The sequence below is a fragment of the Bradyrhizobium sp. McL0616 genome, assembly GCF_049993385.1.
Lineage (GTDB): Bacteria > Pseudomonadota > Alphaproteobacteria > Rhizobiales > Xanthobacteraceae > Bradyrhizobium.
Window position 1 is genome coordinate 4331509 of record NZ_CP188255.1, and the last position, 57204, is coordinate 4388712.

A 57204-nucleotide genomic window follows, 5' to 3' on the forward strand; every position below is an offset into this window, starting at 1 on the left:
CATCGGGCCCATCATTCTCTCGGTGGCCTGGGAGCTCACGCTGGCCTGGATCAGGGCCGACCGTGCCGTCCCGGCGCCGCAAGCGGCCGTCGACCGTTGACCTAAATCAACGTCGGCCAACTCGGAACGTCTTGGATGAAGCCGAGCGACGATGAGGTCGGATCATGTCGATGGAAAAGCCAAGTCTGCAAGGTGGCCCGTTATCCGGGCTTGTCGCCTCGGCCGTCGAATACATGGTCGATGCGGGGCAGCGGAGCGTCCTATTCCTGGACATCATGCGCCAGCGCGGCGACCAGTACCGCGAGCATGTCACTCAGACGGCGCCTCATGTCCTGCAATATGCCGCCGAATTGATCATCGACGGCCGCAAGCTGGACGCGCCGGTCAACTACGTGCTGGTCCGCATCATTCCGCCGGAGAACGTCGAGATCGACATGAATCGGCGTCCGTTCGTCGTGGTCGATCCGCGTGCGGGCCACGGTCCTGGCATCGGCGGCTTCAAGGCGGACAGCGAGATCGGCGTGGCCATGAAGGCGGGGCATCCCTGCTATTTCATTGGATTTCTGCCGGACCCGATGCCCGGGCAGACCATCGAGCGCATCGCGCACGCCGAAGCGCAGTTCATAGAGAAGGTCATAAGCCGTCACCCGGATGCCGACGGCAAGCCTTGTGTGATCGGCAACTGTCAGGCCGGATGGGCGGTGATGATCCTGGCGTCGCTGCGCCCGGAGCTGTTCGGACCGCTGATTATCGCCGGCGCACCTCTCGCCTATTGGGCCGGCGTACACGGAAAAAATCCGATGCGCTATTCGGGCGGGCTGCTGGGCGGAAGCTGGCTGACGGCGATGACCTCCGATCTCGGCGCCGGGAAGTTCGACGGCGCATGGTTGGTGCAAAACTTCGAGAACCAGAACCCGTCGAACACGCTCTGGACCAAACAGTATAATGTCTATTCGAAGGTCGACACCGAAGCGGACCGCTATCTCGAATTCGAACGCTGGTGGGGTGGCCACGTCAACCTGAATGCCGAGGAAATCCAGTTCATCGTCGATGAGCTGTTTGTCGGCAATAATCTTGCTGCGGGCAAGATCGAGATGTCCGACGGTCGGAAGGTTGACCTGCGCAACATCAGGTCTCCGATCGTCGTGTTCTGCTCGGAAGGCGACAACGTCACGCCGCCACAGCAGGCGCTGCACTGGATTCTCGATTGCTATGCCGACGTCGACGAAATCAGGGCGTATGGGCAGACCATCGTCTACACCGTGCACAAGAGCATCGGTCATCTCGGCATCTTCGTGTCCGGCGGCGTCGCCAGGAAGGAACATGCCGAATTCTCAAGCAACATAGACCTCATCGACGTTCTTCCGCCCGGGCTCTACGAGGCGACGTTCGAGGCGAAGGGCGAGGAGACCGCAAGCTCCGATCTCGTCGTTGGTCAATGGGTCATGCGCTGCGAGGGGCGGACGCTCGACGACATCCGCGCCATGGGCGGCAATTCACCCGAAGACGAGCGGCGCTTTGCCGCCGCCAAGCGCGTCTCGGAGATCAATCTCGCGGCCTATCAGAAATTCGTCCGGCCCTTGATCAAGGGCATGGTGACACCGGAGATGGCCGAGTGGGCCCACAACATGCATCCGCTGCGGCTGCAGTACGAACTCTTCAGCAGCAAGAATCCCTACATGGCGACGGTGAAGTCATTGGCCGAGAAGGCCGATGAGGAGCGCAAGCCGGTCTCGACAGACAATCCGTTCCTCGCGTTCCAGGAGCAAATGTCGAAGCAGATCGTTCACGCCCTGGATAGCTGGCGCGATTCGCAGGAAGCGCTGAGCGAAGCGATCTTCCTCAACGTCTATGGTTCGCCGGCGCTGCAGGCGGCCGTCGGAATCGATCCGAACTCAGCGCTGTCTCGCCCACGTGAGATGTCTGCCGAGCATCGCGCCATGCTCGAGAAGCGTGTCGCTGATCTGAAGTCGCGGATGGGCGAGGGTGGTCTTCGCGAGGCAGCACTGCGCGCCTTGCTCTATGTCGGGTCGGCGCGCGGGATGGTCGACGAACGAAGCGTCGAGGCGCTACGGCAGATCCGCCGGGACCATGGCGGCGCGCGCATGACGCTACCCGACTTCAAGATGCTGGTGCGGGAGCAGTTCTTCATGCTGCTGCTCGATCGGGAAAGGGCCCTCGCCGCCATTCCGAAGATGCTGCCGGATGACGTCAACCTTCGCCGCGGGGCATTTGAGGCAATCGAGCAGGTGCTGTCGGCAAGCGAGGATATCACGGGCGAGCGCGCGAACCGCTTGCGGCATGTTGGGGGCTTGTTTGGCATCGAAGCAACGGAGGGTTCCGAAAGGGCGTCGAACGTTGCCCCTTTCGACCCGAAGGCGAAGGCGTCGTAGCGCGGGTTGGAAGGATCGGGAACGACACCATGTCAGCAGATGCGACGGCCACGCAGTCTCCCAGCAAATACGATCGCCTGATCGCGGCGGCCAAGGCCATCCCGCCGACGCCGACGGTCGTCGTGCATCCCTGCGACGAAACATCCTTGCGCGGCGCCGTCGACAGCGCGAGTGCCGGCATCATCCGGCCCCTGCTGGTGGGGCCGGAGCGGAAGATCAGGGATACTGCCGCCAGGTTCGGATTGGATATATCCGGCTATGAGATCGTCGATGCCGCACACAGCGACGATGCGGCGGCGAAGGGCGTCGAATTGATCCATGCCGCCCGGGGCGAACTGCTGATGAAGGGGAGCCTGCACACCGACGAGTTGATGCGGGCCGTTACAGCGAAGGTCGGGGGCTTGCGCACCGATCGACGCGTCAGCCATGTCTTCGTCATGGACGTGCCGGCCTATGCCGAGACCATCTTCGTGACCGACGCCGCGATTAACATCTTTCCCGATCTCGACGCCAAGCGCGACATCATCCAGAACGCGATCGACCTCTACAACCAGGCGGCCTTCGGCAAGTCGCCGCGGGTCGCCATCCTGTCGGCGGTCGAAACGGTCACGTCAAAGATTCCGTCCACGATCGAGGCCGCAGCGCTCTGCAAGATGGCCGACCGCGGGCAGATCACGGGCGGTGTGCTCGACGGGCCGCTGGCGTTCGACAACGCCATCGACGTCGAATCCGCACGGATCAAGGGCATCAAGTCCGAAGTCGCCGGCCGGGCGCAGATCCTGGTCGTGCCGGACCTGGAATCGGGCAACATGCTTGCCAAGAACCTCGCCTATTTCGCCAAGGCCGACGGCGCCGGCATCGTGCTGGGCGCGCGGGTTCCGGTCGTCCTGACCTCGCGCGCGGACAGCCCGAGGGCGCGAATGGCGTCCTGCGCGGTTGCCGCGCTCTATGCCCACGCTCGGCGCCAGAAGACGCCGTCAGTCGCGTCGTGACCGCCATGGACACCATCCTCGTCGTCAACGCCGGCTCGTCGAGCGTCAAGTTCCAGGTCTTCGCGGTCGAGGGCGAAGGCAGGCTGCGTCGGTTGATCAAGGGGCAGGTGGATGGCATCGGCAGTCGTCCACGATTGCGGGCGAATGGGGCGAGCAGCGATCCCATGGCCGACCGGGCCTATCCGATCGAGGCCATTCCGGATGTTCCTGCAGCGATGGACGTCGCGGGTGATTGGTTGAGGAACGAGGCTCGTATCAATCCACTGGCCGTGGGGCATAGGGTCGTGCATGGCGGGCCGGACTATGAGCGGCCAGTGCTGATCGACCATGGCTTGGTGGCGCGGCTGGAGCGCTTCGTCACACTGGCGCCGCTGCACCAGCCGCACAATCTGGCACCGATCCGCTCGATCCTCGCCAATTTCCCGACACTGCCGCAGGTCGCCTGCTTCGACACCGCATTCCACCGCACGCACGGTCCGCTGGCGGATCATTACGCGATTCCACACCAGCTTCACGCCGAAGGCGTGCGGCGCTACGGTTTTCACGGACTCTCCTACGAATACATCTCAAAAACCCTCCCTCAGATCGCGCCGGAGATTGCCAAGCGCCGGGTGATCGTCGCCCATCTCGGCAGCGGCGCATCGATGTGTGCGCTCAAGGATGGGCAGAGCGTCGAGAGCACCATGGGCTTTACCGCGCTCGACGGCTTGCCGATGGGCACGCGGCCGGGCCAACTCGATCCGGGCGTGGTGCTATACCTTATGTCCGAGAAGGGCATGACGGCGTCCAAGGTGCAGGATTTCCTTTACCGGGACTGCGGCTTGAAGGGGCTCTCCGGCGTCAGCAACGACATGCGAGAACTGGAGGCAAGTACCGATCCGCAGGCCAAGTTGGCTGTCGACTATTTTGCCTACCGCATTGGCCTCAGCGCCGGCATGCTCGCTGCTGCGCTCCAGGGCCTTGACGCCTTCGTCTTCACCGCTGGCATCGGCGAGAACTCGAGTGGCATTCGCGCGCGCGTGGCCGAGCAGCTCGGCTGGCTCGGCGTCGCGCTCGATGATGCAGAGAACGAACGTCATTCGCGTTTGATATCGCGCCAGAACAGTTCCATTCCCGTCTATGTCGTACCGACCGACGAGGAATTGATGATTGCGCAACACACGCTATCGCTGCTGATGAACGGTCGATCGCGCAACCCCGGACACGAGAGGGTGTCATGATCCCAGTATTCCCGGACAGCAAGGTTGCCCTGAAGGGGAAGAAGGGCCTGATCGTCGGCATCGCCAACGACCAGTCGATCGCATGGGGCTGCGCGAGGGCGTTTCGCGCGCTCGGCGCCGAGCTCGCCGTCACTTATCTGAACGATCGTGCCAAGAAGCATGTCGAGCCGCTAGCGCAGGCGCTGGAGGCGCCAATCTTTATGCCGCTGGACGTGATGGTCGAAGGCCAGACCGAGGCGGTGTTCGAGCGTATCGCGAAGGACTGGGGACAGCTCGATTTCCTGCTGCACTCCATCGCCTTCTCGCCGAAGGAGGCGCTGCACGGCCGCGTCGTCGATGTTGGCCGGGACGGTTTCCTCAAGACGATGGACGTGTCCTGCTGGTCGTTCCTGCGCATGGCGCATCTCGCTGAGCCCCTGATGAAGAATGGCGGCACGCTGTTCACCATGACTTATTATGGTAGCCAGATGGTGGTGGAGAATTACAACATCATGGGCGTAGCGAAGGCCGCCCTTGAGGCCTCTGTTCGCTACGCTGCCGCCGAATTGGGTCCCAAAGGCATTCGCGTGCACGCAATCTCGCCCGGCCCCCTAGCGACGCGCGCGGCTTCAGGCATCCCCGAGTTCGACGAACTGATGGACAAGGCGCAGTCGAAAGCGCCGTCGCGAAGCCTCGTGAGCATCGACGATGTCGGCAATGCCGCCGCGTTCCTGGCGCTCGACGGCGCCAAGCTGATCACCGGCAGCGTGCTTTATATAGACGGCGGCTATCACATCATCGACTGAGCACACTCAGCGGTAATGCAGCGCAATCAATTCCGCGACGCAAGCGAGCTTGTTGACCTTGAGACAGCGAGCTCCCATCTATGCCCGTCACCCTGAGTTAACCGCTTCTTCAGCCGCCCTCGAAGGGCGCCGGCCCGGCTGCATCGGGGCTGCTCATCCTTCGAGGCTCACCATGGCGGGCTTTGCGCCCCATGGCTCGCGCCTCACGATGACGGGGAGACGGCGGTGAGAGCGACTCAGTCGCGGTTCGCGCGTCATTGCTCCAAAGTTGGGTGCGCCGCTCGCGTCACAAAATCTCCAGTTGTGGATAGCCCCTCCCGCGAAGGTATTATTGTAGGCTTTTCCGTGTCCTTCGAGCCACGATTGTGCTGTCTATGCAACATTCCCGAGCGATTTAACCGTTATCGCAGTCCGTTCGCATCGACGCCGCTTTTTGGCCACACCCGAACATGAATAAAATCGCTCTAATGTTTTAGGGCTGCGGTGTGCCCATGGCAGGCGGCGGGAAATCCCAAGGTCGATTCAAATCTTGGGTGTGATTTTCCGGGTCTGACAAGGGTTAGCCAAGGAAACTGGTCGCGATGGACGCCAAGACCAACATCAAGCAAAGGCTGCCGAGCCGTCACGTGACGGAAGGTCCTACGCGCGCGCCGCATCGCTCCTACTTCTACGCCATGGGTCTCACTACCGCGCAGATACACCAGCCCTTCGTGGGCGTCGCCTCGTGCTGGAACGAGGCCGCCCCCTGCAACATCTCTCTGATGCGCCAGGCGCAGGCGGTGAAGAAGGGCGTGGCGTCCGCCGGCGGCACACCGCGTGAGTTCTGCACCATCACCGTCACCGACGGCATCGCCATGGGTCATGACGGCATGCGCTCCTCGCTGCCGTCGCGCGAATGCATCGCCGACTCCGTCGAGCTGACCGTGCGCGGCCATGCCTACGACGCGCTCGTCGGCCTTGCCGGCTGCGACAAGTCGCTGCCGGGCATGATGATGGCGATGGTCCGCCTCAACGTGCCCTCGATCTTCATCTACGGCGGCTCGATCCTCCCGGGCAATTTTCGCGGGCAGCAGGTCACCGTCCAGGACATGTTCGAGGCCGTCGGCAAGCACTCGGTCGGCGCCATGTCGGACGAGGATCTCGACGAAATCGAGCGCGTGGCGTGCCCCTCGGCGGGCGCCTGCGGCGCGCAGTTCACCGCCAACACCATGGCGACCGTCTCAGAGGCGATTGGCCTGGCGTTGCCGTACTCGGCCGGTGCCCCGGCACCGTATGAAATCCGCGACGCCTTTTGCATGACCGCAGGCGAGAAGGTGATGGACCTGATCGCGTCCAATCTCCGGCCGCGCGACATCGTCACCCGCAAGGCGCTTGAGAATGCAGCCGCTGTGGTCGCCGCGTCCGGCGGCTCGACTAATGCTGCACTGCACCTGCCTGCAATCGCGCATGAGGCCGGCATCAAGTTCGACCTGTTCGACGTCGCTGAAATCTTCAAAAAGACACCATATGTCGCGGATTTGAAGCCGGGCGGCCGTTATGTCGCCAAAGACATGTTTGAAGTTGGCGGCATACCGCTTCTGATGAAGACGCTGCTCGACAACGGATTTCTCCACGGCGACTGCATTACGGTCACCGGTCGAACGATCGCCGAAAATCTCAAAAGCGTGAAATGGAATCCGCACCAAGACGTGGTGCACCCGGCAGACAAGCCCATCACCGTCACCGGTGGTGTGGTCGGCCTGAAGGGCAATCTGGCGCCAGAAGGTGCGATCGTGAAAGTCGCGGGAATGTCCAATCTGAGGTTCACCGGTCCGGCGCGCTGCTTCGACCGGGAAGAGGACGCCTTCGAGGCCGTCCAGAACCGCACGTACCGCGAAGGCGAAGTCATCGTGATCCGCTACGAGGGCCCCAAGGGCGGCCCCGGCATGCGGGAAATGCTCCAGACCACCGCGGCGCTAACCGGCCAGGGGATGGGCGGCAAGATCGCGCTCATCACCGACGGACGGTTCTCCGGCGCCACCCGCGGCTTCTGCATCGGCCATGTCGGGCCCGAGGCTGCCATCGGCGGCCCGATCGCACTGTTGCAGGATGGCGACATCATCGAGATCGACGCTGACGCCGGAGTACTTAACGTAAAATTGAGCGACGCCGAGCTCGCTCAACGCAAGACCAAATGGAGCCCTCGCGCGACTAACCATACGTCGGGCGCGCTCTGGAAATATGCTCAGCAGGTTGGGCCAGCAGTCGATGGGGCAGTGACCCATCCGGGTGGCGCGCACGAGAAACAGTGCTATGCGGACATCTAGGCGTACCATCGTTGCGTTTGTGTTGGGGGCTTCCGCGCTGGCCGCGCCGGCGCTCGCCTTCGACGGAGCACCCGTCAACCAGAAGGATGCGACCATCCCGGTGGTGACGACCTTGCCGGGTGCTGCGGGCACGGTGCGCAAGTCCGCGCCGCCGGCGGCTGTGACAGGCCAGGAAACCTCGCTCAGCGCCCTGCAATATGCCGCCGAGGGCGGCCATCCGATCGCGCAGTGGAAGCTCGGTCGCATGTACGCGAATGGCGACGGCGTCACCCAGGACGACGAGCGCGCCTTCGAATATTTCAGCCGGATCGCCAATGCCCATGCCGAGGACAGCCCATCGGCGCCCCAGGCACAGGTCGTGGCCAATGCCTTCGTCGCGCTCGGCCGCTACTATCAGAGCGGCATACCGAACTCGAAGGTCAAGGCCGACCCGGACCGGGCGCGCGAGATGTTCTCCTATGCCGCGTCCTATTTCGGCAATGCTGACGCACAGTACGATCTCGCCAGGCTCTATCTGAAGACCCCGGACGCCTCGCGCGAGGATTTCCGCTATGGCGCGCGCTGGCTCGGCCTCGCCGCCCAGAAGGGCCAGCACGAGGCGCAGGCGCTGCTTGGACAGATGCTGTTCAACGGCGACCGCCTGCCGCGGCAGGCCGCACGCGGCTTGATGTGGCTGACCCTGGCGCGTGACAGCGCCGGCACCGACGAGACCTGGATCAAGGAAAACTACAACCGCGCCTTCGCCAAGGCCTCCGACGACGACCGCGCCATGTGCCTGCAAATGCTGGAACAGTGGGTGCAGGGCCGTCGGGAGTAGCCCGCAGAGGCGGCGTTACGCCGCCTCGAGATCCAGATCCGCCCACACCGGCACGTGGTCCGACGGTTTCTCCCAAGCCCGCACATAGCTGTCGATACCGACATTGGCGAGCCGGTCGCTGGCCTGCGGCGACAGCAGCAGATGGTCGATGCGCAGGCCGTGGTTCTTCTGCCAGGCACCGGCCTGATAGTCCCAGAACGTGTAAAGCCCGGGCTCGTCGGTGACGGCCCGCAAAGCATCGGTCAGGCCGAGGCCGAGCAGGGACTGAAAGCTCTCGCGCGTCTCGGGCTTGAACAGGGCGTCCTCGGTCCAGGCCGCGGCATTATGGACGTCGCGGGCGTGCGGGATGACGTTGAAGTCGCCTGCGAGGATCAGTGGCTCCTCGGTCTTAAGCCGCTCCTTCGAATATTCAAGAAGCCGCGACATCCATTTGAGTTTGTAGGGATATTTCTCGGTTCCGACCGGGTTTCCATTGGGCAGATAAAGGCAGGCGATGCGCAGGACCCCGCGCTTGAGCGTCACCACGCCCTCGAGGAAGCGGGCATGCGCATCCTCGTCGTCGCCGGCCAGCCCCGACTTGGTTTCGTCGAACGGCAATTTCGACAGCAGGGCGACGCCGTTGAAGGTCTTCTGCCCGTGCGTGACGACGTTGTAGCCGAGCGCCTCGATCTCCAGTCGCGGGAACGCCTCGTCGACGCATTTGATCTCCTGCAGGCAGACGATGTCCGGCTGGCACTCCCTGAGCCAGGTCAGGAGCAGGTCAATCCGCTGCCGGACCGAGTTCACGTTCCAGGTGGCAACTCTGATGGTCATGCGACAGCTCCAGGCGAGGGGCAATCGTTAGAACAAAATGTAAACGCGCCCGTCAAGGACGCTGCAAAATCTCCCACAAAATTAACCCGGCTTAAGCAGCCGGCAGGCCATTGATGCGGAAAAGGTTCCATGGATGGGATGGCCGGACAAATCCGCTACATTGACTGAGCCGCGCGACGGCCTGATCGGCGCGTTCCTGTATTGGCTCGGCGGCTTCGAGATCGAGGATGGCCTGACCGCCGGTCTCAGCGAGCGCGAGCTGCGCCGTATCCGCGCCAGGCAGATCGACGCGGTGACGCAGCTGATCCCGGTTACGATGGCCGTGACCATGCTCAACGTCGCTATCATGCTGATCCTGTTCTGGGGCAGGGGGTGGAACGACTTCCTGGCGGTCTGGGGCCTGACGCTCGCCACCACCGCCTCGCTTGCCGTCCGCGCGTGGCGGCGGTCGCATCAGAACCCGCCGCAGGAAGCATCAAGCCGCGCGACGCGGCAGATGCTGCGGCAGGCATTCTTCGTCGCCGCGATCTGGGGCACGCTGCCGCTCGCATTGTTCAGCCGCGTCGGGCCGACCAGCCAGCTGATCCTGGCCTGCCTGATGGTCGGCATGATGTCCGGCGGCGCCTTCACGCTCTCGACCTACCCGCGTGCGGGCCTCGTCTATCTCGCGACCATGACGATCGCCTGCGCCGGCGCGATGCTGTTGTGCGGTGCCGGTCCGTATGCCGTGACCGCGGTGTTCCTGCTGCTGTTCGCGTTCTTCATGGCACGCAACATCGTCTCGCAGGGCAACCTCTTCCTCGGTAACCTCAAGGCCCAGCTTGAGCTTGAGCGGAAGACCGAAATCATCTCGCTGCTGCTGAAGGACTTTCAGGAGAACGCCAGCGACTGGCTGTGGCAGACCGATGCCGAAGGCCATCTCATCGACGTGCCCGAACGCTTCGCTGACGTGGCGCAATTGCCGCTACCGCTGCTGAAGGGATCGCATTTCGCCGACGTGCTCGACATGCTGTGCCCCGAAGACAAGGCGGCCGCCTACAACGTCGTCGGCCTGATGGAGCATGCCGAGCCGCTGCATGAGATGAACCTCAAGGTCGTCGCCGGCGGCGAGGCGCGGCTGTGGTCGCTGACTGCGAAGCCGGCCTACGACCGTGACGGCCAATTCCTCGGTTATCGCGGCTTCGGCCGCGACGTCACCGAGCGCTGGCGCGCGGAGAAGGCCGAGGCCGAGAGCCGCGCCAAATCCGACTTCCTCGCAGTCATGAGCCATGAGATCCGCACGCCCATGAACGGCGTGCTCGGGCTTGCCAGCATGCTGCTCGAAACAAAACTCGATCCGGAGCAGCATGAGGCCGTCACCTCGATCCGCGAGTCCGGCGACAATCTCCAGCGCATCCTCAACGACATCCTCGATCTGTCCAAGCTCGAGGCCGGACGCTTCACGTTCGAGGCAGTTGACTTCGCGCCGCAAACACTGGTCGAGACGGTCTCGACCGTCGTGCGTGCAGGCGCCAAGAGCAAGGGACTCGCCGTCAGGGTCGAACTCGATCCGAACCTGCCGCCGACGCTGCGCGGTGACGTCGCTCGCATCCGACAGGTGCTGCTCAACCTCGCTTCCAACGCGGTGAAGTTCACCGACGAAGGCGAGGTGACGATCAAGGCCACCTGCCAGGCACGCCGCGATTTGCTCGCGACAGTCGAGTGGACCGTGATCGACAGCGGCATCGGCATCGCGCCCGAGAAGCTCGGGCAGCTCTTCTCCGACTTCGCCCAGGCCGACGCCTCGATCAGCCGCCGCTTCGGCGGCACCGGACTTGGGCTCGCGATCTCGCGCCGCATCATCGAGCAGATGGGCGGCACCATCGGCGTCACCTCGACGCCGGGCGAAGGCTCGACCTTCCGCTTCACGCTGGTGCTGCCCTGGAGCCAGGCGCAGGCGTCCGACCAGAATGCAGACCGCGACGAAGCCGATGATCTGAAGGCCCGCATTGCAGGCCTCGACCGGCCGCTGAAGGTGCTGGTCGCGGAAGATGATGCCGTCAACCGCATGGTCGTCAGCAAGATGCTAGGCGCCTTCGACGTCGACCTGCGCGTGGTGATCGACGGCGTCGAGGCCGTCGAGGCGGTTGCCGGGAGCGACTATGATGTCGTGCTGATGGACGTGCGCATGCCCGATATGGACGGCCTTGCCGCGACCCGGGCGATCCGCGCGCAAGGCGGGCGCTTCGAAGCCTTGCCGATTGTCGCGCTCACCGCCAACGCCTTCCCGGAGGATGTCAGGATTTGCCGCGAAGCGGGGATGTCGGATTTTCTGGCAAAGCCGCTGCGCAAGCCGGCGCTGGTCGCCGCATTGCTGCGCGCGCTGGATGGTCACTTGATGTCGCAGGACGCGCCGCTTCAGCCGGAGCTGATGCCGGTCGAGGCGGACTGGACGGACGAGGAGAGGCAGATAACCGGCGCTTAAACCGCCGATCAGATCGTCGACGAAGTCCAACTGGTACTCTCTATCCCGCTGAGCCACGGCCGGCGATGTAATGCGGCTCCGTTACAGTTTTCCATAGACTCGCCCGGCGACCGCCTTCAGGCGCTCGACCGAGCCGGACTTCGCGACCTTGCCGAGCAGCCGACAGTACAAACTTTTGGGCATACTGGCGCGACGGGCAACCGGCTGCTCTTGTAGAAGGCGCAAGCGTTCCGAAAGCTGATCAGTTTGTGAAGTCCATGCCGCACTCGCGCCTTCTTAGCGGAGGGCGCTGCGGATGCTGGCTGGAGAGCTGCCGGGTAGCTCCGCGCCGCATTGGATCGTCTCAACGAGCGATACGAAGACAGCTCATGCGGCAAGTGGCTCGAGAGCCCGAAGAGCCTCTGCGAAGAGGCTACCGGATGTTCTCAATGCAAACGTCGCGACCCGATCACCGAAACGTCTTCTAACGACGCTCCGGAACGAGGTACTTTCCGCGCTCCCTTACTTGTTTTGATAAGCTGCACGTTTTCGTTCTTCTCATCGAAGTACACGATTACGGCGCGGGGCGGTTGTTCACGACGCTGCGCTATAGAACGATTGAACGTCGTGGTATAAAACTGCTTGGCAAAGGCTTTGGTATCAACACGGGCCATCCAAACGGGTTCAACGTCAACATTCTTCGGAAAATTTTTGAACGCGACTTCGTCCGCATGCATAATCTGCTCGTGCTGGCTTGCGAAGTCCGCACTCTGCTCTCGGAGATAATTGCCTTCAGCGACCGCTTGCTCATCGTGGCTGACGGCGTGGGACCGTGGGCCGAACAGATAAGTGCCAAACGCGACTGCCGCGCTTGCGACAACAAGGATTGCCGAAATTCCTCCTGCGTGGGGAATAGCTTGAGGCAGCAAAGCCGCAGCCACCCCGAGGACAAGGCAACTGTTTATGACGCGCATCGCATCGTTGTGAGACCCGTCCAGCCCAAACCTGCCGCAAGCGCCAGTCCCGGCGTAGTGGGGTTGAACACGCCCATTGAAAGTAAGCATCCAATAGAAAGGTAACAAATCACTTCCACAATACTCCGAGTTGTTTCGTACTTCTCGGGAATGAAGCGGTTCACGAGATCCGTAAGGCCGTAGACGCCTCGATTGGCGGCTTTGGACTTGGACCAAAGTATCAATACGCCACAAGCGGCGTAGACCCAGAGAGGTACGGTAAATCCCTCGATCATCGAGAAAGCTTCTGCTCGTAGAGTTGTTCCGCCAATTCGATACGACGCAATGCCGTTTGCAGCTCGTGCAGCATCATCTCAACGTCGGCACGCGCAGCTTGGAACCAAATTTCTTGTCCGGTTCCGTCGGTGTCCAGATGCACTAATGCGACAGGTACAGCGTGCTCCAAGACATCTTCTCGAAAGCCGAGCCGAAGATCGATTGAGACATCAAAGGCGGCGAGAGATGGTAGTGTTTCGTTCGCAAGCTTCCGGAGATCAAATGCGCTGTTCCAGTCTGCGGTGCTGCCGATAGTTTCCCTTAACGTCCAACTGACGGCTTCCTCGTCTTCAGGAACGAAGAACTTTCCTCTGGTCGCCTCGAGAAAATCTCCAGCGTCCTCTTCAACCTGCACGAACGTGCTTATTGTAGCGGCCAACGCAGTGACGATGGCTCCAACCTGAGCAGATTTCAGGCCACTGAGTTCAGCCAATGGTGGCAGAGGGATCCCGGCTACGCCGGACCTCAACATCTCACCAACCTCTGCAAAGAGCTGACTTCTCACGTCAGGCGCGAGGGTGATGAAATAGCCGAAACCTTCGCGAACGCGCCGTAGAACCGAGGGGGGAACGCTCCCCACACTCGACAGGAGTGCCTTAGATACCGCCATGAAATGCCCCAGACCTTACGGAACCGTATTTCATCGAATCGCCGAGGGCAAGCGCAACGCCTCGCAGGTACAACTCTTGGTTCACCTTGGGACTGGCGCTTAGCTCTGTGATTTTGGGTCCTATCTCGGCGACCGGACCCTATTTTGGAACACCCCGGCCCCCAGCTTCAGGCTGATGTTCAGCTTGCGCGCAAACTGCGGCCTGCAGGCGCTTGGACTTCTCCTGGCTTCGGGCACACCCGTGTCCGCCTTTGATGAAGCTCATCAACACGCGCACGATTTGACGCGCCGCTGGTGACTACCACGCGCAGCTAAGCGCTTGTATCGGTTTTAGTTATTGATTTTCAAAGGAAATTGCGATTGGCTCGCCGCCCGGAACGATTCGAGTGCCCTCTCTTCGGATTCGCAGTCTAACGCTCGATCCGGCTGACCTACGGCGGGCAATGTAAAGCGGCGCTTAGAGTTTTCCATAGACTCGCCCGGCGACCGCCTTCAGGCGTTCGACCGAGCCGGACTCCGGATGCGGCTTGACCGGCGCGAACAGGATCGAAGCCTGCCTGCCGTTCTTCCAGACAAAGATGTTGACGGCATTGCCGTTGCCCTTGGTGCAGGAATGCTCGCCAAACGCTTCACTGCCGAGCTCGGGGATCGCCAAGTGCTTGCAAGGGCCCGGGCGCTTCATCATGCTGATGACCGTGTCGCGCGAGATCGCTATTACTGCGACTGTCATGGTGTTGGCCGCGCGATCGAACATCATGCAGCTGCCCGCGCCGGTCCGCTGGATCTGGAGCGTACTCTTGTCGAGAAAACCGTCGGCATCCGCGGCAGCGAGCCATTCGCAGTCGCCGAACCGCTCGCTGGTCTTGCCCATATTTCCGATGGCAACGCGCGCGACTTGGGCGAGCGGTCCGAGCAGCGCGTCGTCGGCGCGCCGGCCAATCGGATAGACGCCGATCTGAAGAATGTAATCGCCGGACAAGGCGACGACCGAAGCCTCCTGGCGCTGCGCGTCGGCGGCGGTCGTCCCGCGCTGGCCTTCCTCGCCGATCCCGGACACCGCGTTCAGCGGCATGCGCTCGCCGAGCGTCTTGACGAAGCTCGCGTACAATTCCTTGGCGCGGTCCTTGTCGGGATTGCGGAACACGGTCAGCATCATCGTGTCGCCGCGCCCGCCCTGGTAGATGCAGCCGCGGCCATCCTGATTTGAAATCAGCGACCATTTGAGCGCCGGCATCGCGATGCCGAGCTCCTGAGCGCTGATGAACGGGCAGGTTTCGGCAGCGTGCGCGGGAAACACGGGGACGGCTGCGATGGCAAGGAATGGAACGAGGCAATAGAACAGACGATCGATAATGCGCATTTGATAATTGACCACCGCTATTGGCGCCGCTGACGAGTTCCTGACATTCTCGAAGGATTGGACTGCGGCAGGGGCCGCTTCGGCGTTGGGCTGTATCGAACCCACCGCGTGTGTGTCCCGTTGAGCTCCCCTTTGGGGACCTCGCGATGATGGTACATTACCCCTGTTTTGCCCGACGCCGCAAATGATTTTCGTAAAAGTCGAAAAACGTCACGCCGGCGTCCCGGCTACTGTGCATGGGGTTGTTTTTCAGATTTTGAGTCGTATCAGATCGAGAAGCTGGTCCCGCAGCCGCAGGACGCCGTCGCGTTCGGATTGTTGACGCGGAACGAGGCCCCGATCAGGTCATCCACGAAGTCGACCTGCGATCCCGCCAAAAACGGCTGGGAGGCGGAATCGACCAGCACCACTGCATTGTCCTGCTCGATCACGAGATCGTCGTCGGTGCGGGCACGGTCAATGTCGAACTTGTACTGGAAGCCGGAGCAGCCACCGCCCTCGACGGAGATCCGCAGCATCGCGCCAGACCCTTCGCCCTTGAGGATCTCCCCAATCCGGCGTGCGGCCTTGTCACTGATGGTCACGTCAGTCGTCATCGTTCGTCTCCGATCGTCGCGCGCGTCATACCAAGTTTACTTGCCAAGGTTACTTGCCCAATTCATTTGGTATCCCACGCCCGGCATAGTTAAGTGTCACCATACGCAGAATCAAATGGATAGGGACTAAATTCGCCGTGTCCGTCGGAATGGCTGCCCCCCGCGCGCCCTATGCCTGCGACCCCGAGCGCAGCCGCGGCCGGCTGGTCGCCGAGCCGCCGAGCCGGACCCGCAGCCCGTTCCGGCGAGATTGCGACCGGGTAATCCATTCCACCGCGTTCCGCCGCCTGAAGTACAAGACCCAGGTGTTCGTGTTCCATGAGGGCGACCACTACCGGACCCGGCTGACCCATTCGCTGGAGGTGGCGCAGATCGCCCGCGCGCTGGCGCGTCAGCTCGGGCTCGACGAGGACCTCACGGAAACCCTGGCGCTCGCCCACGATCTCGGCCATCCGCCGTTTGGCCATGCCGGCGAGCGGGCGCTGGACGCCTGCCTGAAGGATTTTGGCGGCTTCGACCACAACGCCCAGACCCTCCGCGTCGTCGCGTCGCTCGAGCATCGCTATCCCGAGTTCGATGGGCTCAACCTGACCTGGGAGTCGCTGGAGGGCATCGTCAAGCACAACGGTCCGCTGACAGATCGCAGTGGTGCGCCGGTCGGGCGCTATCGCGAGAACGGTGTTCCCGTCGGCATCGCCGACTACATCAAGACTTACGATCTCGAACTGTGGAGTTTCGCCTCGCTGGAAGCGCAGGTGGCCGCACTCGCCGACGACATCGCCTACGACGCTCATGACATCGACGACGGCCTGCGGGCCGGCCTGTTCCATCTCGACGATCTCAAGGTGATGCCGCTCACCGCAGAGATCATCGCGGAGACCTCGGCGCATTATCCCGATCTCGAAGATTTCAGGCGCGGCGCCGAACTGGTGCGCGAGTTGATCTCGCATCTGATCGGCGCGGTCTTCGCGGAGGCGCAGACGAATCTCGCCGCCATCAGACCGCAATCGGCCCAGGACGTACGCCAGCAGAGCCGGGCGCTGATCTCCTTCCCAGCGGCGGTCGCCGAGGAGGAGGCCGCCATCAAGCGCTTCCTTTACCAGCACATGTACCGCCACAAGCGGGTGATGCGGGTGATGGCGGAGGCCGAACAGATCCTGTTCGACTTGTTCGCAAAATACCTGGTATCGCCAGCCGAACTGCCGCCGGAATGGCTGGTGGGGGCTGAGGCGGATAACGAGGGCGACCGGGCACGCCGGATCGGCAATTTCATTGCCGGAATGACCGACCGTTTCGCCCTGACCGAGCACCAGCGGCTCTTTGACTCGACCCCGGATTTGCGTTAGGCGGCGGCCATGCCCGACACATCCTCATCCCTGCATTTGTTCGCCGACGTGCTCGCGCGCGTGCACGCCACCTGCCGCGCGCTCGCGGCGGACGCCAACTGGCCCGAGGGCATCGATTTCTCGCGCGTGGTGGTCGAGCCGCCGCGCGATCCGTCTCATGGCGACATGGCGACCAACGCCGCCATGGTGCTCGCGAAAGAGGCAAAGGCGAAGCCCCGCGACCTCGCCGAACAGATCGCCGAGCGGCTGCGCGCTGACCCGCTGATCGCCAAGGTTGACGTCGCCGGTCCCGGCTTCATCAACCTGACGCTGATCCCCGCCGCATGGGCGGAAGCGCTGCGCACGGTGCTGCGCGAGGGCTCCGATTACGGCCGCGTCCGCGGCGGCTCCAAGGTCAACGTCGAATACGTCTCGGCCAATCCGACCGGGCCGATGCATGTCGGCCATTGCCGCGGCGCCGTGTTCGGCGACGCGCTTGCGAGCCTGCTCCAGTTCGGCGGCCACGACGTCACGCGCGAATATTACATCAACGATGCCGGCGCCCAGGTCGACGTGCTCGCGCGCTCCGCGTTCCTCAGATATCGCGAGGCGCTCGGCGAGGATATCGGCGCCATTCCGGAAGGGCTCTATCCCGGAGACTATCTGAAGCCGGTGGGCGCAGCGCTCGCGCAAGAGCACGGCGACAAGCTCCTCGCAAAGAGCGAGGCCGAGTGGCTGCCGACCGTTCGCGCCAAGGCAATCGCGATGATGATGGACGAGATCAAGGGCGATCTCGCCGCGCTCAACATCCGCCATGACGTGTTCTTCTCCGAGCGCTCGCTGATCGAGAGCGGCAACAACAAGGTCGCCGAGACCATCGATTTCCTGCGCGCCAAGGGCGACGTCTATGAAGGCCGCCTACCGCCGCCGAAGGGCGCGCCGGTCGAGGATTGGGAAGACCGCGAGCAACTGCTGTTCAAGGCGACTGCTTTCGGCGACGACGTCGATCGTCCGCTGATCAAGTCGGACAATTCCTACACCTACTTCGCCTCCGACATCGCCTACCACAAGAACAAGTTTGACCGCGGCTTCGCCGAGATGATCGACGTCTGGGGCGCCGACCATGGCGGCTACATCAAGCGGATGCAGGCGGCGGTGAAGGCGACGACCTCCGGCAAGGGCACGCTCGACGTCAAGATCGTCCAGCTCGTCAAGCTGCTGCGCAATGGCGAGCCGGTGAAAATGTCCAAGCGGAGCGGAGACTTCGTCACCTTGCGTGAGGTGGTGGATGAAGTCGGCCAGGACGCCGTCCGCTTCATGATGCTCTACCGCAAGAACGACGCGGTGCTGGATTTCGACCTTGCCAAGGTCATGGAACAGTCGCGCGACAACCCGGTGTTCTACGTCCAGTACGGCCATGCCCGAGGCCATTCGATCTTCCGCAACGCGCGGGCGGAGGTGTTCCCGGAGTTGCCTGAGGACGCCGGTAAGCGGGTCGCCTGGCTCAGTGAGTCGGCGGTAGAACGGCTGTCTGACCCGGTGGAACTCGACCTTCTCAAGCGCGTCGCAATTTTTCCGCGGATGCTGGAAGCCGCCGCGGCGGCCCACGAGCCGCACCGAATTGCCTTCTATCTCTATGACTTAGCGAGCGAATTTCACGCACTTTGGACGAAGGGGCGCGACATGCCCTATTTACGCTTCATTATCAATAATGATGCAGATCTAACGAAGGCGCGGCTGGCCATGGTCCAGGGCGTCGTCTCTGTCCTGGCATCGGGCCTCGCCATCCTCGGCGTCCATGCTCCGGACGAGATGCGGTAGTTTGGGGCGAACTACCTAAGGGGAATTGTGGGGGTACCGGCAGAAGCCGGATCGCTTAGACTTGGTTGAAAGCCTTGTGGGTCGAAAGCCGCGCCTTGGTCGAGGGGCGCGCGGCTTTCCCGAAGGGACGCATCATCACGATGGCCGAACGATATCAGGACAGACGGTTTCCTTCCGATGACTATGGTCGCGGTGGCGATCAGCATGGGAGGGTGGAGACAGATCCCCTGGCCGAACTCGCCCGCCTGATCGGGCAAACCGATCCCTTCGCTGCGCAAGTCCGACCGACCGCGCGGCCGGCGGCAGCACCAGCACCCACGCAGAGCCATCAGGAAGACAATTATCCGCAAGACGAGCATCGGCAAGACTATGCCGAGCCAGCGCCGGCTCAGCCCGGGCCGCCCTCATGGATGCGGCGTGCCAATGTGCAGGCGGCACCCGCTGTCGAGCCTGACGATCCCGTCTCCGTGAACCCGGTTCATCCATTGCATCGCTATGCAGCCCAGCCGACCGCGCCCGAGCCTGATTTTCATCGGCCGCAGGCCTATCAGGATCACGCGTACCAGGACCAAGCTTACAAGGACCAAGCGTATCAGGAGCCGGCTCACCATCAGGAGCAGGCCTACGAGGCGCCTCACGAGCAGCCCGATCCGGCGCGCTACGATGATGCGCTCTACGGTCGGCTCGAGGCGGGCGAGCAGGATTTTCAGCGCGAGCCGGCCTATCCGGACGATCCCTACGCGTTCCAGAGCGACTATCCCGAGGCCGATCTCGATGAGCCCCGGAAGTCGCGCGGCGGCATGATGACGGTCGCTGCGATCCTGGCGCTCGCCGTGGTCGGGACTGGCGCGGCCTTCGCCTACAAGACCTATATGGGCTCGCCCCGCAGCGGGGAGCCCCCGATCATCAAGGCCGACAACACGCCGACCAAGATCGTGCCGGCGCCGTCGGACTCATCCGCCAAGGTGCCGGACCGCATGGTGACCGGTGACGGCAGCGAGAAGATCGTGCCGCGGGAGGAGGCGCCCGTCGACGTCAACACCAAGGCCGCCGGTCCCCGCGTGGTGTTTCCGGCGCTGAACCAGAATGCGAACCCGCCGCCGGTTGCGAGCGTATCGCCGTCCACCGTGCCGCCGCCGAGTGCCGGTCCGATTCCGAGCAACGGGACGATGCCGAATAGCGCACCGCGCTCGGTCAAGGTCGTGGTTGTGAAGGGCGATCAGACTGACAGCACCGCGCTGCAAGCGGCTGCTCCGTCGGCCGCCAAGCCGGTCGCGCCGCCGAAGCAAGTCGCCGCGCCTGCCGCGCCGCGCACACCGCCGACCTCGGCCAATGCCAGCGCCAACCAGCCGCTCTCGCTCGCGCCGCAGGCGGCGCCGTCCGAGCCGCCACAGCGGATGGCTGCGACCAATCCGACGCAGATTGCGCCCGCAAGCAGTGGCGGTAGCGGCTTTGTCGTGCAGGTCTCGTCGCAGCAGAGCGAGGACAGCGCGCAGGCCTCGTACCGGGTGCTCCAGAGCAAATATGGCAGCGTGCTCGGCTCGCGCTCCCCGGTCATCAAGCGGGTTGATCTGACCGACAAGGGCAAGGGAATCGTCTTTCGCGCCTTCGCAGGGCCCTACGGCTCCGCCGACGAAGCGGTGCAGGCCTGCAACAACCTGAAGTCCGCTGGCCTGCCGTCCTGCTTCGTCCAGAGGAATTAGCGGCGGTTTCCTTGACCCCCTCACGGGGCAGGGTTAATCGGCGCTTATGAGCACGCGGGCCTTCATCACCGGCGTTTCCGGAACGGGACTGACCGCCGCCGAGCGGGAGTTCATCCGTGCTGAGCGCCCTTGGGGCTTTATCCTCTTCAAACGCAATATCGAGACTCCGTCCCAAGTCACTGCACTTGTTTCGGAATTGCGGAGCGTTGCAGGGGCTGCTGACGCGCCGATCCTGATCGATCAGGAGGGTGGGCGGGTGCAGCGGCTGGGGCCGCCGCACTGGCCGGTCTATCCGCCGGGCGCCGTTTTCGGGACCCTGTACGACACTGATTCGGCCCTCGGGCTTACCGCAGCCCGCCTCAGCGCCCGCTTGATCGCGGCCGATCTCACCGACCTCGACATTACCGTAGATTGCTTGCCGCTGGCTGACGTCCCGGTTGCCGGCTCCGATGCCGTCATCGGGAATCGGGCCTACGGCACTGATCCGGCCAAGGTCGCGGCGATTGCCCGCGCGGTCACGGAAGGCTTGGAGCAGGGCGGCGTGCTGCCGGTGCTGAAGCACATTCCCGGCCATGGACGAGCGACCGCCGACACCCATTTCAAACTGCCGACCGTCGATACGCCGCGGGACGAGCTGGACCGGACCGACTTCGCCGCGTTCAAGCCGCTCGCGGATCTGCCGATGGCCATGACTGCACATGTTGTGTTTAGCGCGGTCGACCCCGCCCATCCGGCGACGACTTCTGCGACAATGATTGCTCAGGTGATTCGCCACGCAATCGGGTTCCAGGGTTTGTTAATGAGTGATGACGTGTCGATGAACGCGCTGGCCGGCAATCTTGCCGAGCGGACCCGGGCCATCTTCGCGGCCGGCTGCGACATGGCGCTTCATTGCAACGGCAATATCGGGGAGATGCGCGATGTTGCCGGCCAAACGCCTGAATTGTCGGGCAAGGCATTGTCACGGGCGAACGCCGCGCTCGCCGCGCGCAAGCCACCGCAGCCGTTCGACCGCGCGGCCGCACGCGCCGAACTGGACGCATTGATCGCACGGGCAAACACGGCATCCGCATGACCGCAGAAATCCTATCGTTTGAAACCGGGCGGCCCGCGGAGCTCGCCGAGGGCGAGCCGGCTTTGGTCGTCGACGTCGAGGGCTATGAAGGCCCGCTCGACCTGCTTCTCGCGTTGGCGCGGCAACAGAAGGTCGACCTGTCCAAGATCTCGATCCTGGCGCTCGCCGACCAGTACCTCCACTTCATCGAAGCCGCGCGAAAGATCCGGCTCGAGCTTGCCGCCGACTATCTCGTGATGGCGGCTTGGCTCGCCTTCCTCAAGTCGCGCCTGCTGCTGCCGGAGCCGCCGAGTGCGGAAGGTCCGAGCGCGGAAGAGATGGCGACCGCGCTCGCCAACCGCCTGCGCCGGCTGGAAGCCATTCGCGAAGCCGCCAACCGGCTTATGAACAGGCAGCAATTGCTGCGCGACATTTTCCCGCGCGGCGAGCCCGAGCGTATCGCCGAGATCAAGCATCCGAAATATACGGCGACGCTGTACGATTTGCTCACCGCCTACGCCTCGCAGCGCCAGTCGCGCGTGCTGGCCAGCGTGCATCTCGCCAAGCGCACGGTGTGGTCGCTGGCCGAGGCGCGCGCCACACTGGAGCGGCTGGTCGGCAGCATCACCGAACAGGATGACTGGGGCGTTCTCGACGACTATCTGCTCCGGCACGTCGCCGATCCGACGCAGCGTGCGACGGTGCTCGCCTCGAGCTTTGCCGCAGCGCTCGAGCTGGTGCGGGAAGGTCAGCTGGAGCTGAATCAGAGAGAAGCGTTTGCGCCCATCTATTTCCGGAAGGGGCGCCATCAACCGGTGCCAGACGCAACTCCTGCGCCTGATGCGCCGGTCGGTTAAGTGCAAGAAGGAGAATCTGCCATGGCAAGCCTGGCTGAAGCGCGGGTAGACGAGGCCGAGCCGATGGAGAACGAATCCCAGGCGCGCCCCGAAGAATTGCGGCTGCTGGAAGCGCTGCTGTTTGCTTCGAATGAACCGCTGGATACCGCGACGCTGGCCAAACGCATGCCCGAAGGCATCGACGTCAAGGCCGCGCTGGAGCAACTGCAGGCCGAATATGCGTTGCGCGGCGTGAACCTCGTGCGCATCGCCAACAAATGGACCTTCCGCACCGCCGGCGATCTGGCCTGGCTGATGACCCGCGAAAGCACCGAGACGCGGCGCCTGTCGCGTGCGGCGATCGAAGTGCTGGCGATCATCGCCTACCATCAGCCGGTGACGCGCGCCGAGATCGAAGAGATCCGCGGTGTCGTCACCTCGAAGGGGACGCTTGACGTGCTGCTGGAGACCGGCTGGATCAAGCCGCGCGGCCGGCGCAAGACGCCCGGCCGTCCGCTGACTTTTGGAACCACCGAGGACTTCCTGTCGCAGTTCACCCTGGAACAGCTGGGCGATCTGCCGGGCCTCGAGGAGCTCAAGGGCACGGGCCTGCTGGATTCGCGCCTGCCGACCGGATTTAGCGTCCCCACGCCGTCGGATGACCCGACGCTGCGCGAAGACGAGGATCCGCTGGAACCGGGCGAGGATCTGGATCTGGCACTTGCCCCTGCGGTCGAGCCCGAGGCCCCGGAAGGCGGCAACGAGGGTGGCGAAGAGGGCTGATAACCCCGCCTTTTACGGCCCTCTGCGACGGGTTAACACTAGCAAGATTACGTAGCGCCAACAGCGAATTGGCGCTGCCTTGGTCCTTGTTTTTGACACCCGCGAAGCCTACGTTTCGATGAAGATCAGCCGGGTCCCCGGCCGTGCGTGTTTGGAGGGTTGCAGGATGGGTTCGCTTAGCATTTGGCACTGGATCCTGGTGATCGCAGTCGTCCTGCTGCTGTTCGGCCGCGGCAAGATTTCGGATCTGATGGGCGACGTGGCGCAGGGCATCAAGGCCTTCAAGAAGGGCATGCAGGACGACGACAAGGTCGCCGACAAGCCCGAGCCGTCCAAGTCCATCGAGCACACGACGGCCGCCCCGACCGCGGCACGGTCCGACGTCGGCAGCAAGGCCGTCTGAGCCAGGAGCACGCGAGACGTGGGTAGCGGTCCCGATCCTGCGTGTGAGGGATTGGGCCGATCGTGGTTTTGCGTGAACGGAAGACGTTATGTTCGACATCGGGTGGAGTGAACTGGTCTTGATCGGGGTCGTGGCCCTGGTGGCCATCGGCCCGAAAGAGCTGCCGGGCGTGCTGCGCATGGTCGGCCAGTGGATGGGCAAGGCCCGCAAGATGGCCGCCGAATTCCAGGGCCAATTCCAGGAAGCGATGCGCGAGGCCGAGATGGCCGACCTCAAGAAGAGCTTCGACGAGGTCAAGGAAGCCGCCTCCGGCTTTGCCGGCAACAATCTGATGACATCGCTCCAGAAGGACGTCAGCGACGCCCTGCGCGTCGATGCGCTCGACAAGCCGGCCGAGACCCCCACGACCGCAGCCGTCGAAGCGCCTGCCACTTCAGCTGAAGCGCCGGTGACTTCAAGTGAAGCACCGGTGACCCCGACGACGCCGGAAGCATCGACGTCCGAGACTTTCGTGGAAGTCGAGGCGCATGCGGCAGTCAACGAGCCGCTCGCGATCACGCGCGAGGTCGAACCGGCTGAGGTCAGCCAGGACACCGCGCCATCCGAGGCGATCAAGGACGCCAAAGCGTCATGAGCGACGCCGAGATCGAGGCCAGCAAAGCCCCCTTGATGGACCATCTGATCGAGCTGCGTTCGCGGCTGATCAAGGCGCTGCTCGGCTTCGGCCTGGCCTTCATCTTCTGCTTCTTCTTCGCCAAGCAGATCTACAACGTGCTGGTCTGGCCGTTCGTGTGGATTGCCGGGCCGGAGAATTCGAAATTCATCTACACGGCGCTGCTGGAATATTTCATCACCCAGCTCAAGCTTGCGCTGTTCGGCGCCGGCTTCATCTCGTTCCCGATCGTCGCAACGCAGATCTACAAGTTCGTCGCGCCGGGCCTCTACAAGCACGAGAAGCAGGCTTTCCTGCCATATCTGGTCGCGACCCCGTTCTTCTTCGTGCTGGGCGCGGCGCTGGTCTATTTCGTCGTGCTGCCGATGCTGGTCCGCTTCTCGCTCGGCATGCAGCAGGCCGGCAGCGACGAGACCGCGCAGATCCAGCTGCTTCCCAAGGTCGGCGAATATCTGTCGCTGATGATGTCGCTGATCTTCGCCTTCGGCATTGCCTTCCAGCTTCCGGTGATCCTGACGCTGCTCGGCCGCATCGGCATCATCACCTCGAAGATGCTGCGCGAGAAGCGCCGCTATTTCATCGTCGTTGCCTTCATCATCGCCGCCGTGCTGACGCCGCCGGACGTGCTCAGCCAGTGCTCACTCGCGATTCCCCTGCTTTTGCTCTATGAGGGCTCGATCATCGCGGTCTCGATGGTCGAGAAGAAGGCGGCGGCCTCGAAGGCCTCGTCCGACACCGACGCGTCGTCGGACGCCAATCCGGCGGAGTAGGGCGCCACAACTCCGGTGTCCTTCGTCGCGAAAGCGGGGAATCCAGTACGCCGCGGCCCCTCGAAGAATCACCGCAGTTTCTGGAATACTGGATGGCCCGCTTTCGCGGGCGATGACGCCTGTGGTAGTGGGAAGCGCTGTGCACCCCGCCAACACGCGCGTTGGCCATTGCACGCTGATTCAGGACCACGGCCATGCACGACATCAAATCGATCCGCGACAATCCGCAAGCTTTTGACGCCGGCCTCGCGCGGCGGGGCCTGAAGCCGTTGTCGGCGTCGCTGCTCGCGATCGACGAGACGCGGCGGGCGGCGATCCTGGCCTCGGAGCAGGCGCAGGCACGGCGCAATGCCGCCTCGAAAGAAATTGGCGACGCCAAGAAGGCCAAGGACGACGCGCGCGCCGCCAAGCTGATGGCCGAGGTCGCGGAGCTGAAGACGTCGATGCCGCAGCTTGAAGCCGCTGCCAAGGCCGCCGATGAGGAACTGGCCAAGGAGCTTTCGGCAATCCCCAATCTGCCGCTCGGCGAGGTGCCCGATGGCGTCGACGAGCACGGCAATGTACAGCGCCACGTCTTCGGCAACAGGCGCAATTACGCATTTGCGCCCAAGCCTCATGACGATCTCGGCGCCGCGCTCGGCGACATGGATTTCGAGACGGCGGCAAAGCTCTCCGGCGCGCGCTTCGTCGTGCTGAAGAAGGGGCTGGCGCGGCTCGAACGCGCGCTCGGCCAATTCATGCTGAACCTGCACGTCGACGAGCATGGCTACACCGAGATCAATCCGCCGCTGCTCGTGCGCAACGAGATCATGTTCGGCACTGGGCAGTTGCCGAAGTTCGAGGACGATCAGTTCTGGGCGATCAAGGGCGAGTTGCTCGCCGCGCCTGACCATGAGCGGTTGCGGACCGAGCGTCTCGGCATCATTCCGACGGCCGAGGTGGCGCTCACCAACCTCGTCCGCGAGTCCATCCTCGACGAAAAGCAATTGCCGATGCGGCTGACCGCGCTGACGCCGTGTTTTCGTGCGGAGGCGGGCGCCGCAGGGCGCGACACCCGAGGCATGATCCGGCAGCACCAGTTCACCAAGGTCGAGCTGGTGTCGATCACGACGCCGGAGACCAGCAAGGACGAGCACGAGCGCATGCTCGCCTGTGCCGAGGAAGTGCTGCGGCGGCTCGACCTGCACTACCGCGTGATGACGCTGTGCACGGGAGATATGGGTTTTTCGTCGCAAAAAACCTATGACATCGAGGTCTGGATGCCAGGCCAGGGCGATGGCGGGGCATTCCGCGAGATCTCGAGCTGTTCAGTGTGCGGCGATTTCCAGGCGCGGCGCATGGATGCGCGCTCGCGCGGGCCCGACGGCAAGCCGCGCTTCGTGCACACGCTGAACGGCTCCGGCACCGCGCTCGGCCGCGCGCTGATCGCGGTGATGGAGACCTATCAGCAGGAGGACGGCTCGATCGCGGTTCCCGACGTGCTTCAGCCCTATATGGGCGGGCTGAAAGTCGTCACGCGCGAGTAGCGCTCCATTGCCGGGTGTTGCGGTAGAAACGTTTGGTTGCGAAGATCGGGCGGCCGGTTATCTTGACGGCCGCTCGTCAACACGAACCAACCGCTCATGGCCTTGCATAGCGACATCTTCTGGGTCGGCAGACAATGGGCGGTGACCGGCGCTGGAATTCAGGCTGTCGACCAGCGACTGCGTGGCGTGTTGGACATCGGCATCGCGCGGCTCTGGGACGACGCGCATGTGCAGAGTCGGCGGGCCAAGCCGGGCGTCAATGTCGAGGATTTTGACACGGCCGTGACGCTGGCGCGGATCCGCTATCCCAAGACACCGGTGTCGGCTCCGATCATCGTGATTGAAGCATCACCCGCGGTCAGTCCGGTCGTGCCGGCGATGAAGCTGCGTGTGGAGGGCAAGCTGGCGCGCTTCCTGCCGCAATGGCGGATCCGCCGCTAATAATGCATCGGGCTTCCGTAATTCGGTGTGACCCTGAAATACGTACCCGGGTCGGCCGCGCGCGAACGGTGCCGCGCCGGCACACAGCCATGACGCGTCGCCACCATGCCGCGCCCACAGTCGCGCGGCCGCTCCTCCGATGACAATTTTGGCGCAACATCAGCATCCGGCTTCGCTCCCGCAGTGATGCAGGGGCCGTCGCGCGGACAGCGTTTCGGCACGCATTGGCCCTTGGCGAATTCGAGATCGTAGACCTGTCCGGACATCGTGACTTGGCCGTTGCACAAGCACTGGCCCGCAACGGTCATGGCGCCACCGATGCAATTCTCAGCATTGCTCCGCACGCAGGTGCCGCCCGGATCCACGCCTGTCGGCATCAATTCGAAGCCGGCCGGGCAGGTGCATTGCCCATTGCTCGCCGTGCCGCCGTTGCAGGTGGGGGTGATCAGCGCGCGCGGCGGAGCGGGGGACCCATCGGTGATGCAGGCGCCGCCTTCGACATGGGAGTTGGGCGGGCACACCAGCGGGATGGTCGTTGCGCTGTTGTCAGCCGGGGCAGGAGGCGGACTTGGCGCCTGCGCTTCCAGGGGTGGCGCTGGTGCAAGCGGTGCCGACTTGGCGACGCAGACGCCGTTGCGGAACTCCTGCCAGGGAAAGCAGCGGTTCGCCGGTTCCGAATCCTGCGCCTGTCGGGGCCCCGCCACGCAGAGGCCAAGGCCGAGGTTAAGGCCGAGCCCGAGAAGGATAGCGGCTGCAAAGCGGGTCATTCGGTGCCCAGTCGCCTGAAAATGCGCAGGAAAAATAGGATGCGGCGTTGCAGTGCCGCAATGAGCTAGATCACAGAGGAGACCTGCATAGTGCCGGCCGAATTCCCCGGATTCGACCGGTTTGCCTGATGGGCGATAGCCGGATAAGACGGCCAGACCCCAGCTCAGGAATCGATCTCCGGCATGCGCATTCTCTGCACCAATGACGACGGTATCCACGCTCCCGGCCTCAAGGTCGTTGAGGAGATCGCACGCGCGCTGTCCGACGATGTCTGGGTGGTGGCGCCCGAGCTCGACCAGTCGGGCGTGTCGCATTCGCTGTCGCTGAATGATCCCCTGCGTTTGCGCGAGGTCGGCCCTCGGCACTTCGCGGTGCGCGGCACGCCGACCGACTGCGTGATCATGGGCGCACGCCATATCCTGGGCACGAAGCTGCCTGACCTCGTGCTGTCCGGCGTCAACAAGGGCCGCAACGTCGCCGAGGATGTGGTCTATTCCGGCACCATCGCAGGTGCGCTGGAAGGTACCATCCTGGGCATACCCTCCTTCGCGCTCTCACAGGAATTCAGCGTCGAGACCCGCGAGCGGCCGCCGTGGGACACCGCGCGCAAGTTCGGGCCCGACATCCTGCGCAAGGTAATTGCGGCGGGCATCCCGAAGGACACCGTCATCAACGTCAACTTCCCGTCCTGCGCCCCGGAAGATGTGCTGGGCATCCGCGTGACGCGGCAGGGCAAGCGTAATCTCGGCTTCCTCAGGATCGACGAGCGTAGGGACGGCCGCGGCAATCCCTATTTCTGGATTGGCTTCGAGCGCGCGGCGATGCTGGACACGCCCGCCGAGGGCACCGACCTCGCGGCGCTGCGCGAGCGCTACGTTTCGGTCACGCCGCTCAGGCTCGATCGCACCAACGAAGCGTTTTCGGAAGCGCTAAGCGACACGTTGAAATAGTTTACTGGCCACCGCGCAGCGCGGCCTCGATGGTCCTGCCTAGGGCATCGAGCTGAAACGGCTTCTGAAGCGCAGGCCGGTCGCGATATTGCTCGGGCAGACCCGATGAGCCGTAGCCGGTCGCGAAGATGAACGGGCAGCCCTTGGCCTTGATGACGTCCGCGACCGGAGATATGACCTTGCCGTTGACGTTGACGTCGAGGATAGCGATGTCGAACTCGGTCGCCTGGGCCAGCCGCATCGCCTCGATGATATCGCCCGCTTCAGCCGCGACCTTGTAGCCCAGCTCTTCGAGCATGTCCGCGACCATCATTCTGATCATCACCTCGTCTTCGACGAGGAATACAGAGCGGCCCGAAAGCCCTGTCGCGGTCATTACGAAGTCCTTGCCCATTCCTGAAAACGTTCGCAGATAACGCCAAGCGACGCAATGCGCGTTTAGGCCAACGCAAACCCGCAAATAGCTTAATCTGTCGCAAGCCGATTGTGGTCAAGTGCTGCGCCGAGAGGGTATCATAGGTTCCTGAGCCGGAACAAGATTATCGCCTGGGCCGTCGCGACGCAGACCATCGATTGAGCCCCTCTGAGACGAACGCAGACAGCAATGGCTTCCCATCAGCACCCGCCGGAAAAGATGATGTTTCAGCTGACGCTGAGGCGCCGGGGCATCAGCGATCAGGCCGTGCTGAGGACCATGGAGGAGGTGCCGCGCGAGCTGTTCGTCGAAGCCGGTGATCGCGACGGCGCCTATCGTGACAGCGCGCTGCCGATCGCCTGCGGGCAGACCATCAGCCAGCCCTTCGTCGTCGCTTACATGACCGAGCAGCTCCAGCTCCAGAAACAGCACCGCGTGCTCGAGATCGGGGCCGGCTCCGGCTACCAGGCCGCCGTGCTGTCGCGGCTGGCGCGCCAGGTGCTGACTGTCGAGCGCTATCGCATGCTGGCGGATGCCGCGCGCGCCAGGCTTGAAAAGCTCGGCTACCACAATGTCGAGGTGATGCTGGGCGACGGGCTCAACCTGGCTCCGAATATCGGCCCGTTCGACCGCATCATCGTCACTGCCGCGATGGAGCAGATCCCGGAGAACCTGGTCGAGCGGCTCGAGGTCGGGGGCATCCTGATTGCGCCGGTCGGCCCGCATCAGGGCGTGCAGACGCTGACCCGCCTCCGCCGTGGCGAGGCCGGGATCGAGCGCAAGGAACTCGTCGAGGTCCGCTTCGTGCCGGCGCTGCCAGGCGTGGCGCGGGAACTTTAGAACTCCGGATTGGCTGTGCTGCCAACATCTTATTGGGAGGGTTAAGCCGTTATTTACTCGGAGCGTGTTTACTTAAAAGACCAGTTCTGTTGCGTACGAGTGAGTAACCATGTCTGTAGTCGCCGAGTTGCGTTACTCGCGCCGCGTGCCGCAGGTTGCGGTGCTGGCGCTAATCTCCTTCAGCTTCGCAGGGTGCAGCGCCGACATGCAGTCGAGGCTGTCCCAGTCAAATTTCTCCAATCCTTTCGCGTCTGAACAGACCGGCTCGGTGCAGCAGGCGCCGCCGCCGCAGCAGCGCGAGCTGCCGCAATATGCGCGGCCGCAGACCCAGCCCGGCTATTATCAGTCCCAGCCCTTGCCGCCGCCGGCGGTTTCCGCGCCGCAATCCTACCCCGTTGCGGCGGGTGGGGGTGTCTCGGGCGGCGGACGTGGCCTCGGCTCGTACGCGGCGCCGGCCCAGCCGCGTCTTGAAACCACCGGTACCGTGCCGCCGCGCTCGGTCGCGGCAGCCCAGCCGGCGGGCGGAACCAAGATCATCGTCGGCACCAGCGACACGCTCGACGTGCTCGCCAAGCGCTATCACGTCACCCCGCAGGCGATCATGGCGGCCAACGGCTACAAGGGCCCGCGCACGCTTTCACCCGGCCAGCAGATCGTCATTCCGCATCCGGGTGCCACGGCTGCTGCACCGGCGCCGCTGATGGCTCCGGTCGCGGCTGCGCCCGCGGCGAAGCCGGTTGCGGCCGTTACCGCGCCGCCGAGCATCCACTTCGTCAATCACGGCGACACGCTCGCCAGCATTGCCCGCAAGAATCATATTTCGGCGGCCGAACTTGCCCGCACCAACGGTCTCGAACCGTCGGCAAAACTCAAGCTCGGCACCAAGCTAACCGTGCCGGGTGCCAGGACCGCTGCGGTCGCGGCGCCCATAGCTCCGGCGCCTGTCACGGCCGCGCCCGTTGCGGCTGCGCTGCAACCCGTTGCAACAGCTCCCGCGCCCGCCACCAAGATGGCAGCTATTGCCACGCCGGCGCAGAGCGCGCGGCTGGCCCAGGCCACCGCCAATATCGAAGACAAGGCCGCCGAGACGCCGGCGAAGGCTGCGGAAGTCACCAATGCGCTGCCGACGTTCCGCTGGCCGGTGCGCGGCAAGGTAATCACGAGCTACGGCGCCAAGACCAACGGCAAGTCCAATGACGGCATCAATGTCGCGGTGCCCGAAGGTACGCCGGTCAAGGCGGCAGAAGACGGCGTCGTTGCCTATTCCGGCAACGAGCTCAAAGGCTATGGCAATCTCGTCCTGGTTCGGCACTCCAACGGCTACGTCACCGCATATGCCCATGCGAGTGAGCTAATGGTGAAGCGCGGCGATCCCATCAAGCGCGGTCAGGTCATTGCCAAGTCGGGTCAATCCGGGGAGGTGGCGTCGCCGCAGCTCCACTTCGAGATCCGTAAGGGATCGAGCCCGGTTGACCCGCTTCAATTCCTGAACGGGGCGTGAGGCGCTTCGGGTTGTAGCTCTCTTCCTACAAACGGTGTCATCGCCCGCCCGTGCGCAATTGCGCACTGGAGCGGGCGATCCTGTATTCCAGAGACAGCAGTAGCTAAGCCTCGATCGCGTTGGGTCGCGGGGCCGCCAACGAGGAGTGAGATCAGGTTCGGCCTGAGGCTTTTGTGACCTGACAATCAAATTATCGAAGAACAACCCCATGCAAAGTAGCCGATCGCTGCCGGTGCGACGTCCTAATGTTCTGAATTTGCTTTGGTTTCGATGGCGCAGCGGAAATGGCGGCATTTGCCGGCATTTCGGCGCCGTCGCGAATGACCCCGCCCAGGACCCTTGATCTAGATCAACCTGGAAGCTTTGCGTTCCGGCTCCGTAGCAGGCCAATGGCGCACGGGTCCGGAGATCCGCATGAAGCCGGCTGATGCGAAATCGTCGCCTGATAACGGACGATCGTTCCGGCATCCGGCAGGTGAGGGGATGCTGTACGTGCCGGGTGGCACGTTTCGCATGGGTTCGGATCGGCACTATCCGGAGGAAGCGCCGGTCCACCGCGTCTCCGTGGACGCGTTCTGGATGGATTGCCATCCAGTAACGAACCGGCAATTCAAGGCGTTCGCCACGGCTACCAACCACGTCACCGTTGCCGAGATCGCGCCCGATCCAAAGGACTATCCCGGAATACTCCCGCATATGGTCTATGCGGGCTCGCTGATGTTCTCGCCGCCCGCGCATCCGGTCAGTCTCCGGGATTTCAGCCAGTGGTGGACCTTCGCCAAAGGCGCGGACTGGCGGCATCCTTATGGGCCGGGCAGCAACATCCGTGGGCTGGACGATCATCCCGTCGTGCATGTGGCCTTCAGTGACGCGATCGCCTTCGCAAAATGGGCCGACAAGGATCTACCAACCGAAGCGGAATGGGAATTTGCGGCGCGCGGCGGACTGGACGGCGCCGAGTTCGCATGGGGAGATGAATTTGCGCCCGAGGGCCGTCACATGGCCAACACCTGGCAGGGCGAATTTCCGCGCCAGAACACCAGGGACGACGGATTCGAACGGACATCGCCGGTCACCGCATTTCCACCGAACGGATACGGGCTGCACGATATGATCGGCAACGTCTGGGAATGGACGTCAGACTGGTATTCGCCTCAGCATGAGGCCGACGCTGTAAAAGCCTGCTGCATTCCCGAGAATCCGCGCGGCGGCCGCGAGGCGGATAGCTACGACCCCAGAACGATCAACGTCAAGATTCCACGCAAGGTCATCAAAGGCGGCTCGCATTTGTGCGCGCCGAACTACTGCCGGCGCTACCGGCCGGCTGCGCGGCATGCGGAGCCGGTCGACACATCCACGAGTCATCTTGGATTTCGGTGCATCAGGCGAGGAGCCTCTGACGCATCATAGCGGGAGAGCGTGATCCACCGAAGCGGGCGCCCCGCGACAGGAGCGCCCGGCATCGGAATAGCGAGCAAATTGACAAATTGACAAAGGCCCGTGCCGGGCCGGTCGGCATCTCCACAAGCGATGTCGGCTTTCGATGCATCAAGCGAACAAGACAAATTGCATTGCAACAAGGAGGAGCACGTCATGAGCAGCAAGCTTCCGCCCGGAGATTCCCGCGACGCCACGCCGCAATCGGGCAACGGAATGAAGCGCCGCGATCTATTGTTGAGCGGGAGCTCCCTTGTCGCCGCTACGGCACTCGGCGCCGTCGGACTAGCAAGTCCTGCACAGGCGCAGCAGCCGGCACCCGGCCCCGCGCCAGCAGCGGGGGCACAACGGCCGAACATCGTCTTCATCATGGGCGATGACATCGGCTGGTTCAATATCGGCGCCTACCACCAGGGCATCATGGCCAGCCGAACCCCGAACCTCGACAAGCTCGCCGCGGAAGGCATGCGCTTCACCGACTATTACGCGGAGGCAAGTTGCACGGCGGGCCGCGCCAATTTCATCACAGGCGAACTGCCGATCCGCACCGGGCTGACCACGGTCGGCCAGGCTGGCTCCCCGATCGGCATGCCGGCGCAGGCGCCGACCATTGCAACCGCACTGAAATCCATGGGGTACACCACGGGTCAGTTCGGCAAGAACCACCTCGGCGACCTCAACGAGTTTCTGCCGACGGTGCACGGCTTCGATGAGTTCTTTGGCTACCTCTATCACCTCGATGCGATGGAGGACCCCGCCCACCGCAATTATCCGCAATCGCTGCTGACCACCGTCGGTCCCCGCAACATGGTTCATTCATGGGCGACCAACGTCGACGATCCGTCGGTGCAAGCGCGCTGGGGCAAGATCGGCAAGCAGCGGATCGAGGACGCCGGGCCGCTTTATCCGAAGCGGATGGAAACGGTCGATGACGAGATTCTGCAAACCACCTTCGCCTTCATCGACAAGGCCAAGCAGGACAACAAGCCGTTCTTCGTCTGGCTCAACCCCACGCGCATGCACGTCGTCACCCATCTTTCGGAGAAATACGAGAACATGCGCAACTCGGAAAACGGCTGGTCGGTGTCCGAGGGCGGGTTCGCCCAGCTCGACGACATCGTCGGCGCTGTGATGAAGAAGCTCAAGGACGAGGGCTTCGACAACAACACGATCGTCGCCTTCACAACCGACAACGGCGCAGAGAATTTCACCTGGCCTGATGGCGGCCAGACACCATTTGCGGGCGGCAAGGGAACGGCCCTGGAAGGCGGCTTCCGCGTGCCCTGCATGATCCGCTGGCCGGGCAAGGTGCCGGCTGGAAAGGTCGAAAACGGCATTATCTCCGGACTCGACTGGTTCCCGACCTTCGTCGCCGCGGCGGGCAATCCGAATATCGCCGACGAGTTGAGGAAAGGAAAGCAGCTCGGCGACACGACCTAAAAGGTCTACCTCGACGGATACAACCAGATGGACCTGATTACCGGAAAGGGCCCGTCTGCCCGCCACTCGGTCTTCTATTTCACTGAGGGCACACTGAGCGCGGTGCGCATCGACGACTTCAAATATCGCTTCACCGATCAGCCGGGCGGCTGGTTGGGCGGCACGGTCAAGGTTGATTGGCCGATCCTCACTAATCTACGCCTTGACCCCTTCGAACGCACAAACTTGCCCAACGGCGATAAGGGGTCGTTGGCATTCTATAACTGGTTTGCTTACGAGTTCTGGCGATTCCAGTTCGTGCAGCAGGAAGTCGGCAAGCTCGCCCAGACGGCGATCGAGTTCCCGCCGATGCAGAAGGGGGCGAGCTTCAACCTGGAAGCGGTCAAGGAGCAGATCGAAAAGGCAATGCAGTCGCATGCTGGCAAATAGAAGCAAATAGAATGTGCGATGAGCGGGCGCTCCATGCGGAGCCGGTCGACACATCCACGAGTCATCTTGGATTTCGGTGCATCAGGCGAGGAGCCTCTGACGCATCTTAAAAAGGGAGAGCGAAGCTATGTTGAGTACGGTATTCGCTACCAAGCCGCCATTTATTGCAACGCCGCCACGCAAGACGCCTAGCTTGCGGTCCTGCGCCTCGCTGCTCGGCGCGACCATGTTGATGTCGTTGTCCGGGCCAGCCGGCACGCCGGCAATGGCGCAGCCGGCCCAGAAGCCCAACATCCTCTTCATCATGGGCGATGACATCGGCTGGATGCAGCCGGGCATCTATCACCGCGGCCTGATGGTCGGCGAAACGCCGAACATCGATCGCATCGGCAATGAAGGCGCGATCTTCATGACTTACTACGCCGAGCAAAGCTGCACGGCCGGCCGCAACGCCTTCTTCACCGGCATGAATCCGCTGCGCACCGGCATGATCCCCCCGCAACTGCCCGGTAGCCCGTCCTATCTGCGTCCCGGCACCCCGGCGCTCGCCAAGTTCCTGCTCGATCTCGGCTACAACACCGGCGAGTTCGGCAAGAACCATCTCGGCGACCACACCGACGCGCTGCCGACCGCGCATGGCTTCCAGGAATTCTGGGGCTACCTGTATCACCTCGATGCGATGCAGGGCGTGAGCTTCCCGGACATCAACAAGTCCCCCACCCAGCAGACGGTTGCCCCGCCATGCAAGAATACGCCGATCCCCGGTATCCCGGAAGTACCGGGCGCGGTCGATCCGCAAACGACGGTTTGCCTGACGCCTCCACGCAACGTCCTGTTCTGTAAGTCCGATGGTTCATCCAAGACCCAGACGTGCAGCGATCAGGGCCCGCTGACGCTCGAGCGATCGAAGGGCGTCGACGAGGAAATCTCGGCCAAGGTCGTGGACTTCCTCGATCGCAACGACCCGAAGAAGACCAACAAGCCGTTCTTCGTCTGGTACAACCCGGCGCGCATGCACGTCACCACCGTGCTGAACGACAAGTACATGGCCATGGTCGGCGAGCCGGGCGGCAAGGACTGGGGTGTCAACGAGGCCGGCATGAAGCAGATGGATGACAACATCGGCTATGTGATCAAGAAGCTCGAGGATATGGACCAACTCGACAACACGATCGTCGTCTTCACGACCGACAACGGCGCCGAGACCTTCACCTACCCTGACGGTGGCATCACCCCGTTCAAGGGTTCGAAGATGAACACTTGGGAAGGCGGCATGCGCGCTCCAGCGGTCATGCGCTGGCCTGGCGTCATCAAGCCCGGGACCGTCAAGGACGACATCTTCGCGTCGCTCGACTGGCTTCCCACGCTGGTCGAGATCGCGGGCGGAGACAAGGGCGATGCTCTGAACAAGCGGATCATGGCCGGCTCCTATCCGGGCATCGTCAAGACCAAGCTCGACGGCGTGAACCAGATCGACTATCTGACCGGCAAATCGCAGAAGTCGGCGCGCGATACCTTCTTCTACTATTCCAGCAGCCACCCGTCGGCGGTGCGCTACAAGAATTGGAAGATGTATTTCGCGATCGCGCCCGAAACCGCGACGGGCTTTGTGAACCCGGGAGTCCAGACCATGTTCGCAGCCGGCATGGTAAACCTCAAGCGCGACCCATTCGAGATGTCGTGGGGCGACGAGAAAAAGGCGGCTTTCTGGTTCAGCGGCGCGCTCGCCGGGCCGGTCAGCGCTTACATATACGACTGGAATCTGCTGCCCATCGGGCAGGTGCTGTGGCTGAAGGAGCTGGAATCCTACAAGGAGTTTCCCCCCCTTCAGGATCCGGCGAGCTACAACCTGGATCAGGTCATGGAACAGCTCAAGAAGGGGCAGGGCCACCCGAGCCAGTAGCTTGGATGCTTGCTTGCGGGTGATGCGGGCGCCCCGTGAAGCAGGCCGGAGCTACCGGTCGCAGCGAATAGCCGCGAACGTCAGCGCGCGATTGCAGAACAAGCGAAGGAGTGGCCGGTCGTAAAAAACCGGCCACCTGTCGCAGAGCATCCGCCATCGAGGCCTTAGAGCGGCTCTATTCGGCACCGCAAGGGAGTCGATCAATGAATCCAATCGAGCATTTTCCCCGCGTGGATCGTCGCGTCCTGCTCTCGTCGTTAGCGATGTTCCCCTTGCTCTCTGCCTCGCTCGGCTCCACCTCCGCGGTGGCGCAAACGCAATCCGACCCGCTGCCGTCCTGGAACGAGGGCGCGACCAAAACCTCAATCCTCGATTTCGTCGCGCGCGTCACGACGCAGAACGGCCCCTATTTCGTTCCGCCCGACCAGCGCATCGCGACCTTCGACAATGACGGCACGCTCTGGATCGAGCAGCCGATGTACATACAGCTGGCCTTCGCACTCGACCGGGTGAAAGTCATGGCGCCCATGCATCCGGAATGGAAGACCAAGCAGCCGTTCGCAGCGGTGCTCGACAGCGACATGAAGGCGCTGGCGGCTTCCGGCGAAAAGGGATTGGTCGAGATCATCGCGGTGACGCATGCCGGCATGACCACGGCGGAATTCGAGAAGATCACCTCCGACTGGCTTGCGAGCGCGCGGGATCAACGCTTCAAGCGGCCCTATACGGAACTGGTCTACCAGCCGATGCTGGAATTGCTCGCCTATCTCCGGGCCAATGGCTTCAAGACCTTCATCGTGTCAGGCGGCGGCATTGAATTCATGCGGCCATGGACCGAGCGGATCTACGGAGTGCCGCCGGACCAGGTCATCGGATCGTCGATCAAGACCCGATTTGAGATGAAGGACGGTGCGCCGACGCTGTTCCGGCTCCCCGACATCAACTTCATCGACGACAAGGCAGGCAAGCCGATCGGGATCAATGAGCACATCGGCCGCCGTCCGATCGCTGCCTTCGGCAACTCCGATGGCGATCTCGAAATGCTGCAATGGGCGACACTCGGCGCCAGCGGCGCGCGGTTCGGCCTGATCGTTCATCATACGGATGAGGAACGTGAATACGCCTACGACCGCGACGCGCATTTCGGGAAGCTTGATGTCGCGCTGGACGCTGCAGCCGTGAACAAGTGGACCGTGGTCGACATGAAGAAGGACTGGAAGCACATCTTTGCCTTCGACTGACATCCTCCAAGGACCCATAAGTGCTATCTGGACGGCTATAGCCAGTGGACGTGGTTACCGGCAAGAGGCAACCAACGCATTCCGGATTTGCACACACCGGCCATCCTTGTCGCCTGCGGCACCGCGTTCGAGGCGCGGACGTCCGCTGTTAACGCAAGGAGGACATCTGCAGGACGTTGGGCGCCCCCTTGGGCGGCACCACGGCGAAGCGCCATCATGTCCGTGTGCCCGGTACGGGCGTGCGCCAAGGGTCTTGGCCGACCGTTGATCCAGATCAATGGAATAGGCCACCGTGAGCACAACGAAGAGTCGTTGTTATAAAGGCGGGCTTTGCCGACGGGCGCTGAGAATGTCCGGTGGTCGGGACCGACCGGACGCGGCTGGCTTCGCGGTCGGTTGCTGACGAGGCGACGACGTCTTCTAAAAGCGAACATTTCCGGACTAGTGATCAAAGAAGTCTGCACGATGTCGGACCGTGAACCCATTCTCAAGCCCGTTGCGATCGCAGACCTGCGCCCGACCCAGATGACGGTCGGCATTCGGGAGGTCAAGGAGAAGCGCAAGCGCTGGCGTGACGATAGTAAAAACAAAGGAGCCGAGTTCTTGGGCAAGCACATGATCCCGGTCGTGCTTGGCCCGAAGGACCGCCACTATTCATCACCACCTGGCGCGTGCGCTCCATGAAGAAGGGGTCGAAGAGGTCTTGGTTACCGTGGTGAAAAACCTCAGGACGCTGGAACCCGATTCGTTCTGGTTCGTCCTGGACAATCACAGCTGGATGCATTCGTACGACGACGAGGGCCGTCTGCGCCCTTACAGGGATTTGCCAAAGACCGTGGCCGTGCTTGTTGACGATCCGTTTCGCTCGTTGGCGGGCGAACTGCGGCGCGCCGGCGGGTACGCCAAGGACACGACGCCGTTCAGCGAGTTCTTGTGGGCGGATTTTTTGCGTCGACAGGTCAAGCGAAAAACCGTTGAGACCCGCTTCGAGGAAGCCCTCGAGCAAGCCCTGCAATTGGCCAGAAAAGAGGAGGCGAGCTACCTGCCCGGCTGGTGTGGTCCCGTCTTGGAGGATTGAAGGCATGCTTATCCAGCGCGCGAAATCCGCAAGCGCGCCGATGACCCGACGAGCCGTGCAGGCTTGGTGCGAGAGGCTAACGGACAGCGGCATCGACCAGAGGAAAGAGTAGCTCATGGCGCAAGCAGAGGCCGACAGAACATTGAGCCATCTGGATCACGAGCTTGTCGCGTCGCTAAACGACTTCCACGATCCGAGCCAAGAGTGGCGCCGCCTCTTCTCGGAGCTGCTCGGAACGTTCTTCCTCGTCCTCGTGGCCGCCGGTGGCGGCATGATGGGGCAGGCCTTTCCCGGCACGATCAGCCGTGCCGCTGCGGTCGTCGCACCCGGTCTGATGGTGATGGCGATCATCCTCTTCATGGGCAAGGTGTCCGGCGCTCACCTCAATCCCGCGGTCAGTATCGCGTTCTCGCTGCGTGGCGACTTCCCGTGGCGTCGCGTGCCGGGATACATCGCCGTGCAGTTGATCGGCGCGACGCTCGCGGCTCTGTTCCTGCACGCAGTGATCAACGTGCCGGCCAACTACGGGTCGAACTATCCCGCCTCGGGATACTCCTCGTCCGAGGCGTTCCTGATGGAGGCCGTGCTGACCCTCGGTCTCGTCAGTGTCATTCTCGGTACGGCGTCCGGCGCCCAGAACATCGGGATCTTCGGCGCGATCGGTGTCGGCGCGTACATTGCGCTCGCCGGGCTTTGGGGGAGCCCTATCTCGGGAGCGTCGATGAACCCCGCGCGCACGTTCGGTCCGAACTTAATCGCGACCGACTTCACGAGCTACTGGGTGTATGTCGCAGGTCCACTCGTGGGTGCAGTTCTCGCAGTGGGGGCAGCATGGGTGCTCCGCGGTGCCGGCGGCGGCCGCGCAGGCTCAGGTGCGGCACAGGGGAGCCTTTTCACCGAAGTCGAGCACTCGGAGAAAGGGTGAGGCGCAGGCATGGGTCATGAACTCTCGCTGTTCGTGGGTACGTTCGCGACTTTGCTCGCGATAATAAATCCGTTCGAGGTCCTGCCGGTCTATCTGAAGATGCTGGAAGGCAAGGACGCCGCCACACATCGCAAGGTGGCATGGAAAGCTTGCCTCTATGCGCTGCTTCTATCTCTCTTTTTCTTGATCTTCGGAACGCTGATCCTACGCTTGTTCGGCGTGCCGCTGAGCATGGTCCGCATCGTCGGCGGGATCATCCTGATGAAGATCGGCTTTGAGCTATTTTCACCATCCGCTTCCGGTGGCGTGATTCCGGCCAGCGGCGCGGATCAGAGCGGTAACATAGCTTTCGTGCCGCTTGCGATGCCGCTGATGTGCGGACCAGGCGCTATCGCCACCATCCTCGGCATGACTGCCACGATTAAGCGATCATCAGCGGAACTGGCCTCTTTCGTAGCGATCGTTGTGGCTATTTTCGCGACGATGGTCGTCACCTACCTGTGTCTGGCATATGCCGGGAAACTATTCGACAAGCTCGGCGCAATGGGGATCGATGCTATCACCCGAATAGTTGGCTTCTTCGTCTCGGCGATGGGCGTTGCGCTGATCTTCGACGGTATCATCGAGGCATTGCAGACGCATGGTGTGACGATTCTGCGTTGAACTAGCTGTTGGTGGCGCCCGCAAATTCCGTGGCGATCTTGACCGCGGATGTATTCTGCCAATCGAAGATTTGTTCTGAACCGAACTGAGTCTGAGGTGGACCGTATTACGCGGCGTCGAGAAGTTGTCGGCCCATAGTACAAAGGACGCGATGATCCACTTCGGACACCGAGACACAAGTCTCGTTGCGCGCCAGGTTGCCGTGTCATTTAACCGGGAACAGAAGCGCGAGTTCAGCGCGCAATTGCCAAGCCGGAGTGCCGGTCGGACGTACCGCGTTGTAATAGCCGGCAATCGATGCGTTCACCGGTTGGTCACCAACTCTGAAAACGCGACCGAAGCCGCCGCCAATCGGCACAGTCCATTGCTGACCCGATGGCGCGAGCCAGTTCGAGGTGATGACGGGTGACGAGGTCAAGTACCAGCCGTGTGGCATGTTGTAGTTGGCGAAGGGCTGGGCGAGAAAGGCGTTGACGGGCGGTCGCAGTGGATTGCCGCCGACCGACCACTGGTTATTGAGCAATACGCCGATCACCCAATGTGGGGGCGTGACCACTAACACGGCCGTCGGGCCGAACAGATATCGACCGGTCCCGAGGATAGGATCATTGGCGGACGGAACAGTGAAGACCGGACCAACGCCCCAGATGAGTTTGCCCGGGTTCGTGGGGGAAAAAAACAACGATTGAGTAATGTCGCCAATCCCGTTGGTGTTGCTGTCGAAGAACGGGCTCGGCTGGCTCACCACCGGAATGATGGTACGTGAGATTACGTTCCAGTCATCGTTCAAATGCATGGGCACGACAGGTTGAATGTTGAGTACTTCCTGTGGGCGATTGAATGGTCCAGCGTTAAAATTGGTGTTGCTCTGAAACGGCACGCTGACCAAATCCGCGATCGGGTTTTGTGATTTCTTCTGTAGATCTTCGTCCTCTGAAGGCTCGCGAGAATGCTTCGGCGCCTCGGCCTCCGCGGGAAGGCCGCTCTCGAATTTATAATTGATGCCAGCTTTGACCATTTGAAGGTCGCGGTTCAAAGCGACCGAGGGGACGGTGGGAGAACTCCAGTTCGATAGCCCAAGATAATCGTATTCGAGTTTGACGGTCCAATGCGACTTGAAGCCGTATTCGATGCCAGCGCCCGCCAACCAGCCGGTGTTCGTGCTGGTCCCGTTCCAAGCGGCGCCGGGGAGGTTCAAAGTAGCGCTGCTGTTGACCCAGCCGCCGCCAAGCTTGGCGAATACGAGCCATCGATCATCCACGAGGCCGACACGGCCCGCCACGGTGCCGATCCAGTGCTGGTCTACAAAGCCTAATGTCGGAGCAGGAAGGACCGGATGACCAAAGCCGGCTCCATCGAACTCACCTTCGACACCAAACAGAAAGTGACCGGCCTGGAAGTTATAGCCCGCCTGCACGCCACCAATGAATTCGCTGAGCCCGCCATACAGATTGTTGCCAGGAATGTTCAGGCCGCCGTTGGACCATGCACCGCCGAAGTTGGCGCCCACATAGAACCCTGACCAATTATAGGGTGGCGCGACGATCGGCGCTTTGTACAGCGGGGCTTTGATAGGCAAATCCGATGCAAGAGCAGAGCCGCTCAACACTCCTGCAGCAGCAATACCCGCAAGGAAAATTTTCTGCACTGTCGCCTCCTCAAGGTAGGCCACAACTTCGAAACCTATTGCCAGAAGCACCTTGCGGCCAATCGACTTGTTTGGTGCTGATCAAACCGGCCGCGCAATTTTCGATGCGGTGACATTACGGCAACAACGAGCTCTGGTCTGCGAGCGACCGCCAACATCGCGTTGCAGCAAGAGACGCCGGCGAGTGGCAACGATGCTGCCTTTTCTCGCTCGTTGGTGGGGGACGGAGCCAACGTCTGGCACATAGAAAGCAGAACCAGTGGCACAAACTGCATACTCAACATTTCCTCATGCGAGTGTCGCAGCAGGGGCTGCCGTGGCGCCCTACTGAAGTTGGGTCACCGAATGTGGCTCTTTGGTCGCAGCGTCGATCTTTCTTACGACAGATCTATCCCCGTTGAATTTTACATGATGAGCCCCGGTCGCCTCAGGGGTACGCTTTCGGCCGAGTTGTATTCGGAGGCGACACATCTTACGAGGCACGACATGACAGTGAGCATTGCACTGGCGGCGGCGCAAAGTGAGCGATCGAAATCAGCACATCGACGCAGACTTGGCGTTGCTGCATTCGTCTTGGCACCCGCGATCATGTTTTTTTCGAATTGTGCGTCGGCCGATGAAGGCGGCGTCAGCTTCTGGGTCCCCGGTTTTTTTGGAAGCTTGGCGGCTACACCGCTGCAGCCGGGTTGGTCGCTAACGAATATCTACTATCACACCTCTGTCTCCGCCGGCGCCGACGTCGCGCGTGCGCGCGAGTTCACGCTCAACCGGGTTCCGGCCAATGTTACCGTCGACGCAAAACTGAATTTGAACATCAACGCCACGGGCGATCTTGGTTTTGTGCTCCCGACCTATGTATTCGCAACGCCGGTGCTCGGCGGCCAGGCGTCGGTGTCCCTCCTGGGAGCCTACGGCGTCGTCGGCACCAGCCTGGCAGGCACCTTGTCAGGCGTGCTCACGGGCCCGCTCGGCAACAACGTCCCCTTCGCGCGGTCTGACACGATCAGCGACACGACATGGGGCTTTGGAGATCTGGCGCCTGTATTCCAATTGCGCTGGAACGCCGGCGTCCACAACTATATGACCTATATCATGGGCGACATCCCGGTTGGCGCTTACCAATCCGATCGCTTGTCGAACCTCGGCATCGGACACGGCACGGTCGACGTCGGCGGCGGCTACACCTATTTCAATCCGCAGACCGGCCACGAATTCTCCGGCGTGCTCGGCTTCACCTACAATTTCAAGAACACTGCAACGCAGTATCAGAATGGCGTCGACCTGCACTTCGACTGGGGTGCATCGCAATTCCTGTCGAAGCAGGTCATGGTTGGCCTCGTGGGCTATGTCTACAAGGAGATCGGCTGCGACAGCGGTTCAGGTGACCGTGTCGGCTGCTTCCAGTCCCAAGTGGTCGGCATCGGCCCCCAGATTGGATTCCTGTTCCCGGTCGGCGACATGCAGGGCTATCTCAATTTGAAAGCTTACGGCGAGTTCGCTGCGGAAAACCGGCCATCAGGCTGGAATACCTGGGTCACCTTCTCCATCTCGCCGCCCGCGCCCGGAGCACCTCCGACGACAAAGCCCATCGTCAGAAAATACTAGGGCGTGTACTCATAAATGGCCGGATGGGAAGTCTGCTTCCGGGAGCATAGCAGACCAATTGTGCTCAACGTGAGTTCTTCGGATTTTGACCCCAGAGCGGACTTCTAACTGAGGGTGAGCGTCGCAAGCTCACGATGGACACTTAACGTCAGGTTGTGTCATATTGGTTGTACAGCTATCGAAATGTGACCGCTCAATGGATCGCTTGCCGCACATTCTGTCCACTGTTTTAGGAGCTGAGGTTGGCCTCATTCTGCTCCTGCTTTTGCAGGGGAAGTCAGCTCGCGAAATTCTCTTTACGGGACTGCTCGCATTCGTTGCCTCGATGATTGTTTCAGCCGGGGTATTGCGCTGGAGAGGGCTGCCACTCAATGCTTCCTCGGGCGAGTATCGTCGTCGGGTAAGGTTGCTTCGTGATGAGGTGACACGAGATTTATGGTCTCAGTTTGGCCCGTAACGGACCTCCCGGCATGTCTGCTTTTGGGCCGCTACTGGGGCACAAGCGGACATTAAGCACCGGCCCACTTTCTCGATTTACGAGTACACGCCCTAGCGGCAATCAAGCTGCGGCTTGTCAGTTTGCTGATCATTCTCTGCAACACGCGGGCAACCGGTGGCACCTGGTCCCCGACGAAGCTCGTTCCGGTGACCACCACCGAGGCCGTAGTGCCGGCGTGTAGCAGGCGTCGCCTTCGCGCGCGATTGACGTTCATCCCGCGGACTGACCTTTGCGATCTCGCTCGCCGCGCCTGAAAGAACCGTCACGCCGACCCGGCACATGGTGACGAAATAAGGCGCGCGCCCTTGACCCCAGTCTTCGGGGAAGGACGGCACGTGGCCGGGTTGCGATCCGGCTGCTACTTCCCCGCCAGCTTCACGCCCAGCCGGCCCGCGAGCTCCTGCACGAATTGCCAGGCGACACGGCCCGAGCGCGAGCCGCGCGTGGTGGACCATTCGAGCGCCTCGCGCTCGAGCGCCTCATCCTCGACCTTGATGCCGAAATGGCTGCAATAGCCGCGCACCATCGCGAGATATTCGTCCTGGCTGCAACGGTGGAAGCCGAGCCAGAGGCCGAAGCGATCCGATAGCGAGACCTTTTCCTCGACGGCTTCGCCCGGATTGATCGCGGTCGACCGTTCGTTCTCGATCATCTCGCGAGCGAGCAGATGGCGGCGGTTGGAGGTGGCGTATAGGATGACGTTCTCGGGGCGGCCCTCGATGCCGCCTTCGAGCACGGCCTTGAGCGATTTGTAAGAGGCATCGTTGCCGTCGAAGGAGAGGTCGTCGCAGAACACGATGAAGCGGAAGGAGGAGGCGCGCAGCTGCTCCATCAGCGCCGGCAGGCTCTCGATGTCCTCGCGATGGATCTCGATCAGCTTCAGCTTCTCGGAGGCCTTGCGGTCCGCGTTGATGCTGGCGTGAGCGGCCTTCACCAGTGATGATTTGCCCATGCCGCGCGCGCCCCAGAGCAGCGCATTGTTGGCGGGAAGGCCGCCTGCGAAGCGTTCGGTGTTCTCCATCAGGATGTCGCGCATCCGATCGACGCCCTTGAGCAGGAACAGCTCGACGCGGCTGACCCGCGGCACGGCCGAAAGGCGGCCATCCGGGTGCCAGACATAGGCATCCGCCTGCGTGAACGATTCGGGTGTTGCGGCCGGCTTTCCTTGGGTGGAGAGGTGCGCCGCAATGGTCTCCAGCGCGCGGACGATCCGCTCGTGGGAGAGGTCGGCGGAGCCTGCCTTGGGAGCGGCCGTGGGGCGTTTTGCCGCGACGCGGGCGGGCTTCCTGGCAGGGGTACGGGGGCCTTTGCCGGCCGGGCTTTTGCTTGGTTTTTTGGGCATGTCCGAAGTTCCTGAGAATGCAGCCTTATCGGGCCTGAAGCTTTGCCGCAAGGTGGCCAAATCGACGGTCTGGCAGCGTTGCAATTGGGGCGGTGGCCGCTATAGTCCGCGCGAATTTGACCGAACCGGTCGCCCCCAGGGCCTGACCGGCTTTCCCCCGTTTCCACGAGGATCGTCCGAAATGTTCATTACCCCTGCGTATGCCCAGGCTGCGGGCGGCGGCGACACCAACAGCATGTTGATGTCGCTGCTGCCGTTCGCGCTGATCTTCGTGATCATGTACTTCCTGATTCTGCGCCCGCAGCAGAAGAAGGTGAAGGATCATGCCGAACTCGTGAAGAACATCCGCCGCGGCGACACCGTGGTGACCTCGGGCGGTCTGGTCGGCAAGGTCACCAAGGTCGTCGATGACGACCAGATCGAGTTCGAGATTTCCGACGGCGTCCGCGTGCGCCAGATGCGCTCGATGATCTCAGGCGTGCGCGCCAAGGGCGAGCCGGCCAAAGAAAGCGCGAAGGAAAGCGCCAAGGACGACACCGCGGCGAAGTGAGCGCCCGCGCGAGTCTCTCAAGTCCCCTGATCTGACAGGTCCAGTCGATGTTGTATTTCACGCGGTGGAAGGCGCTCGGGATTATCCTGACGGCGCTGATCGTGTGCCTCTGCGCGGTCCCGAACTTCTTCCCCGAGGCGCAGGTCAAGACCTGGCCGGCCTGGGCGCAGCGCCGGCTCGTGCTCGGCCTCGACCTCCAGGGCGGCTCCTATCTGCTGCTCGAGGTCGATTCCAACTATGTGAAGAAAGAGAAGCTCGACCAGGTTCGCGACGACGTGCGCCGCACGTTGCGCGATGCCAAGATCGGCTATACCGGCCTCGTGACTCGCGGCGACACGGTTGAGGTCCGGGTCAAGGACACCGACCTCCAGACGGCTTTCGCCAAGTTGCGTGACCTCGCGCAGCCGATCGGTGGCCTGCTTGGTTCGAGCAGCCAGCGCGACCTCGAGGTGACCGACGCCGGCGGCGGATTGATCCGCCTGGCGCTGTCTCAGCCCGCCATGGTCGAGCGCATGCGCAAGACCATCGAGCAATCGATCCAGATCGTCGAACGCCGCGTCAACGAACTCGGCACCGTCGAGCCGGTGATCCAGCGCCAGGGCAACGACCGCATCCTGGTGCAGGTCCCGGGCCTTCAGGATCCGACGCATCTGAAGGAACTGCTCGGCAAGACCGCGAAGATGGAATTCCGGATGGTCGACACCTCCGTGCCGCCTGACCAGGCGCAGCGGGGCGGATTGCCGCCGGACTCCGAGCTCCTGATGAGCCAAAGTTCGCCGAAGGTGCCTTATGTGGTCAAGAAGCAGGTGCTGGTCTCGGGCGGCGAGCTCAACGATGCGCAGGCCGGGTTTGACCAGCGCACCAACGAGCCGATCGTCAGCTTCCGCTTCAACTCGACCGGTGCCCGCAAGTTCGCGCAGGCCACCCAGGAAAACGTCGGTCTGCCGTTTGCGATCGTGCTCGACAATGAGGTGATCTCGGCTCCTGTCATCCGCGAGCCCATCACGGGCGGGCAGGGGCAGATTTCCGGCAATTTCACGGTCCAGTCCGCCAACGATCTGGCCGTGCTGCTGCGCGCCGGCGCGCTGCCGGCGCCGCTTACCGTCGTCGAAGAACGCACCGTGGGTCCGGGCCTCGGCCAGGATTCGATCGAGAAGGGCGAACTCGCGGCCTATGTCGGCTCGATCCTGGTCATCGTGTTCATGCTGCTGACCTACCGGCTGTTCGGCGTGTTCGCCAACATCGCGGTGGCGATCAACGTCGCGATGATCTTCGGCCTGTTGTCGCTCCTCAACGCCACGCTGACACTGCCCGGCATCGCCGGCATCGTGCTCACCGTCGGCATCGCGGTCGATTCCAACGTGCTGATCTACGAGCGCATCCGCGAGGAGCTGCGTGGCGGCCGCAATGCGATCTCGGCGATCGATGCCGGTTTCAAGCGGGCGCTTGCGACGATCCTCGATTCCAACATCACCACCTTCATCGCCGCCGCGGTGCTGTTCTACATCGGCACCGGACCGGTGCGCGGCTTCGCCGTGACGCTCGGCATCGGCATCATCACCACGGTATTCACCGCCTTTACGCTGACCCGGCTGATCGTGGCCGGGTGGGTGCGGTGGAAGCGGCCGCAGAGCGTGCCGATCTAGGAGCCTGACCGTGACTCACACTGTTCTCATCGGGCTCGGCATCCTGATTGCCGTCCTCACCGTGGTCTCGGTGTTCGGCTGGCTGCCGCCGCTGCGCATCGTCCCCGACGATACGCACTTCGACTTCACGCGCTTCCGCCGTATCAGCTTCCCGATCTCGGCGGCGCTGTCGATCGTCGCCATCACGCTGTTCTTCACCCATGGCCTGAATTTCGGCATCGACTTCCGCGGCGGCACGCTGCTCGAGGTGCGGGCCAAGTCCGGCACCGCCGACATCGCGGCGATGCGCACGACACTGGATGGCCTGCGCCTGGGCGAAGTCCAGATCCAGCAAATTGGCGGTCCCGCGGACGTCCTGATCCGCGTCGCCGAGCAGCCGGGCGGCGACGCCGCGCAGCAGGAAGCCGTGCAGAAGGTCCGCACCGCGCTCGGTGATGCCTTCGAATACCGCCGCGTCGAGGTGGTCGGCCCGCGCGTCTCCGGCGAATTGCTGGCCTTCGGCATGCTCGGCCTGATGCTCGCGATCGTCTCGATCCTGATCTACCTGTGGTTCCGGTTCGAATGGCAATTCGCGCTCGGCGCCATGATCGCCAACGTGCACGATATCGTGCTGACGATCGGCTTCATGTCGATCAGCCAGGTCGATTTCGACCTGACCAGCATCGCTGCGCTTCTGACCATTCTCGGCTATTCACTCAACGATACCGTCGTCATCTACGACCGTATCCGTGAAATGCTGCGGCGCTACAAGAAGATGCCGATGCCGCAGCTCCTCAACGAGTCCATCAACTCGACGCTGTCGCGCTCGATCATCACCCACTTCACGGTGACGCTGGCGTTGCTGGCGCTGCTCCTGTTCGGCGGACATGCCATCCACAGCTTCACGGCCGTCATGATGTTCGGTGTGGTGCTGGTCGGCACCTACACCTCGATCTTCATCGCAGCGCCGATCCTGATCTATCTCGGCGTCGGCGAGCATCGCGAAGATGCGGTCGAAGTGACTAAGCCGGCGAAGAAGAACAAGGCATGATCCGAACCGCATGCCCTCGCAAGCGTTTGCGGGGGCAGTAAGCCCATTCGGACGACACGCATGGCCGGCGATCCCAACGCACCGCATTTCCCGCGCTCGGCGCCGATCGAAGCCTATGGCAAGGGCGGCTTCGCCTTTGCCGGCATGTCGCATCGCGGCTCGCTGCTCTGCCTGCCCGATGCGATCTGGGCCTGGGACGTGACCGATCCCGCCAGGATCAACCGCTATTCGCTGGAACGGGTCTTCGCTGCCGCCAACAGCATCGACACGCTTCTGGTGGGCACCGGAACCGGCGTCTGGCTACCGCCGCCGGAATTGCGGCAGGCCCTGAAGGCGGTGAGGGTGGTGCTGGACACGATGCAGACCGGCCCCGCCGTGCGCACCTACAACATCATGATCGGCGAACGGCGCCGCGTCGCAGCCGCTCTGATCGCGGTGCCATGAACAGCGCTGCGCCGACTGCCGATAATGCGGCCTTCTGCGCCGACCTCGCGCGCAGCCATGATTTTCCGCGCTATGCCGCGACCCTGATGGTGCCTGCCGCCGAGCGTCGTGCGCTGCTGGCGCTCTACGCCTTCAACGTCGAGATCGTCCGCGTCCGCGACCTGGTGAGCCAACCGTTGCCTGGCGAAATTCGCCTGCAATGGTGGACCGACATGCTGTCGGGTCACGCCCATGGCAGCGTCGAGGCCAATCCGGTCGCCGCGGAGCTGCTGCGGGCGATCCGCGACTTCGACCTGCCGGTCGAGCCATTGTCGCTGCTCGCCGATGAGCATCAGTTCGATCTCTACAACGATCCGATGCCGACCATGACGGCGCTCGAAGGCTATCTGGCCGCGACCTGTTCGTCGCTGTTCACGCTCGCAGCGCGGATCATGGCGCCGCCTTCGGAGGCCGCCGAGCATGTCGCGCGGCACGCCGGGCTGGCGCAGGGCATCGTGCAAGTGATCGCCAATTTGCCGCGCGATGCCGCCCGCCGGCAGCTGTTCCTGCCGCAGCAGATCCTGGCAAGCCACGGCTGCCTCATGGAGGATGTCTTTGCCGGCAAGGAGAGCGTCAATCTCACCGCCGTTCTGGATCAGCTCATCAGCGAGGCGCAGCAGCATCTGGCGACGGCCTTGTCGCTGCTCGCGGAGGTGCCGCCGTCAGCGCGGCCTGCGTTCCTGCCGCTGAGCCAGGCGCGGGCGGATCTCAAGCGGCTGTCGTTACCGGGGCGCAATCCCTTCGCGCTGCAGCCGGCGTCGCGTTTACGCTCGCTATGGACGCTGTGGCGGGCTTCACGATCGCGGGAATTTACCAAATAGCGGTTGGCTTATCGCCCGGGCCGGCCAAATGCTCTATGCTGTCCTATGGCTGACTTGTCCCAACCTGCATCCTCCGACCTGGGCGGCCTTCCGGTCGCGCCGGCCGACATTCATGCAGCCGCCGCTACGATCCGGGGTGCCGTCGTCGAAACGCCCTGTGGCTACAGCCGGACGCTCAGCAACATCTGCGGCTGCGACCTCTGGCTCAAATTCGAGAACCTGCAGTTCACCTCCTCGTTCAAGGAGCGCGGCGCGCTCAACCGGCTCACCGCGCTGACGCCAGAGGAGCGTGCGCGCGGCGTGGTCGCGATGTCGGCGGGAAACCATGCGCAGGGTGTCGCCTATCACGCCAAGCGGCTCGGCTTTCCCGCCACCATCGTCATGCCCGTGGGCACGCCGATGGTGAAGGTTGAGAATACGAAGCACCACGGCGCCGAGGTGGTCGTCACCGGCGCGACGCTCGAAGAGGCCGCTGCGTTCGCGCGAAGCCACGGCGAAGCCCGCGGCATGATCTTCGTCCACCCTTACGACGATCCGCTGGTCATTGCAGGGCAGGGTACCGTCGGGCTGGAAATGCTCAAGGCGGTGCCGGAGCTCGATACGCTGGTCGTCCCGATCGGCGGCGGCGGTCTGATCAGCGGCATCGCCATTGCCGCAAAATCGCTGAAGCCATCATTGCGCATCGTGGGCGTCGAGGCCTGGCTCTATCCCTCGATGTACAACGCCATCCATGGCGGCACTCTTCCCTCCCGCGGCGATACGCTGGCCGAAGGCATCGCGGTCAAATCGCCGGGCAGGATCACCACCGAAATCGTCCGCCGCCTCGTCGACGACATCGCGCTCGTCAACGAAGCCGAGCTCGAGCGCGCGGTCGCAACCCTGATCTCGATCGAGAAGACGGTCGTCGAGGGCGCCGGCGCTGCGGGGCTCGCCGCGATCATGTCCGATCCCTCGCGCTTCGCCGGCCAAAAGGTCGGCCTGGTCCTGAGCGGCGGCAACATCGACACCAGGCTGATCGCCTCGGTGCTGACGCGCGAACTCGCGCGCGAGGGGCGGCTGACACAGCTCTCGCTCGACATTCCGGATCGGCCGGGCCAATTGGCCGCGGTCGCAGCGCTGCTGGCCGAGGCCGGCGCCAACATCATCGAGGTCTCGCACCAGCGGACGTTCTCCGACTTGCCGGCCAAGGCGACGCTGCTGCAACTCGTGATCGAGACCCGCGACAGCGCACATCTCGACGAGGTCATGGCCAAGCTCGGCGCATCCGGACTAAGTGCGCGCTGCACCTGAGCGGCGCTATCGCGGCGCCAAACCCGCGAGGTGGCCGATCAACCGATCAATCTCGAATTCCGTGTTGTAGTAGTGCGGGGACGCGCGCACGACTGGCGGCAGCGATCGTACTTCGGCGTCGATGCGGGTGCTCGACGGATTTGAGGCGCCAATCGTGATGCCGGCCGTGGCGGCACCGCTGACAATGGTCTCCGCCTCATGCCCCTTCATCGTGAAGCTGACGATAGCGCCCGGCGTGCGCCCGAGGTCGCGAATGGTGATGCTGCGAATAGAGGCAAGGCCGCCTCGAAGGCGATCGGCGAGCAGCCGGCAGCGCTGCTCGATCGGGCCGAGGCCGATATCGAGGGCATAGTCGACGGCTGCGCCCAGCCCGAGCCGGGCCGCGTAGTTGTTCTCCCAGGTCTCGAAGCGGCGCGCATCGTCGCGGAGCCGGTACTCATCTCGCGAGACCCAGGGCGCCGCGAAATGGTCGATCATCGGCGGTTCGAGCTGTTGCAGCAGCGCGCGGCGGACGTAGAGAAAGCCGGTGCCGCGCGGGCCACGCAAAAATTTGCGGCCGGTCGCCGACAGCATGTCGCAGCCGATCGCTTCGACGTCGACTTGCATCTGGCCGACCGCCTGGCAGGCGTCGAGCAAATAGGGAATGCCTCGTGCGCGCGCGATCTTACCGACGGCTGCGGCGGGATTGACGAGCCCGCCATTGGTCGGGACCCAGGTGATGGCGATCAGCTTTACGCGCGCATCGATCATGCGTTCGAGTGCGTGGAGGTCGAGCTCGCCGCTGGCGTCGCTCGGCACGACGTCAATCGTCGCGCCGGTTCTCTTGGCGACCTGAAGAAACGCGACATAGTTGGCGGCGTATTCCGCCTCGGCGGTCAAAATCCGGTCGCCCTCGCGAAATTCGATGGCATAGAACGCCATCTGCCAGGCAACCGTGGCGTTCTCCATCAGGGCAATTTCATCGGGGGCGGCATTCAGCAGCCGGGCCACCGAACCATAGACCGCTTCAAGCCGATCGGCCTCCCGGTCGGCGGCAGCATAGCCGCCGATCTCGCTTTCCAGATCGATATGCTGCTTCATCGCCTCGACAACGGGGGCGGGCATGAGAGCCGCTCCCGCATTATGGAGGTACGCAAGTCGGGAGGCGGCCGGCGTGTCGGCGCGTATTCGGTCGATGTCGATCAAGTGCGCCTCTACCTGTTGCGATCTTCGTCCATGGTTAGACGCGTCGAAGAATGCGAGCAAGATGGCGGGCCGCAAGGAACTTGCCGGCTTCGCCTCAGATGCAGAGGCCGAGCAGCTTGATGTGGCAGTCGCTGGATTTGGGCTTGGACGCGGGAGCGGCCGCGCGTTTTACGGCGACCAGCGGCTCCGTGTCCTTCTTGCCCTTGCCGCGCTTCGGCTCGTAATCGCCGGCGATCTCCATGGCCCAGTAGGTGCGCTTGCCGCTGGCATTCCTCGCGCTCGCGATCCCGACGCGGGAGGCGTTGGGCAGTAGCAGGTTCTTGCGATGGCCGGAGGAGTCGATCCACTGGCCAAGCGTTTTCTCGAAGCTGTCGTAGCCGTACGCGATGTTCTCGGCGGCGCGGCCTGCGCCGGCCGGTGCGATACGCCTGTTGAACGGACCGAGCGTCTCGTGGCTCAGATCATCCTTCGCCGCCATCGCGCGGGCCTGGTCCATGGCAATGCGATCAAGCGTGGCATCGCGGACGACGCGGACCTCACCGTGCTTGAGGCGGAAGCTGGAGATCTGCTCGGCCGGCGACTCACCAGCCATGGCGTGCGACGTGGCCAGCAGCAGAAGGCCGGCAATCATTCCGCCAACCACACGATGTGTCATAGTCCCCCAAAAGTTCATCGCTCACCAAACCAGCGTGCCGCCCGGCCGCTTCTCCGCCGCCAATGTGGACGCTTCAAGGCGCGGGCAGCCTGTCAGCTCGCCGGCAGGTCTGCCTCAAAATTGAAGCGGTCGCGCAGGTTTTTGCGCTGCTCCAGAATGTCTTTCAGGAAGGCGCGGTCCTGGTCGTTCTTCATCATCGGCTCGATCAGGTCGAGCTGGTTCATGGCGACCAGTTGCAGGATCTCGGTGCGCGGCTTGCCGCTGGTATCGCGCGGCAGCGCGTGGACCACCTGGATGTGTTCCGGCGGCTTCGGTCCCTTCGCGGCGCTGAGCTCGTTGCGGAGCTGGCTTTCGAGCGCGGGTTGATCGGCTTCCACAAACGCATAGAGCCCGACGCCGGAGCGGCGATCCGCAAAGGCAACGATCGCGGTGTCGCGTACGGCCGGATTCTTGCGGATCAATTCGGCCAGCACCGGCGCATCGTTGACAAGCCGGCGGCCGCCGCCTTCGCGGTCAGTGAAATTGAACAGGCCGCGGGTGATCGCGCGATAGACCTTCTTGCCGGTGGCAAGCCACAGGCTCGCGGCGAAGGATTTTTTCGCCAGGATCTTGCGCTCGCGCGGCGTCAGCGCCTCCGGCGCGTAGGAGCGCTTGTGCTTGAGGAGGTGACGGAGGTCTTCATAGGCGAGGGTGCGATAGAGCCGGCCGCGGCGGTTGAAGCAGGCCGCAAGCTGAAAGTCGGTCACATAGGCGCGGCCGTCGCGGCCGACCAGCCAGTTCTGCTCCTTGGCAAGGTCGTTGTGGCAGATGCCGGCGCGGCGTAGCCGGCGCAGCGCCGCTTTGGCCGAGCGGAAATAGGCGAGGTCGCCATGCGGCTTGGCAAGATGCAGCGCGACGCCGTCGACGAAGCCACGCGCCAAAGCGCGGCGGCCGGCCCACAGCAGCTCGGGGCCGACATTCAGGCCTTTGGCCAATGCCAGCGCATGCTTTTCACGCGCGAACAGATGGCGGGCCAGCACGAACGACCACCACGGCACCTCGTCGAGCCGACGCAGCACCGCGTCGACCTCGCCGTTCTCGCCGCGGAAGCGGCCGCGCTCGACCGTCGAGAACACGTCGCGCTTGAGCAGGACGCCCTCGGTCCAGCGCGCCGAGAGTACCGCGGCGTCGTCTTTGGGGAGGTTCATTGAAAACTCACGCGGCTGCGGCGATGCGCAAATGATCGGCGATCCAGCGATCGAGATCGGCGAGCGCCAAAGCGCTCATTGCCTGCTTCTTGGCGATCGTCTTCTCGTTGCCGCGCAGGCGCGTGCCGTCGGGCTTCTTCGTCGGCGCGCTGGCGAGTGGCGGGAATAGGCCAAAATTGATGTTCATCGGCTGGAACGATCGCGTGCCGGGTTCGATGGTCTCGATATGGCCGCCGGTGATATGGCCGAGCAGTGATCCCAGTGCGGTCGTGCCCGGCGGACTCGCAAGCGTCTCGCCGCGTGCATCGGCTGCCGCATAGAGGCCGGCGATCAGGCCGACACTGGCGGACTCCACGTAGCCCTCACAGCCCGTCATCTGGCCGGCAAAGCGCAGCCGCGGCTGCGCGCGCAGGCGCAACTGGCCGTCGAGCAGCCTTGGCGAATTCAGGAACGTGTTGCGATGCAGGCCGCCGAGGCGGGCGAATTCGGCTTTCTCGAGCCCCGGAATGGTGCGGAAGATGCGCTGCTGCTCGCCATATTTCAGCTTCGTCTGGAATCCGACGATGTTGTAGAGCGTGCCGAGCTTGTTGTCCTGGCGCAGCTGCACGATCGCGTAGGCTTTCGTCGTGGGATCGTGCGGATTGGTGAGGCCGACCGGCTTCATCGGGCCGTAGCGCAGCGTCTCGGGGCCGCGCTCCGCCATCACCTCGATTGGCAGGCAGCCGTCGAAATAGGGCGTGTTGGTCTCCCACTCCTTGAATTCGGTCTTCTCTCCGGCGATCAGGGCGGCGACGAAGCCGTCATACTGCTCCTTGGTCATCGGGCAGTTGATGTAGTCGGCGCCGGTGCCGCCGGGACCGACCTTGTCGTAGCGCGACTGGAACCAGGCCACCGACATGTCGATGGATTCGCGGTGCACGATCGGCGCGATCGCGTCGAAGAAGGCGAGCGCATTCTCGTCGGTCAGTTCGCGGATGGCATCGGCCAGCGGCGCGGAGGTGAGGGGGCCGGTCGCAACGATGACGTTGCTCCACTCGGCTGGCGGCAGGCCTGTGATCTCGCCACGGGCGATCTCGATCAGCGGATCGTCGTTGAGCGCCTTGGTGACAGCCGCGGAGAAGCCGTCGCGGTCGACCGCCAGCGCGCCGCCGGCTGGCACCTGGTTGGCATCGGCCGCACGCATAATGAGCGAGCCGAGGCGGCGCATCTCGGCATGGAGCAGGCCGACGGCGTTGTTGGCGGCATCGTCGGAGCGGAACGAATTGGAGCAGACGAGCTCGGCGAGCCCGTCGGTCAGGTGCGCCTCGGTCATGCGGTCCGGCCGCATCTCGTGCAGCACCACGGGCACACCCGCTCTGGCCACCTGCCAGGCGGCCTCGGAACCGGCAAGGCCCGCGCCGATGACGTGCACGATATTGGATTGGGGTCCTGTCATGGGGCGGACAGGTAGCGCTTTTCGGCGGTCAGTGGAATCGCCGAAATCGAGTTTTCTGCCGTTGAAAACGACAGCGCCCGCACGAGGCGGGCGTTATCGGTTCGTCCGGTGAAGGGCTGAACGATATCAGCCCTGATACTGACCGGCGGCCACGCGCGGGATGTCGGAGCGATCAAGGCCGATGTCGGCCAGTTCGCGATCGCTGAGCTGGGACAGCTCGGCAACATTGCGCTGATAATCCCGGAAGGCCTGGATCATGCGGATGAGCGAGAGCAACATTGGTAGTCTCCTGTAGTTCGATTCAGCCTTTGACCTCGGCGTCATCGTTGAAATGAATATAGAAGAGAGTGGTGCAGTGCGGAAGTTCCGATGTTGCGATGCAGCTAAGCGAAGAGCGCATGGCGCCGATAAGAGACGATTAACCTGTTGGCAGTTCGGCCCAACAGCTAGGCGAAACCGGCTGCGTGGCGACCTAAATGCCCGTTAAATAACGGATTTATAGATCGATACGCGGTTCCGATAATGCCGAGATAAGTTACATTCCCGCGACCTTCAAGGCGTCGCGCCAGCTTGTAAGCCCAAGTCCGGCATGCGTGATTCGCATGAGGAGGCGCTTCAAAGAAATGATCTTTTATTCATAGTATGGATGGAGGAAGATCCACCTATTTGTCTCGGGAAGACGCTTCAGCTTCGTTCCGGCGAGGCTTCAGGAACTCATTCGTGGGCTCGCGGCGAGGGCCAAGATTCTCCCTCATCCAGCCAAGGTGCGCGCCCGTCCCAATGATGCGCTGCACACACGCCGAACGTGCGCGCCTGATTACAAAGTTGTAATGAAAATCAGAAATTTCGCATGCGGCTCTGCGTGGCGCGCAACATCACGCAATTCTCGCGGGGAATTTATTGCGGCAAGTTGCCGCGTCGGCAGCAAAGTCATGTTGCAGATTCCGGCAATGTCGCTGGTTCTGTCCAAGAAGAAGAGAAGGAAAGTAACATCATGACGAAGTTACTCGGGGTTATTGCAATTGCCGCCGTCGCTTTCGCCGTCGCGCCGGCCCAGGCCGCCAAGCACGCCATGGGCGGCTGCAGCTCGGCCAATCTGGAGCATACGGAGACCGCGATCGAAGCCATGCCTGATGGCGACGGCAAGATGGTTGCGCAGAAGGAGATCGCTTCCGCGCAGGACTCGCTGCTGAACGGCAAAATGGGTGCTTGCGGCATGCACCTGAACAAGGCGATGAACGCCACCATGGGTAAGTAAACGCACCAAGAGAGGGCCGGT

Annotated in this window: 49 protein-coding genes and 2 pseudogenes (1 of these 51 only partly in view); 37 read left to right on the top strand and 14 right to left on the bottom strand. The window is 63.0% G+C overall.

Features of this window, described 5'->3' with window-relative positions:
• The 7 genes from ACPPVR_RS21025 to ACPPVR_RS21055 form a co-directional block, all read left to right on the top strand.
• Window positions 1-100, top strand: partial view of an AI-2E family transporter gene (locus ACPPVR_RS21025; protein WP_426608505.1) — the 3' end only. Its footprint begins 992 nt before the window's first position; 100 of the gene's 1092 nt are visible here — the last part of the coding sequence; its start codon lies off the left edge, out of view; it ends in the stop codon at window positions 98-100.
• Between the two features lie 64 nt (window positions 101-164).
• Entirely contained in the window at window positions 165-2393 is a 2229-nt protein-coding gene (locus tag ACPPVR_RS21030) for a DUF3141 domain-containing protein (RefSeq protein ID WP_426608506.1), read from the top strand.
• A 29-nt stretch (window positions 2394-2422) separates the two neighbouring features.
• A complete protein-coding gene (locus ACPPVR_RS21035) occupies window positions 2423-3385 on the top strand; it encodes a phosphate acetyltransferase (RefSeq protein ID WP_426608507.1) in 963 nt (320 codons plus the stop codon).
• A gap of 5 nt (window positions 3386-3390) precedes the next feature.
• Window positions 3391-4605: an acetate/propionate family kinase gene (locus tag ACPPVR_RS21040; RefSeq protein ID WP_426608508.1), complete on the top strand. Its 1215-nt coding sequence runs from the start codon at window positions 3391-3393 to the stop codon at window positions 4603-4605.
• Window positions 4602-5390: an enoyl-ACP reductase FabI gene (fabI, locus tag ACPPVR_RS21045; protein WP_426608509.1), complete on the top strand. Its 789-nt coding sequence runs from the start codon at window positions 4602-4604 to the stop codon at window positions 5388-5390. Before ACPPVR_RS21040 ends, fabI begins: the two co-directional genes overlap by 4 nt.
• A gap of 581 nt (window positions 5391-5971) precedes the next feature.
• Window positions 5972-7696, top strand: coding sequence for a dihydroxy-acid dehydratase (gene ilvD, locus ACPPVR_RS21050; RefSeq protein WP_426608510.1), 1725 nt, complete (start codon window positions 5972-5974; stop codon window positions 7694-7696).
• Window positions 7683-8513: a tetratricopeptide repeat protein gene (locus ACPPVR_RS21055; RefSeq protein WP_426608511.1), complete on the top strand. Its 831-nt coding sequence runs from the start codon at window positions 7683-7685 to the stop codon at window positions 8511-8513. The genes ilvD and ACPPVR_RS21055 overlap by 14 nt, the downstream gene beginning before the upstream one ends.
• A gap of 15 nt (window positions 8514-8528) precedes the next feature.
• Here ACPPVR_RS21055 and xth read toward each other — a convergent pair whose 3' ends face one another.
• The gene (gene xth / locus ACPPVR_RS21060; protein WP_426608512.1) at window positions 8529-9326 is read right to left on the bottom strand and encodes an exodeoxyribonuclease III; all 798 of its coding nucleotides are present in this window, start codon (window positions 9324-9326) and stop codon (window positions 8529-8531) included.
• 133 nt (window positions 9327-9459) lie between these two features.
• Between xth and ACPPVR_RS21065 the strand changes: the two genes are divergently transcribed.
• Entirely contained in the window at window positions 9460-11790 is a 2331-nt protein-coding gene (locus ACPPVR_RS21065; RefSeq protein WP_426608513.1) for an ATP-binding protein, read from the top strand.
• Window positions 11791-12215: 425 nt separating this feature from the next.
• Here the strand turns inward: ACPPVR_RS21065 and ACPPVR_RS21070 are convergent, their stop codons facing one another.
• The 4 genes from ACPPVR_RS21070 to erpA all read right to left on the bottom strand — a co-directional run bounded on the left by ACPPVR_RS21070 (window position 12216) and on the right by erpA (window position 15624).
• Window positions 12216-12743: a hypothetical protein gene (locus tag ACPPVR_RS21070; protein ID WP_426608514.1), complete on the bottom strand. Its 528-nt coding sequence runs from the start codon at window positions 12741-12743 to the stop codon at window positions 12216-12218.
• A 271-nt stretch (window positions 12744-13014) separates the two neighbouring features.
• Complete coding sequence (locus ACPPVR_RS21075; protein WP_426608515.1) at window positions 13015-13668, bottom strand: hypothetical protein; 654 nt, start codon at window positions 13666-13668, stop codon at window positions 13015-13017.
• A gap of 457 nt (window positions 13669-14125) precedes the next feature.
• Window positions 14126-15028, bottom strand: coding sequence for a hypothetical protein (locus tag ACPPVR_RS21080; RefSeq protein ID WP_426608516.1), 903 nt, complete (start codon window positions 15026-15028; stop codon window positions 14126-14128).
• Window positions 15029-15294: 266 nt separating this feature from the next.
• A complete protein-coding gene (erpA, locus tag ACPPVR_RS21085; RefSeq protein ID WP_007610737.1) occupies window positions 15295-15624 on the bottom strand; it encodes an iron-sulfur cluster insertion protein ErpA in 330 nt (109 codons plus the stop codon).
• 149 nt (window positions 15625-15773) lie between these two features.
• On the opposite strand from erpA, the gene ACPPVR_RS21090 reads away from it, so the two are divergent.
• The 11 genes from ACPPVR_RS21090 to ACPPVR_RS21140 all read left to right on the top strand — a co-directional run bounded on the left by ACPPVR_RS21090 (window position 15774) and on the right by ACPPVR_RS21140 (window position 26959).
• Window positions 15774-16970, top strand: a complete 1197-nt coding sequence (locus ACPPVR_RS21090; protein ID WP_426608517.1) for a deoxyguanosinetriphosphate triphosphohydrolase — start codon at window positions 15774-15776, stop codon at window positions 16968-16970.
• Between the two features lie 9 nt (window positions 16971-16979).
• On the top strand, window positions 16980-18770 hold the full coding sequence (gene argS, locus ACPPVR_RS21095; protein ID WP_426608518.1) for an arginine--tRNA ligase: 1791 nt from the start codon (window positions 16980-16982) through the stop codon (window positions 18768-18770).
• A 140-nt stretch (window positions 18771-18910) separates the two neighbouring features.
• Window positions 18911-20473: an SPOR domain-containing protein gene (locus ACPPVR_RS21100; protein ID WP_426616147.1), complete on the top strand. Its 1563-nt coding sequence runs from the start codon at window positions 18911-18913 to the stop codon at window positions 20471-20473.
• A 46-nt stretch (window positions 20474-20519) separates the two neighbouring features.
• On the top strand, window positions 20520-21548 hold the full coding sequence (gene nagZ, locus ACPPVR_RS21105; protein ID WP_426608519.1) for a beta-N-acetylhexosaminidase: 1029 nt from the start codon (window positions 20520-20522) through the stop codon (window positions 21546-21548).
• Entirely contained in the window at window positions 21545-22384 is an 840-nt protein-coding gene (locus ACPPVR_RS21110) for a segregation and condensation protein A (RefSeq protein WP_426608520.1), read from the top strand. Before nagZ ends, ACPPVR_RS21110 begins: the two co-directional genes overlap by 4 nt.
• 21 nt (window positions 22385-22405) lie before the next feature.
• Window positions 22406-23146 (top strand): SMC-Scp complex subunit ScpB, encoded by a 741-nt coding sequence (gene scpB, locus ACPPVR_RS21115; protein ID WP_426608521.1) that lies wholly within the window; start codon window positions 22406-22408, stop codon window positions 23144-23146.
• Window positions 23147-23312: 166 nt separating this feature from the next.
• Window positions 23313-23549 carry a twin-arginine translocase TatA/TatE family subunit gene (locus ACPPVR_RS21120; protein WP_426608522.1) on the top strand — a complete coding sequence of 79 codons (237 nt, stop codon included), beginning with the start codon at window positions 23313-23315 and terminating at the stop codon, window positions 23547-23549.
• Window positions 23550-23637: 88 nt separating this feature from the next.
• Entirely contained in the window at window positions 23638-24183 is a 546-nt protein-coding gene (gene tatB / locus ACPPVR_RS21125; protein ID WP_426608523.1) for a Sec-independent protein translocase protein TatB, read from the top strand.
• On the top strand, window positions 24180-24992 hold the full coding sequence (tatC, locus tag ACPPVR_RS21130) for a twin-arginine translocase subunit TatC (protein ID WP_426608524.1): 813 nt from the start codon (window positions 24180-24182) through the stop codon (window positions 24990-24992). The genes tatB and tatC overlap by 4 nt, the downstream gene beginning before the upstream one ends.
• 194 nt (window positions 24993-25186) lie before the next feature.
• Window positions 25187-26518 (top strand): serine--tRNA ligase, encoded by a 1332-nt coding sequence (gene serS / locus ACPPVR_RS21135; RefSeq protein WP_426608525.1) that lies wholly within the window; start codon window positions 25187-25189, stop codon window positions 26516-26518.
• A 96-nt stretch (window positions 26519-26614) separates the two neighbouring features.
• Window positions 26615-26959 (top strand): hypothetical protein, encoded by a 345-nt coding sequence (locus ACPPVR_RS21140; protein WP_426608526.1) that lies wholly within the window; start codon window positions 26615-26617, stop codon window positions 26957-26959.
• Here the strand turns inward: ACPPVR_RS21140 and ACPPVR_RS21145 are convergent.
• Window positions 26956-27726 carry a hypothetical protein gene (locus ACPPVR_RS21145; protein WP_426608527.1) on the bottom strand — a complete coding sequence of 257 codons (771 nt, stop codon included), beginning with the start codon at window positions 27724-27726 and terminating at the stop codon, window positions 26956-26958. The two genes, ACPPVR_RS21140 and ACPPVR_RS21145, sit on opposite strands and share 4 nt — an antisense overlap.
• A gap of 183 nt (window positions 27727-27909) precedes the next feature.
• Here ACPPVR_RS21145 and surE point away from each other — a divergent pair, with 183 nt between their 5' ends.
• Window positions 27910-28677: a 5'/3'-nucleotidase SurE gene (gene surE, locus ACPPVR_RS21150; RefSeq protein WP_426608528.1), complete on the top strand. Its 768-nt coding sequence runs from the start codon at window positions 27910-27912 to the stop codon at window positions 28675-28677.
• A 1-nt stretch (window position 28678) separates the two neighbouring features.
• Here surE and ACPPVR_RS21155 read toward each other — a convergent pair whose 3' ends face one another.
• Window positions 28679-29053: a response regulator gene (locus ACPPVR_RS21155; protein ID WP_426608529.1), complete on the bottom strand. Its 375-nt coding sequence runs from the start codon at window positions 29051-29053 to the stop codon at window positions 28679-28681.
• A 228-nt stretch (window positions 29054-29281) separates the two neighbouring features.
• Between ACPPVR_RS21155 and ACPPVR_RS21160 the strand changes: the two genes are divergently transcribed.
• The 9 genes and pseudogenes from ACPPVR_RS21160 (at window position 29282) to ACPPVR_RS21200 (ending at window position 40549) form a co-directional block, all read left to right on the top strand.
• Window positions 29282-29932 (top strand): protein-L-isoaspartate(D-aspartate) O-methyltransferase, encoded by a 651-nt coding sequence (locus ACPPVR_RS21160; protein WP_426608530.1) that lies wholly within the window; start codon window positions 29282-29284, stop codon window positions 29930-29932.
• 109 nt (window positions 29933-30041) lie between these two features.
• Entirely contained in the window at window positions 30042-31433 is a 1392-nt protein-coding gene (locus ACPPVR_RS21165) for a peptidoglycan DD-metalloendopeptidase family protein (RefSeq protein ID WP_426608531.1), read from the top strand.
• Between the two features lie 414 nt (window positions 31434-31847).
• Window positions 31848-32843: a formylglycine-generating enzyme family protein gene (locus ACPPVR_RS21170; protein ID WP_426608532.1), complete on the top strand. Its 996-nt coding sequence runs from the start codon at window positions 31848-31850 to the stop codon at window positions 32841-32843.
• A gap of 243 nt (window positions 32844-33086) precedes the next feature.
• Window positions 33087-34739: pseudogene (locus ACPPVR_RS21175) on the top strand (arylsulfatase).
• Between the two features lie 232 nt (window positions 34740-34971).
• Complete coding sequence (locus ACPPVR_RS21180; protein WP_426616148.1) at window positions 34972-36642, top strand: arylsulfatase; 1671 nt, start codon at window positions 34972-34974, stop codon at window positions 36640-36642.
• A gap of 263 nt (window positions 36643-36905) precedes the next feature.
• Entirely contained in the window at window positions 36906-37883 is a 978-nt protein-coding gene (locus ACPPVR_RS21185; RefSeq protein WP_426616149.1) for an HAD family hydrolase, read from the top strand.
• A gap of 465 nt (window positions 37884-38348) precedes the next feature.
• A pseudogene (locus tag ACPPVR_RS21190) lies at window positions 38349-38961 on the top strand (ParB-like protein).
• Window positions 38962-39076: 115 nt separating this feature from the next.
• Window positions 39077-39886, top strand: coding sequence for an MIP/aquaporin family protein (locus tag ACPPVR_RS21195; RefSeq protein WP_426608533.1), 810 nt, complete (start codon window positions 39077-39079; stop codon window positions 39884-39886).
• 9 nt (window positions 39887-39895) lie between these two features.
• Complete coding sequence (locus ACPPVR_RS21200) at window positions 39896-40549, top strand: MarC family protein (RefSeq protein WP_071913630.1); 654 nt, start codon at window positions 39896-39898, stop codon at window positions 40547-40549.
• A gap of 205 nt (window positions 40550-40754) precedes the next feature.
• On the opposite strand, the gene ACPPVR_RS21205 is transcribed toward ACPPVR_RS21200, so the two are convergent.
• Window positions 40755-42197: an outer membrane protein gene (locus tag ACPPVR_RS21205; RefSeq protein WP_426608534.1), complete on the bottom strand. Its 1443-nt coding sequence runs from the start codon at window positions 42195-42197 to the stop codon at window positions 40755-40757.
• 588 nt (window positions 42198-42785) lie between these two features.
• Here ACPPVR_RS21205 and ACPPVR_RS21210 point away from each other — a divergent pair.
• Window positions 42786-43802, top strand: a complete 1017-nt coding sequence (locus tag ACPPVR_RS21210) for a SphA family protein (RefSeq protein WP_426616150.1) — start codon at window positions 42786-42788, stop codon at window positions 43800-43802.
• An 857-nt stretch (window positions 43803-44659) separates the two neighbouring features.
• Here the strand turns inward: ACPPVR_RS21210 and ACPPVR_RS21215 are convergent.
• Window positions 44660-45643 carry an ATP-binding protein gene (locus tag ACPPVR_RS21215; RefSeq protein ID WP_426608535.1) on the bottom strand — a complete coding sequence of 328 codons (984 nt, stop codon included), beginning with the start codon at window positions 45641-45643 and terminating at the stop codon, window positions 44660-44662.
• A 181-nt stretch (window positions 45644-45824) separates the two neighbouring features.
• Here ACPPVR_RS21215 and yajC point away from each other — a divergent pair, with 181 nt between their 5' ends.
• From yajC to ACPPVR_RS21245, 6 genes are read left to right on the top strand one after another with little or no spacing between them, the layout of a single operon-like run.
• Window positions 45825-46193 carry a preprotein translocase subunit YajC gene (yajC, locus tag ACPPVR_RS21220; RefSeq protein WP_426608536.1) on the top strand — a complete coding sequence of 123 codons (369 nt, stop codon included), beginning with the start codon at window positions 45825-45827 and terminating at the stop codon, window positions 46191-46193.
• A 47-nt stretch (window positions 46194-46240) separates the two neighbouring features.
• Window positions 46241-47839, top strand: a complete 1599-nt coding sequence (gene secD / locus ACPPVR_RS21225) for a protein translocase subunit SecD (RefSeq protein WP_426608537.1) — start codon at window positions 46241-46243, stop codon at window positions 47837-47839.
• Window positions 47840-47849: 10 nt separating this feature from the next.
• Complete coding sequence (secF, locus tag ACPPVR_RS21230) at window positions 47850-48869, top strand: protein translocase subunit SecF (protein WP_426608538.1); 1020 nt, start codon at window positions 47850-47852, stop codon at window positions 48867-48869.
• Window positions 48870-48929: 60 nt separating this feature from the next.
• A complete protein-coding gene (locus tag ACPPVR_RS21235; RefSeq protein ID WP_426608539.1) occupies window positions 48930-49313 on the top strand; it encodes an Mth938-like domain-containing protein in 384 nt (127 codons plus the stop codon).
• Window positions 49310-50173 carry a phytoene/squalene synthase family protein gene (locus ACPPVR_RS21240; protein ID WP_426608540.1) on the top strand — a complete coding sequence of 288 codons (864 nt, stop codon included), beginning with the start codon at window positions 49310-49312 and terminating at the stop codon, window positions 50171-50173. The genes ACPPVR_RS21235 and ACPPVR_RS21240 overlap by 4 nt, the downstream gene beginning before the upstream one ends.
• 45 nt (window positions 50174-50218) lie before the next feature.
• Window positions 50219-51463 (top strand): threonine ammonia-lyase, encoded by a 1245-nt coding sequence (locus ACPPVR_RS21245; RefSeq protein WP_426608541.1) that lies wholly within the window; start codon window positions 50219-50221, stop codon window positions 51461-51463.
• A 6-nt stretch (window positions 51464-51469) separates the two neighbouring features.
• Here ACPPVR_RS21245 and ACPPVR_RS21250 read toward each other — a convergent pair whose 3' ends face one another.
• The 5 genes from ACPPVR_RS21250 to ACPPVR_RS21270 all read right to left on the bottom strand — a co-directional run bounded on the left by ACPPVR_RS21250 (window position 51470) and on the right by ACPPVR_RS21270 (window position 56204).
• Entirely contained in the window at window positions 51470-52648 is a 1179-nt protein-coding gene (locus tag ACPPVR_RS21250; RefSeq protein WP_426608542.1) for an aminotransferase class V-fold PLP-dependent enzyme, read from the bottom strand.
• Between the two features lie 94 nt (window positions 52649-52742).
• On the bottom strand, window positions 52743-53321 hold the full coding sequence (locus ACPPVR_RS21255) for a CAP domain-containing protein (RefSeq protein WP_426608543.1): 579 nt from the start codon (window positions 53319-53321) through the stop codon (window positions 52743-52745).
• 74 nt (window positions 53322-53395) lie between these two features.
• A complete protein-coding gene (locus tag ACPPVR_RS21260) occupies window positions 53396-54490 on the bottom strand; it encodes a serine/threonine protein kinase (protein WP_426608544.1) in 1095 nt (364 codons plus the stop codon).
• 7 nt (window positions 54491-54497) lie between these two features.
• Window positions 54498-55925 carry a methylenetetrahydrofolate--tRNA-(uracil(54)-C(5))-methyltransferase (FADH(2)-oxidizing) TrmFO gene (trmFO, locus tag ACPPVR_RS21265; protein WP_426608545.1) on the bottom strand — a complete coding sequence of 476 codons (1428 nt, stop codon included), beginning with the start codon at window positions 55923-55925 and terminating at the stop codon, window positions 54498-54500.
• A 126-nt stretch (window positions 55926-56051) separates the two neighbouring features.
• Window positions 56052-56204: a DUF1127 domain-containing protein gene (locus tag ACPPVR_RS21270; RefSeq protein ID WP_007590701.1), complete on the bottom strand. Its 153-nt coding sequence runs from the start codon at window positions 56202-56204 to the stop codon at window positions 56052-56054.
• A 583-nt stretch (window positions 56205-56787) separates the two neighbouring features.
• Between ACPPVR_RS21270 and ACPPVR_RS21275 the strand changes: the two genes are divergently transcribed.
• Window positions 56788-57183 carry a hypothetical protein gene (locus tag ACPPVR_RS21275; RefSeq protein WP_426608546.1) on the top strand — a complete coding sequence of 132 codons (396 nt, stop codon included), beginning with the start codon at window positions 56788-56790 and terminating at the stop codon, window positions 57181-57183.
• Window positions 57184-57204: the final 21 nt, after the last annotated feature.

Bases quoted from the DNA above. Each gene is read 5' to 3' on its own strand.
- serS (WP_426608525.1), top strand. From the start codon at position 25,187: ATGCACGACATCAAATCGATCCGCGACAATCCGCAAGCTTTTGACGCC.
- nagZ (WP_426608519.1), top strand. From the start codon at position 20,520: ATGAGCACGCGGGCCTTCATCACCGGCGTTTCCGGAACGGGACTGACC.
- fabI (WP_426608509.1), top strand. From the start codon at position 4,602: ATGATCCCAGTATTCCCGGACAGCAAGGTTGCCCTGAAGGGGAAGAAG.
- ACPPVR_RS21065 (WP_426608513.1), top strand. From the start codon at position 9,460: ATGGGATGGCCGGACAAATCCGCTACATTGACTGAGCCGCGCGACGGC.
- ACPPVR_RS21055 (WP_426608511.1), top strand. From the start codon at position 7,683: ATGCGGACATCTAGGCGTACCATCGTTGCGTTTGTGTTGGGGGCTTCC.
- ACPPVR_RS21040 (WP_426608508.1), top strand. From the start codon at position 3,391: ATGGACACCATCCTCGTCGTCAACGCCGGCTCGTCGAGCGTCAAGTTC.
- scpB (WP_426608521.1), top strand. From the start codon at position 22,406: ATGGCAAGCCTGGCTGAAGCGCGGGTAGACGAGGCCGAGCCGATGGAG.
- tatB (WP_426608523.1), top strand. From the start codon at position 23,638: ATGTTCGACATCGGGTGGAGTGAACTGGTCTTGATCGGGGTCGTGGCC.
- ACPPVR_RS21260 (WP_426608544.1), bottom strand. From the start codon at position 54,490: ATGAACCTCCCCAAAGACGACGCCGCGGTACTCTCGGCGCGCTGGACC.
- tatC (WP_426608524.1), top strand. From the start codon at position 24,180: ATGAGCGACGCCGAGATCGAGGCCAGCAAAGCCCCCTTGATGGACCAT.
- ACPPVR_RS21120 (WP_426608522.1), top strand. From the start codon at position 23,313: ATGGGTTCGCTTAGCATTTGGCACTGGATCCTGGTGATCGCAGTCGTC.
- ACPPVR_RS21155 (WP_426608529.1), bottom strand. From the start codon at position 29,053: ATGACCGCGACAGGGCTTTCGGGCCGCTCTGTATTCCTCGTCGAAGAC.
- erpA (WP_007610737.1), bottom strand. From the start codon at position 15,624: ATGACGACTGACGTGACCATCAGTGACAAGGCCGCACGCCGGATTGGG.
- ACPPVR_RS21035 (WP_426608507.1), top strand. From the start codon at position 2,423: ATGTCAGCAGATGCGACGGCCACGCAGTCTCCCAGCAAATACGATCGC.
- ACPPVR_RS21195 (WP_426608533.1), top strand. From the start codon at position 39,077: ATGGCGCAAGCAGAGGCCGACAGAACATTGAGCCATCTGGATCACGAG.
- ACPPVR_RS21140 (WP_426608526.1), top strand. From the start codon at position 26,615: ATGGCCTTGCATAGCGACATCTTCTGGGTCGGCAGACAATGGGCGGTG.
- xth (WP_426608512.1), bottom strand. From the start codon at position 9,326: ATGACCATCAGAGTTGCCACCTGGAACGTGAACTCGGTCCGGCAGCGG.
- ACPPVR_RS21110 (WP_426608520.1), top strand. From the start codon at position 21,545: ATGACCGCAGAAATCCTATCGTTTGAAACCGGGCGGCCCGCGGAGCTC.
- yajC (WP_426608536.1), top strand. From the start codon at position 45,825: ATGTTCATTACCCCTGCGTATGCCCAGGCTGCGGGCGGCGGCGACACC.
- trmFO (WP_426608545.1), bottom strand. From the start codon at position 55,925: ATGACAGGACCCCAATCCAATATCGTGCACGTCATCGGCGCGGGCCTT.
- ACPPVR_RS21075 (WP_426608515.1), bottom strand. From the start codon at position 13,668: ATGGCGGTATCTAAGGCACTCCTGTCGAGTGTGGGGAGCGTTCCCCCC.
- ACPPVR_RS21070 (WP_426608514.1), bottom strand. From the start codon at position 12,743: ATGCGCGTCATAAACAGTTGCCTTGTCCTCGGGGTGGCTGCGGCTTTG.
- ilvD (WP_426608510.1), top strand. From the start codon at position 5,972: ATGGACGCCAAGACCAACATCAAGCAAAGGCTGCCGAGCCGTCACGTG.
- ACPPVR_RS21245 (WP_426608541.1), top strand. From the start codon at position 50,219: ATGGCTGACTTGTCCCAACCTGCATCCTCCGACCTGGGCGGCCTTCCG.
- ACPPVR_RS21270 (WP_007590701.1), bottom strand. From the start codon at position 56,204: ATGTTGCTCTCGCTCATCCGCATGATCCAGGCCTTCCGGGATTATCAG.
- ACPPVR_RS21235 (WP_426608539.1), top strand. From the start codon at position 48,930: ATGGCCGGCGATCCCAACGCACCGCATTTCCCGCGCTCGGCGCCGATC.
- ACPPVR_RS21160 (WP_426608530.1), top strand. From the start codon at position 29,282: ATGGCTTCCCATCAGCACCCGCCGGAAAAGATGATGTTTCAGCTGACG.
- ACPPVR_RS21100 (WP_426616147.1), top strand. From the start codon at position 18,911: ATGGCCGAACGATATCAGGACAGACGGTTTCCTTCCGATGACTATGGT.
- ACPPVR_RS21165 (WP_426608531.1), top strand. From the start codon at position 30,042: ATGTCTGTAGTCGCCGAGTTGCGTTACTCGCGCCGCGTGCCGCAGGTT.
- argS (WP_426608518.1), top strand. From the start codon at position 16,980: ATGCCCGACACATCCTCATCCCTGCATTTGTTCGCCGACGTGCTCGCG.
- ACPPVR_RS21255 (WP_426608543.1), bottom strand. From the start codon at position 53,321: ATGAACTTTTGGGGGACTATGACACATCGTGTGGTTGGCGGAATGATT.
- ACPPVR_RS21185 (WP_426616149.1), top strand. From the start codon at position 36,906: ATGTTCCCCTTGCTCTCTGCCTCGCTCGGCTCCACCTCCGCGGTGGCG.
- secD (WP_426608537.1), top strand. From the start codon at position 46,241: ATGTTGTATTTCACGCGGTGGAAGGCGCTCGGGATTATCCTGACGGCG.
- ACPPVR_RS21090 (WP_426608517.1), top strand. From the start codon at position 15,774: ATGGCTGCCCCCCGCGCGCCCTATGCCTGCGACCCCGAGCGCAGCCGC.
- ACPPVR_RS21240 (WP_426608540.1), top strand. From the start codon at position 49,310: ATGAACAGCGCTGCGCCGACTGCCGATAATGCGGCCTTCTGCGCCGAC.
- ACPPVR_RS21145 (WP_426608527.1), bottom strand. From the start codon at position 27,726: ATGACCCGCTTTGCAGCCGCTATCCTTCTCGGGCTCGGCCTTAACCTC.
- ACPPVR_RS21180 (WP_426616148.1), top strand. From the start codon at position 34,972: ATGTCGTTGTCCGGGCCAGCCGGCACGCCGGCAATGGCGCAGCCGGCC.
- ACPPVR_RS21170 (WP_426608532.1), top strand. From the start codon at position 31,848: ATGAAGCCGGCTGATGCGAAATCGTCGCCTGATAACGGACGATCGTTC.
- ACPPVR_RS21080 (WP_426608516.1), bottom strand. From the start codon at position 15,028: ATGCGCATTATCGATCGTCTGTTCTATTGCCTCGTTCCATTCCTTGCC.
- ACPPVR_RS21200 (WP_071913630.1), top strand. From the start codon at position 39,896: ATGGGTCATGAACTCTCGCTGTTCGTGGGTACGTTCGCGACTTTGCTC.
- surE (WP_426608528.1), top strand. From the start codon at position 27,910: ATGCGCATTCTCTGCACCAATGACGACGGTATCCACGCTCCCGGCCTC.
- ACPPVR_RS21210 (WP_426616150.1), top strand. From the start codon at position 42,786: ATGTTTTTTTCGAATTGTGCGTCGGCCGATGAAGGCGGCGTCAGCTTC.
- ACPPVR_RS21030 (WP_426608506.1), top strand. From the start codon at position 165: ATGTCGATGGAAAAGCCAAGTCTGCAAGGTGGCCCGTTATCCGGGCTT.
- ACPPVR_RS21215 (WP_426608535.1), bottom strand. From the start codon at position 45,643: ATGCCCAAAAAACCAAGCAAAAGCCCGGCCGGCAAAGGCCCCCGTACC.